Origin of the sequence: Pseudoalteromonas mucoides, assembly GCF_049257175.1 — a bacterium.
Classification (GTDB): Bacteria; Pseudomonadota; Gammaproteobacteria; order Enterobacterales; family Alteromonadaceae; genus Pseudoalteromonas.
This window is the reverse complement of sequence record NZ_JBMMUC010000020.1, coordinates 57,672-109,397: the sequence shown is the minus strand read 5'-3', so window position 1 is coordinate 109,397 and position 51,726 is coordinate 57,672. Positions and strand designations below refer to the sequence as shown.

Below are 51,726 nucleotides of genomic sequence, written 5' to 3'. Positions count from 1 at the left end.
GGACCATGCCAATCCACAATTGGAGCTTGTGTTTATCTCAGTTGGCCATTTATTTTGAAGGACGCTTAGACAGCGTACTCGATATTTAAGAATTTAAGCTGACACAGAATTTTGAACGTCCTCTATTGTAATTTAACTTTCTTATCTTCAATCATTAATGCGTTCAACCTACCGACAGTTTTTGATATCGCCGAATAATGTTTAACATTAAAAATATCTGCTAATGCCTGTAAATTTAATCCTGTTAAATCTTGGCATAATTTGAAAGGAAGGAAAGGGTCAAATCTTGACTTCACACATCAAACAATCTCGAAGTTTTTCGTATTGTAATTTAACTTTCTTATCTTCAATCATTAATGCGTTCAACCTACCGACAGTTTTTGATATCGCCGAATAATGTTTAACATTAAAAATATCTGCTAATGCCTGTAAATTTAATCCTGTTAAATCTTGGCATAATTTAATAGCAAACCAACGGGGTAAGTTTTTCTCTTTTCGCCCCTTTTTAACCGTTACGATACCACCTATCTCAATACTAAAGTGTTTAGCTACGTAAGCAATTACATCATCTGCTGAGTAATTTTTAATAACAAGCTTACTTTCACTATTTGATGTTGCAATATAGTCTTTTATGTTTTCAATAAAGTCCTCACAGCCCAGAACCGACAATAACTTTTTAGCATTATAAAAAGCGCTTATTTCTTTACTGTTTTCAAATTCCACAAACTGCTTATAAGCTGCATATTTACGCTTTTTATCTTGCAGCGAAAATACAAAATCTCGAACGAGCCATTTAGGCGTCGCTCCCCTTTTAATGAACGCTGAATAGCTAGACCATTTATACTTAGCTAGGTCATCTACCAACGGGGTGCTCGTTTCAATTGGGTTACGATGAATATACCGACTAACATGTAATAAGTAGTTATCAGCATCCACCAACACCGCTTTGTATCGCCCTCTAAACAGCGCACCATCTGTATTGTGTACTCTGTTAAAGTATTGAGTATAAAGGCCATTAATATGCTTCATGGCTCGGCCTAAATTAGCATCGGGGGTTTTGATTAGCAGGTGGTAATGATTGGTCATTAAACAATAAGAATGCACTTCAATATTAAAGCGAAGGCTTGCTTGCTCAATGCAATATAAAAAATACGTAAAGTCGTCATCGCTCAAAAAGGTATTTTCACGCCCTCTTCCACGATTCATGACATGATAAAACGCATTCTCATACTCTATTCGCAACGGCCTAGACATAGCAATTCACTTAATAAGCTGTAAACTATAAATCTAGACCATCAATGTACGAAGTCAAGATTTGACCCCTTATGACCCTTGACCCTTTATATGACCCTTTATATGACCCTTTATATGACCCTTTATATGACCCTTTAAATCTAGACCATCAATGTACGAAGTCAAGATTTGACCCCTTAAAATTAAAAAATTAATAGCGCGCATTATACGTTTAGCAATCACCATAAATGCTTGCCGATCTTTTAGCTTTTTAAGCCACTTGTCGAACTCGTCGGTTTTCTTGACATGGTATTTCATAAACCAAATGTAGCCCAAAGGCTACATTTGCACAATATTATTTAAATTACAGACGAGGTATTATAAAAACCAACAAGCAATATTTAACCTCTGTGCAGCGCGAAGCGCCTCTGAATTATCTGTGATGAAACTCACTTATCTCCCTAAAGGACGACATACAATTTAAGCCACACCAGGTTTCTTGACCTTTGTTTGCAAAACCAAGTGTTGCTACTTTTCAAACTCATCAATGATTTTGAAATATTTAATCCTCCTACCTTGCATTTACCTAAAAAGTGGACTTAATTTAAAAAGTAATGAAACGACAATTAAAAGGATTTTGAAATGACTAAACTCATCGTTATTATTGCTTGGTTACTTTTTTGTTCGCACACTTACGCGACAAATATTTTTCAGCTGAACTCACAATCTAAAAATACAGATTTAACCGATATTCAACCAAACCACCCACAATGGAATGCCAGCTCAATTTATGTAGCAGGTGATGTTGTGACTCATAACAACAGCTTATTTATTGCCGCTTTTTGGGTAAAAGGCATTGAACCGATAGAAAACCAGCCCCATTGGGATGGTTGGATTTGGCTGCAAAACACGGTGATCGAAAAGTGGCAAGCAAACAAAGTGTACCAAGGTGGCAACCTTGTAAAACACGGAACCGACTATTACCTTGCTCGCTATTGGAATGAGAATAACGAACCCGCCCCACACAGTAGCTGGCAACGTATTAAAGATTTATTTTATCTAACCCCAGAACTACCACCTGAACACCCTGACGACTATAAAACGTTAGACGGGATTGATCAAAATGACAACGGTATCCGCGATGATTATGAGCGCTATGTGTATGAAAAATTTGATTCCCCACAGCTTATCACCTTCAGTTTAGGTGCTGCTTCAACATTGCAACTGGTTATTGATATTGAGCAAGGGCGCATACCAAATTTAGATACTGAGATTGGTAAGCAGATTATTTTGGATTTTATAAATATTAGCTTCTGCACTGAAATGATACAGAATACGTTTCCTTCTTATCGCAACCCTAAACTGATGTACTTTAATACTATAGATAGGGCCTATGCTAATCGTAAAGCACAAAATAAAGCTCATGATCTAATTCCTTGGGATGACGACTTTCATCTAGATGCTGATATGTCTTGCACAATATTAGAGGAAGTAATGAAATGAAAATTTGCTTATTAATCACCCTAATATTTTTTATGCCAAAAGCACAGGCCGAATTCAATAGTCTTGATAGATATTGCTCAAAACAAATAGACCAGCTGCGCTTGTTCTACGTTAATGGTATGTTTACTAGCTCGGATGACTTTCGAAAAAATTTAGCTTGGTTAGATAATTTTCAAGATACTAAATTAGGTAAATACCTTAAAGGTAGGAAACCAACAGGCAGCTATAACAAAGATGAAGACCTTCATATGCAAATATATGAAGTGGCAAAACAAAAATATGGCGATTTATCCCCTTTTTCAAACAAGTACCACCTCATTACTGCAATAGTCGGTGGTACCGTCGACTCTCTTTCTCAGGAAAATATAGCCCATGTTGAATCTGTAATTGAAGAAGTATTTTCAGATGTAACTTATTCAAAGTTAAATGATACTGATTATAGGAATGCCTATCAAAAGCTGCTGTTTCAAATGCATTCTTGTAACCGTATTATTCTTATTGGCCACTCACAAGGTAACTTCTATACCAATACACTTTTTGAAGACATTATTTCGAATTATCAATACACAGATGGCTATTACGCGTCAGATTACTCCTTAGTTGGTTTAGCTTCTATTGCAACGCCAACCAGCTCTCTAGGCGGTAATTTAGGAGAAGAGTACGCACACCTGATTTCACACCTCACATTAGATCAAGATGAAATAATGCGAGCTGTGAGAGTTTTATTCGGGAGCTTACCATCAAACTTTTCAATGTCTTCTTTATTTGATAATACAGGACATGGTTTGATCGGTTCTTATATACGTAATGATAATGTGGCAACAAAGATCAGCGAAGGAGTTAAAGCTTCTATTTTAAACCAATCCCCTTTCCCCTTGTTTGAACAACACCCTGTAAATTCAGATGCTTTTTCACACATAGGCTATTCAACGATCAATAAAATCCTTGATCTGAAGTTTGAAGCAGGAAGTGTTTATCGTTATTACAATATACCCATCTTATTATGGGATAAGCTGTATTACTCAACATCAATGGGGAAGGTTTTTAATGATAATATTCGAGGTCAATACCCTTTTGATAAGCTAGATATGGACAGTATGACTTACCTAAAAATCACATCACTTGAACCAGTTGCAAAAGTTGAAAAATAACTAACCATTGTACTAGAAATAAAAAAGGGTGAGCCACGAAGCTCACCCTTTTCAATAATTATCGTTTGGGAATCGCGATTGGATTCCCAATCTATAATTATCATTCCCAAACTATAATAACTCTGATCACATCAAAATTTAATCACGATATGTCTCTACCGCTGGGCATGAACAAACTAGGTTACGGTCGCCGTATACGTCATCGATACGCGTTACTGTAGGCCAGAATTTGTTTTTAGCCACTGCAGGTACTGGGAATGCAGCGTAGAAGCGGTCGTATGCTCTGTCCCACTCGTTACCAAGTACGTCAGCTTGTGTATGCGGTGCAAACACTAGCGGGTTGTTTTCGATAGACCATTCGCCAGAGATTACTTTGTCGATTTCGCCTTTGATTGACACCATTGCTTCGATGAAACGGTCGATCTCAACTTTAGACTCAGATTCAGTTGGCTCAACCATTAATGTGCCAGCTACTGGGAACGACATAGTTGGTGAATGGAAACCGTAATCTTGTAGGCGCTTAGCCACGTCCATTTCAGTGATGCCTGACGCTTCTTTAAGTGGGCGTAAGTCAACAATACATTCGTGAGCAACACGATTGTTGCGACCACGGTATAAAATAGGGAAGTGCTGGCTTAACTCGTGCGTTAAGTAGTTAGCATTCACAATAGCCATTTCAGTGGCTTGTTTAAGGCCTTCGCTGCCCATCATGGTGATGTAAGCCCATGAGATAGGTAAAATAGCTGCTGAGCCATAAGGTGCTGCTGATACTGCGCCGTTGCCTACATTAGTGCCAGGTACGTTAATTACGCTGTGGTTAGGCATAAATGGCGCTAGGTGTGATTTAACACCGATTGGGCCAACACCTGGGCCACCGCCACCGTGTGGAATACAGAACGTTTTATGCAGGTTTAAGTGCGATACGTCTGAGCCGATAGAACCTGGGCTAGTAACACCTACTTGGGCGTTCATGTTTGCGCCATCCATGTAAACTTGGCCGCCGTGCTGGTGCACGATGTCGCAAATTTCACGGATTGTTTCTTCGTATACGCCATGCGTAGACGGGTATGTGATCATGATACATGATAGGTTTTCTGATACTTCTTCAGCTTTTGCTTTAAGATCAGCCATATCAACGTTACCGTTTTTGTCGCAATCAACAACCACGATTTTCATGCTCGCCATTTGTGCAGATGCAGGGTTTGTACCGTGCGCTGAACTTGGGATCAAACATACATTACGGTGTGCATCGCCACGTGACTCATGGTATTTACGGATCGCGATTAAGCCAGCGTATTCACCTTGTGCGCCAGAGTTAGGCTGTAGTGATACGGCATCGTAACCGGTAATGTTAACCAACCAATCATGTAGTTCGTTAATCATGATTTGGTAACCTTCTGCTTGGTCTAGCGGGCAGAATGGGTGAAGGTTAGCGAACTCAGGCCACGTAATTGGGATCATCTCAGCAGTCGCGTTTAGCTTCATAGTACATGAACCTAACGAGATCATTGAGTGGTTAAGCGCTAAATCTTTGTTTTCAAGGCGCTTGATATAACGAAGCATCTCAGTTTCGCTGTGATACGAGTTGAAGTTCGGGTGCGTTAACACTTCATCATCACGTACTAGGCTTGCAGGAATAGACTCGCTTCCGTTTGCTTCAATGTCTGCTGCGATTGCATCAACACTTAAACCATGGCCTTCGCCTAATACGATATCGAAAAGTTCAGCTACGTCTGCGCGGGTTGTGGTTTCTGATACTGCAATTGAGTATTCGCCGTCATGGTTAGTTGCAAAGTTAACGCCGTTTGCAACTGCACGAGCTACTACGTCATCTTTGTTATCGCTAACAACAGTTAGAGTATCAAACCATGTGCTGTGCTTAAGTGCTACGCCTTTAGCTTGTAGGCCAGCAGCTAAAATATCAGCAAAACGATGAATACGCTGTGCGATTGTTTTTAAGCCTTGTGGACCATGGTACACCGCGTAAAATGCTGCCATGTTGGCAAGTAATACTTGCGCTGTACAAATGTTTGAATTGGCTTTGTCTCGGCGAATGTGTTGTTCACGCGTTTGCATTGCCATACGTAATGCATCGTTACCTAAACGGTCTTTAGATACACCAATGATACGACCTGGTAATGAGCGCTTGTACGAATCACGTGTTGCAAAGAATGCAGCGTGAGGACCACCGTAACCCATTGGTACACCAAAACGCTGGGCAGAACCAAGTACTACGTCAGCGCCTAGTTTACCCGGAGCTTTTAATAGTAATAAGCTCATGATGTCGGCTGCAACACAGGCAATCGCTTTTTTGCTTTGTACGCCAGCGATTAAATCTGTGATGTCTACCACTTCACCTGATGTTGACGGGTATTGGAATAACGCACCAAAAATCTCGTGATTTACGGCATCAGCCGCAGGACCAACGACCACTTCAAAACCAAACTGGTCGGCACGCGTTGCAACTACGTCGATTGTTTGTGTGTGTACGTCATCAGCAATAAAGAAGATATTGGCTTTTTTAGCTTTAGATACACGCTTTGCAAGGCCCATTGCCTCAGCAGCGGCGGTTGATTCGTCAAGTAATGATGCACTTGCTAAATCAAGACCAGTTAGGTCTAGGGTCATAGTTTGGAAGTTAAGTAATGACTCTAAACGCCCTTGAGCAATCTCTGGTTGGTATGGAGTGTACGCTGTGTACCAACCTGGGTTCTCAAGTACGTTACGTAAAATTACGTGTGGTACGTGAGTTGGGTGGTAGCCTTGACCAATATAAGATTTGAACACTTTATTTTTATTGGCTACTGATTTTAAGTAGCTTAGTGTTTCAACTTCAGTGCGGCTTTCGCCCACTGTTAGGCCTTGCTCTAAGCGGATGCTTGCAGGTACAGTTTGACCGATCAGATCTTCAACACTCGATACTCCAAGAGCACTTAGCATATCGCTTACTTGTGCTGGGCTTGGCCCAATATGACGGCGAATAAAATCTTGCGTTTGCTCTAATTGTTCAAGAGATTTGGCGTTTGACATTTGTCCAGATTCCTATGATCCAAAAAATAAATGGTTATCACTAATGGGTAACTAGCAATAACTTAAAAGCTTTTTGATTTAGTGACTTACAATGTATGGAAAGGTAAGCGGTAAAATCATAAAAGCCCCGTTAGTACTGTGTATGACGGGGCTTTTAGTACGGCGATAACTAATTATTAGTCTTCGTCGATGGTGTTTGCATAGCCTTCAGCGTCAAGCAAGTTTCCAAGCTCAGACTCATCAGATGCTTTAATGCGGAATAACCAACCATCGCCGTAAGCGTCGTTGTTTACAGTTTCTGGTGCATCTTCAAGCTCTTCATTGATTGCAATGATTTCGCCACCGATTGGTGCGTAGATATCTGATGCTGCTTTAACAGACTCTGCAACTGCACAATCTTCGCCAGCGTCTACTTCGTCACCAACTTCTGGTAATTCAACGAAAACCATGTCGCCAAGAAGCTCTTGTGCATGCTCAGAGATACCTACAGTGAAAGTACCGTCACCTTCGTTGCGAACCCACTCGTGTGAAGAGGCATACTTTAAATCGCTAGGGATATTGCTCATGTGTTTGTTCCTTTGGTTCTATATTGGGTGATAACACCAAATTTTAATTAATACTTTAAAGTACTGACTTACCGTTACGTACAAAGCTTGGTTTAACTACTTTTACGTTAACTAATTTTTTACGCATTTCTACTTGGGCTGTCTCGCCTGTTGAACGTGGTACACGTGCAAGGGCAACACTAAAACCAAGTGTAGGTGAGAAAGTACCAGAGGTTATAACCCCTTCGCCACCTTCAACGATTACTTTAGAACCGCTACGCAATACGCCTTTTTCTTCAAGCACTAGGCCAACTAGTTTGTCAGTGCTTTTTTCTGCGCGTTGCTTAACTAATACATCACGACCGATAAAGTCACGATCTTCAGGTTCCCACGCAATAGTCCACGCCATGTTAGCTGCAAGTGGTGAAACGCTTTCGTCCATATCTAGGCCGTAAAGGTTCATGCCTGCTTCTAAACGTAGTGTGTCACGTGCGCCAAGACCTGCTGGTTTAACGCCTGCATCTAGCAGTTGTAGCCATAGATCAGCAGCTTGCTCGCTCGGTACTACAATTTCGTAACCGTCTTCGCCAGTATAGCCTGTTGTCGCAATAAATAAATCACCAACTTGCACACCAAAAAATGGCTTCATACCTTCAACGGCAGCTTGTTGATCCGCTGTTAAAAGAGTCGCTGTTTTTGCTTTAGCGTTAGGACCTTGTACTGCAATCATGGCAAACTCTGGGCGCTCAGTAACTGCAACGGCAAAATCAGCTGATACTTTAGCCATATGCGCTAAATCTTTTTCGCGCGTTGCTGAGTTAACCACTAAACGGTAATCAGTTTCAGAGAAGAAGTAGATGATAAGGTCGTCGATTACGCCGCCTTGTTCGTTAAGCATACCTGTGTATAAGGCTTTACCTGGAACAGTTAACTTAGCCACGTCGTTAGCAACTAATTTGCGTAAGAATGCTTGTGCTTGCTCGCCTTTAACATCCACAATCGTCATGTGCGATACGTCAAACATGCCAGCATCGGTGCGCACTGCATTGTGCTCTTCGATTTGCGAACCATAGTTGATTGGCATTTCCCAGCCGTGAAAATCAACCATTTTAGCGTTAGCTTCAAGGTGCTTTGCATGTAAAACTGTTTTAGAAGTCATAATATTCCTTCACTTTATAATTAACCCAATATTGGGCGTGGCCTCAATTTAATGAGGGGGAATAACATGGGCGGCGATTATACATAAGTTGTACTGCACTGACACCCAAATTGCGATTTGTTACTACAAACACGGTTTTAATACCGTGTTTTAAAAACTATTTAAGCAACCTCAGGCAGAGTTAAATCAAACCCGCGTTGCTGTAATGTTGCTTGGCATTTTGCAAGCGCTGGGGTTTTAGCCACCAGCTGAAAATACTGCTGAGATTGTTTATCAATGGCGGTAATAAATACCTCGCCACTTTGTGCACCGTAGCAGCTCGCTGCGTTTGATAAGCGCAAACCAGGGGTAAGCTTAAAAGCATCAATCAAAGTATCGAAAGCTTGCTCACCACATAAAGTTAATACCGATAAATCGCTGCGTACAACAAATTCAATATCGTAACGTAGTTGTTGCTCACAAATAAGTGACTGTAGTTGGACGCTGGCATCGCTATGTAAAACAAATCTAAATGCGGTCTCACTAAAGAAATACAAAGCAAAACTATAGGTGCTATTTAAGTCACCGTCTAACGTACCTTTGAGGCCCAAACCACTGGCGGTTAATTTATTTAAATCTAACCCTAAAATAGTCGTTAAAAATGGGATTGCTTCAGTGCCGCTAAAATCAATGACCACACTATTATTATCGGCCTGTAGCATATTGCTTTGTGGCGCATCTAGTTGGCTGTGACGAGCAAACATTATTGGAGTAAAAGTCATCGTTGACACCTATCAATCTATAGTCACAAAAGTATATTGCGGGTGGCGTGCAACAACAAATTGTAATTTCTTATCAATTGATAAATAATAATTATGTATTTAACCTGATAAATTGAATTTTTTTATATGAAGAATATTTCAACAGATGGATTACGCACCTTAATTACCGTGGTCGAGGTAGGTGGATTCGCCAAAGCGGGCGAATTATTAGGCCTTTCTCAACCTGCTGTGAGCTTACAAATTAAGCGCCTCGAAGACATGCTCGGCCATAAGCTATTTAAAAAACAAGGCCAGCGCCAAGTGCTTAACCAGTATGGTGAATTATTATTGCCAATGGCAAAACACATGCTGTTGCAAAACGACAGTATTTTACAGTTGTTTACCAAAGAGAACGTTACAGGCAAAGTAAGGTTAGGTATTCCCAGCGAATTTGCCGCGCGAATATTGCCCTCTATCATTGGCGATTTTATAGCGCTATATCCTGATGTTTCTTTAGAAGTTAAATCACGTTTGAGTAAACATTTACTCTCTGTGTCGCGTGAAGATCAATTTGATTTAGTATTGGCATTAAATGAGGATTTAAATTCTGAGAAGTTTCCTGTTTTTATGCAAGATCAACTTGTCTGGGTCGGTGATTTATCATTAGCGCAAAACGAAGTAGTTACGCTGGTTACCGCACCAGAAGGCTGTATTTACCGCCGCCGTGCTATAGAGGCGCTGCAAATGGCAGGGATAAAATACCGCATAAGTTATAGCAACGCTGATTTAACTGGCCTCACCGCAGCACTCAAAGAAGGCTTAGGCATTACCGTGCTTGCCAAAAGTACCGTGCCACATGAGTTAAATTATCAGCTTCATACTAAACATTTACCCGAGCTTGGTCGCATTGGTATTAGCTTAATAAACCGTGTAGAACACCCCGAACATGCGGTAGCTAAACTCGCTGAGTTTATCAGCCTGCGATTGAGTTAAGGCTCACGCGAGCGGTTAATTTTGAGTCCACAAAAAAACGGCATCACTTTACAGTCGATGCCGTTTTCTCTGTCGCTTAGGTAAGTTTAATTAGCCTAACTTAGCTAAGATAATATCTCTAAGTGCGTCATAGTCGTTATCAATATCTTGTGCTAAACATGGCTTAGCAAGTGCATCTGCAAGCGGTTTTGGCATATCAAGTTCAATATCTAAAATGTCTTCAACACTTTCTTTAAATTTAGCAGGGTGTGCAGTTGCTAAGAATATTCCGGCACTACCTGGGACTAAATCGGCTTTCAAACCTTGATAGGCAATAGCTGTATGTGGCTCAGCAATATACCCTGTTTTTTGAATTGCTTTCATTACTGCTTGGGTGTCGTTTTCATCAACACTGGTTGAATAAAAATTATCATAGCTGAACCAGTTGTTATCAAGCATGGTTTGCACGCGCGGCCAGTTATTAGGCTTGCTCACGTCCATTGCGTTTGACAGTGACTCGACTGTTGTATTAGGTGCCCAGTTTTTATCTGCAATAAAACGCGGCACTGTGTCATTTTGATTGGTTGTGGCGCTTAGTTTAGCAACGGGTAAGCCAATTACGGCACCGATCATCGCAGCACATACGTTACCAAAGTTACCACTTGGTACAGAAACATGCGCAGTCGCACGTTTTTCTTTTGGTAGCTGTGCGATAGCCTCAAAGTAATAACATACTTGTGCCACTAAACGACTAATATTGATTGAGTTAGCTGAGTTCAAGCCAAGACGTGTTTTTACTTCGTCATCTAAAAAAGCATTTTTTACCATGCTTTGACAATCATCAAAGCTGCCCTCTACCGCATAGCAATGAATGTTGTTGCCAAGGGTAGTAAATAGCTTTTGCTGAGCCAGTGAAATTTTGCCTTTAGGGTATAAAATGACTACGTCGATATTAGGCTTATTATAAAAAGCATGTGCCACAGCTGCACCAGTATCGCCTGAGGTCGCGGTCAAAATAGTGGTTTTTTCACCTTGGCTGAACTGCGCTAAACACTCCGCCATAAAACGCCCGCCAAAGTCTTTAAACGCAAGGGTTGGACCATGAAACAGCTCTAGACAATATACATTTTCTTCTACTTGGACCAATTTAACCGGAAAGTTAAACGCATTTTGCACCATTTGTGCAACAGTATCTGCTGGAAGTTCATCGCCAATCAGGTGCGATAAAATCGCTGAGCTACGGCTGACAAAATCCATCTCAAGCAAGGCATCAATATCTGCCATGGGCGCTAGTGATTCAGGAAAAAACACACCTTGATTACGGCCAAGACCTGTTTTAACGGCTTCAACAAACGACACTTTTTGCGTGTCGTCTTTTAAATTATGTAATTGCATTATTAGTTCCTTAAATTCTTATAACTGACGCGTGCCGGCATTATCAAGCTTACAGATATGGCAAAAGCCTTGTTCGTTTATATAATTGCTTTGTAGCCATTGCTCGCACTGTTTTGCAGCTTCAAGCGTTTTACACACAATAAATAACGTGGGGCCAGCTCCTGAAATACTGACTATTTCAGCACCTAGCTCAGGCAGCGCTGCTTTCGCTTCGCTAAACCCAGTGATCAGCGGCACACGGTGTGGCTCAGCTATTTCATCACTCATAATTGATAAAGCATCATCAAAACGGTTAGTTAGCAGTAGCGTGCTAAACGCCGATAAACGCTGCGCAAATTCTACGCTCGCATGCATGCTTAACTGTGTGGGTAACACCGAACGTGCCTTGGCTGTATTGAGTGAAAAACCAGGGAAAGCCGCCACGTAATACCAGTTATCATCGACAGGTAAACTAATCGATTTATCAGGGATTAGATCGCCCGTTAGCTGCAAGCCACCTAAGTAGCATGGGGTAATGTTGTCATAGTGACGACCGCCACTGACAATGGCTTCAAAATCAGCCATTAATTCAATTAGCTGAACTTGACTAAGCTTTGTATCAGCAAACTTATCAAGCGCTGCAAATGTGGCAACCACAGAACATGCACTTGATCCTAACCCTGAGCCAATTGGTAAGTTCTTTTTAAGTTCAAGCTTAACTGTAGGCATATTAGGTGCAACATGCTCACGAAAATGCACCAAGCATTGATACGCTAAATTTTCACTGGCATCACTTGGTAGCTTATGGGCATAGTCACCAGAGCAAATAAACTCATCAGCTGGCGCTGAGCTAACAGCAACTACATCCCCCAATAAAGTCCCATCAATCGGTGCAAGCGCAGCACCTAAAGCATCAAACCCTACCGCAAAGTTACCGATAGAAGCCGGCGCGTATACTTCAATCATAGCCCTCTCCTATCGAGACAATGTTTTTAAGATATCTGCAAATACGCCTGCGGCTGTTACAGCAGAGCCCGCACCATAACCACGAATTACAAATGGACGTGGCTGGTAGTACTCACTCAAAATTGCTAATGCGTTTTCACCGTCACGAATAACACTCAATGCGTGGCTTGAATCTACAGCCTCAATACCAACTTTGCAGTGACCTTGTTTAATTGTGCCAACATAACGTAGTACTTTGCCTTCGCTTGCTGCACTTTGAATACGATCATTAAAGGCGGCATCTAAACTCGGCAGTTTAGCCATAAAGTCATCAACACTGTCACCTTGTGCAAACCCTTCAGGTAGCACAGATTCCACTTCGATATCGCTTAGCTCTAGTTTTAACCCTGCTTCTCGGGCAATGATTAATAGTTTTCGCGCAACATCAGTGCCTGATAAGTCATCACGTGGATCTGGCTCAGTAAAGCCGTTTTCTTTCGCTTTTACCGTTGCTGCTGATAGTGATAAGCCGTCTTCTAACGCACCAAACATGTACGACAGAGAACCAGATAAAATACCACTAAATTCAAGAAGCTCATCTCCAGCACCAAATAGTGACTGCAAATTATCAATAACCGGAAGGCCTGCACCTACGTTTGTCTCATATAAAAATTTACGGTTATTTTTTTGTGTTGCGCTGATTAAGTCTTGGTAATATGTATATGAACTGGTAGTCGCTTTTTTATTAGCCGCAACCACGTGGAAGCCAGCATTTAAAAAGTCGACATACTGCGCAGCTAAAGCATCCGAAGATGTACAGTCAACCAACACTGGGTTGATTAAATGATTTTGCTTTACAAATTGCTCAACCAGTTTTAGATCAAACGCTTGTTCTGATGCCGCAAGCTTTTGTTGCCAATCTCCAAATTGCACCCCTTCACTATCTAAATGAAGTTGACGAGAGTTCGCTACACCGTACAAATTAAGTTTAATGTTACGTTTTTCAAGCCATGCTTGTTGACGCTCAAGTTGTTGAATTAGCTCTTGACCAACTAAGCCGCAGCCAAGTAAAAATACATCAATTGATGGGATATGAGTAAAGAAGTTTTCGTGACACACTTTAACTGCATCGTTACACAACTCACCGTCGATAACCGCTGAGATAGCACTTTCTGTTGAGTCTTGTGCAATGGCAACAATGTTTACTTGTGCTTGCGCTAAAGAGGCAAAAAACTTAGCTGCTAAGCCTTTGTGCGCTCGCATATTGTCACCTACAAGGGTAACAATCGCTAAATTGCGCTGTACTTGTACTGGTTCGATTAAGCCCGCTTGTGACTCTAGCTCAAAGGCCGTTTGTAAAGCTTCAAGTGCAAGGGATAAATCTGATTCATGAACGCAGAAACTGATACTAAATTCACACGATGATTGCGTGATTAATACAATAGACACGTTATCATGAGCAAGGGCATTAAATACCTTTGATGCCATGCCAACCTTGCCTTTCATACCTGGGCCAGACACCGTTAACATCGCAAGTTCTTGTAAACTAGACAGTGCTTTTACTGGTTCATCTGATGAGTAATCGTTACCAATCAATGAGCCTTGCGCATCAGGGTTATGAGTATTTTTAATCTCACACGGAACACCCGCTTTAGCGCATGGTAAAATTGTTTTAGGGTGAAGTACTTTGGCACCAAAATAAGACAACTCCATCGCTTCTTTATAAGAAAGATAGTCAACTTTAGTGGCTTTTTTGATATAACGAGGATCGGCATTATAAACGCCATCTACATCGGTCCAGATTTGACACACATCAGCTTCAAGGCATGCAGCGGCTATTGCTGCTGAATAATCAGAGCCATTACGGCCAAGTGTTGTAAGCTCACCTTGATCATTACTTGCAGTAAAGCCTGGCATGATATAAATACTGGCTGGGCTTTCTTTTAATGCAGCTTGAAAACGTACTTTGCTCGCAGCTAAGTCAGCTTCAGCATCAATATGACCACCCGTAGATGCAATACATGCTGTTGCTTCTAAATAACGCGCATTATGTGAACTGAGTAAACACTGCATTAATGACACACTGACACGCTCGCCAAAACTAATTACATAGGCACGCACTTCATCGGGGCAACATTTTATAAGTTTTACGCCGGCAAGCTTGTTCGCTAATTCGCTTAAATCAGGCCAGTTTTCGACTTGGCCAAAATCTGCTTCTACAGCGCTTTTTAAGCTTTCACAGCGTGCTGTTAATGCTTGCCACTGCTCACTGTAATCAAGTCCTTGCTCTGCACTACTTGCTAGTGCGACAAGTGAATCAGTCATACCACCAGGTGCGGATAGTACCAATAACATTTCATCTTTTAGTTGTGCTTTGACCAACTGAGCTACCTGTTGTAAACACGCAAAGTCGGCAAGTGATGACCCGCCAAATTTTAATACTCGCATTTTTATGTTTCCTCATCCCATAAAACGAAAAAAGGCCTGTGTTCTTAGTGAACACAGGCCTTTAAATTTGTTGCACCGACCTATGCCACTATCCAGTAAGAATGGTGGTTGTAATAATAATGGTCAGTACTTGATTATTTGTTTTCATAGCCTTAAGACTGCCTTAAAGATGGCTATTCTGTCAACCCTAAATTAAAAGATAAATTATGCTTGTTGGTTATTTAGCAATCTAGTGGATGCCAAATTTATGCAAAATTTTATTTAACTTTGATTTTTCTATCGGCTTATTGATAAAGTCAATTGCCCCTAACTTTGCCACACGCTGCTTCATTTGTGTTTGGATATCAGCAGAAATCACTAATACAAAGCACTCTATTTTTTGCATCTTGATTGCTTCTAGCACCTGTACACCATCTACCTCAGGCATAGTTAAATCAAGGCAAACCAAGTCGAAACAATGCTCTTGTAACAACATTAATGCCTCTTTGCCGTTCTTTGCCTGCATAATATCTGCTTCAATACACTCATTTAAACAGCGAACAACCTGCTTACGTGCTACAGTTGAGTCATCACATACTAATATTGAAAAATTCATACCATTAACAACTAGATTAAGAATAAAAAAGTTAATGAGTGAGTTTGCTACTCATTTTAATTTAACCAGAGTTCAGGTTAATTTACTAAACGACAGTGATTTTATAACACAAATAATCAAGCTAGATAAGCTTAAGTTTTTGCTAAAAAAGAATATTTGCTATGTTTATTGACTAAAAAGTGATTCTTTTATTTATTTTTATATCTTTATTAGCTAACTTTAGAAGCAAGCATAACTTATTGTAATTGCCATCAAGGAGCTATGGACAGTCCATGCTACAAACAAGCCTCTCTAAAAAGCTATTGACCAGCGTATTATCAGTCTACTTTTTACTTACATTTGTAGTCACTTGTGGCCAAGTTATTGCAGAATACGTAAACACAAAAGATTATATTCGTGACGAGCTTACAACACTACAAAAAACCTTTAGTCGCAGCTTAACCCGTGCAATATGGGAGCTAAACACAAAGCAAACAATTACCACCGCTGAAGGTCTACTCGCCATTCCAATGATTGAAGGCATTATAGTACGCGATGACAGCGGTGAAATAATTTCTCAACTTGGTCGTTCATTAGATATTCGCGAACTATACAGCCAACAACTTGTGCAAGAAGAAGCTATCATTGAAGACACACCGTCAGGTTTATTTGGTTATACCTTTCCGCTTATTTTTGAATTTTCTGGCCGCGCAACTCAAGTGGGTGATGTGACATTATTTTCCAGCCGAGAAGTTGTTTTTAGCCGCATTATGATCTCAATTTACTTTTTAATTGGTAATGCGATGATCAAAACCACGTTCTTAATTATTTTATTTTTAATGGCATTTAGAAAGTTACTAACTGAGCCTCTAGATCAATTAACAGAGCAAATTGAAGATCTTGAACTTAATGATCTCGAAGGCCAACACATCAACATCGAAACCACTGAGCATAACGAGCTTAAAGTGATGGAGCAGTCTTTTAACAAGTTAATTGATAAAGTAGTGCAATACCGTAAAGAGCTCGAACACACACAAAAAGAGTTATTAATTAGTAACGAAAAACTCGATCAACACAACCTGCAATTAGAGCAAGAAGTCGCACGTAAAACCTCGAACCTTAGCCAAGCAATGATGGATCTACAGCAACAAAAATATGAGCTTGAAAAGCAAAAGCTAACGCTCACTGAAGAAGTAGATTTACGCCGTCATACTGAGCAAGAGTTACTAACAAAACAAAAAGAAATGCAGCGTTATGTGGATGAGTTGAACATTGCTCAAGAGCGGTTAGTTGGCTCTGAAAAAATGGCCGCTTTAGGCGGTTTGGTGGCTGGTATTACCCACGATATTAATACCCCTGTTGGCATAGGTGTAACGGCGACCTCATTTTTGCAAGAGCGCTTAATGCAAATAGAGGCCGCTTATAAAGATAAAACTTTGTCGCCTAAAGCATTAGAAGAGTTTATTAATGACGCCAAACAAAGTACCAGCTTATTGACTAGTAACCTAGATAGAGCCTCAGAGCTTGTTGCTAGCTTTAAACAAATTGCGGTGGACCAAGCCAGTGAAGCTGTTAGAACCATTAATTTTAAAGAATATTTGGGCGAAGTGATTCGCTCACTGCACCCAAAAATTAAAAATACCAGCCACCATATCAATTTAGATTGCCCGGAAGATCTTACTCTCAACCTACCTGCCGGTGCGATCAGTCAAATATTTACTAACTTGATCATGAACTCACTTATACATGGCTTTGATGGTGTAAATAATGGCGTTATTGATATTCTAATCAAAGATGACGATAGCCAGGTTATTATCGACTTTAAAGACAATGGCAATGGGGTGAGCGAGCAACAACTCGAAAAATTATTTGACCCATTTTTTACCACTAAACGTGATCAAGGTGGCAGTGGTTTAGGCACCCACATTACATTTAACTTAGTTAAGCAAACTTTAAGCGGTGAAATTGAAGCTTCAAGTTCACCTGGCAACGGCTTGCACTACCATATTAGCTTTCCTAAGAACATGCCAAAGCCACTCTCTATCTTCAATAATTAACGACATTTTAAGTTTAGGTTAATGCTTGGCTTAATTGCTGAGCATTAACTAAATCAGCCATTTCAGCATCCGGTTTTTATTGCTATGATTGAGCAAATTTACCAAATGGATCAATCCCCCTATGTGGTTTAGTAACCTTATTTGTTACCGCTTTAAACAAGACGTTTCATACACGCAAGAAGATTTCGATAACGCCCTAGAGCAAGATGTGTTTCGCCCTTGTGGCAGCCAAGATTTAAGTACCTTTGGCTGGACTAAGGCCTTTGGTAAGCATGGCGAGTCACTGTCTCATTTTTCACAAAAAAGCATTTTAGTGTGCGCCAAGCGCGAAGAGAAGGTTTTACCTGCGGCAGTCGTAAACGAAATGGTTGCTGAAAAAATAGAGCAAATAGAAGCTGAAGAAAACCGCCCTGTTAAGAAAAAAGAAAAAGACGAATTAAAAGAAAACATTCTTCACACCTTATTACCACAAGCTTTCAAAAAATCGAGCTTACAATTTGCCTTTATCGACCAAGAAAACGGCTGGGTCGTTGTAAACAGTGGTAGTTTCAATAAAGCTGAAGAATTATTAGCACTATTACGTAAATCACTTGGCACACTACCTGTTGTTCCTGCGTTTGCTAACTATGATTTAGACGTATTTTTAACTGATTGGCTAACTAACTTCAGTACCCCTGAAGGCTTTGCTATAGGCTCTGATGCAGAGCTTGAAGAGGCTGATGACAGTGGCGCACAAGTAAAATTAAAAGGGCATGACTTAGCGTGTGATGAAGTTAAATCACACCTTGAGAGCGGAAAGCGTGTAACCAAGCTGGCCCTTGATTGGCAAGAACGCCTTAAGTTTATGCTACAGAATGACGGCTCAATAAAACGCTTAAGCTATTCTGAAACACTCAAAGAAGAAAACGCTGATATTCCAAAAGAAGACATGATAATTAAGCTCGATGCGGACTTTATTCTTGCTTCAGAAGAAATCAAGCAAATGCTAGAAGAGTTAACATCTGGCTTAGGTGATGCTGAAGATTTAGCTTAATAGCCAAAAAGCAAAAAAGCGCCAAGTTTGGCGCTTTTTACTTATCCTGCAATCAGGCTTTAACTAAAAACAGATTTCACATCATCAAGCATGTCATTGTATTCATCTGAGGCAAATATCTCTAACGATGGAATAACACCTTTATCGATATACATCTGTAGCGCAGCCGACTTATCTGATACTTGTAAAATCCCTTCCATAATTGCACCAATACGAATGAAATCAACATAGCAAATATGTTCAGGGCGATAGTTCGGATTAGCCCAACTTTCAGCAACTTCTACAAATTCGTCAGTAAAATCCCACGCACGCATAATGGCTCCACCCACTTTGCCACTGAGCTTTTGAATCGCATGAGCTAAAAAGCTTGGGTTTGCAAATACTTCAGGATGGCGCTCAGCCTCAGTTAAAATAGGTAGTACACCAATATTATAAACTAATGATGCCAGTGTAATAGTGTCTCGATTCAGCGATGTCTGTTTGTTCTCTTTTAAAAAGAACTCCATCAGTGAAATTGAATGGCACGCCACTTTAAGTGTTTTCTGCCAGGCTTTATCCATGTAGCCTTTAATAAGCTCGTTGTTTGATACAAAAAGCTGTTCCATCGCCATGGCTGTAGCAATATTTTTAATTTGCCTCAGGCCAATTCGCGTAACCGCTTGGTTTAAATTAGTTACCTTAACTGAGCGTCCCATAAACGCACTATTGGCAACTTTGATCATACGTGCCGCTAGTGCTGGGTCGTGAGAGATCACGTCAGCCATTTGCGCTAAATTAACGTCAGGATCGTCTGCGGCTTGACGAACACGCACTGCAACTTCTGGCAGCGTTGGTAACACTAAAGTGTCGTTATTTATTCGGTCAACCAAAATGGTTAAAAGTGCGTTTTCTGTTGACATAGATGTGCCATCCTTTTGTAGTGCTTTACTTATTATGCAGAGCTATGGAATGTATATTTATTATAGCTACAGTATTGTCTAACTTACCGCTAAAGTTAAGGAAATTACACAAATTATCTATGATTTATTTTTTTAGTGGCGATCTCTACTCAGTCCTTATTGAGTAAAACGCAGTAAACTTGCTATTTGCGCGAAAGATTTGCTTTAATGCATGCACAAGCGAGCGAACAACCATCTTCTATTGGTTGTTGATTTATAACTTCACTTTTAACAGGCAACAAAATGACTCTTAACAAAATAAGCCAAGCACTGGTTTTTTGCGGTGCAGCTTTTCTTAGTGCATGTTCAGAACAAGCCGTTACACCTAAAACAGACGCAGCCGTTGTAGCAAAGGCCCCTGCCACAGCCGATTCTCCACAGCTAATTAATGCCGATACCGATCGCTTAGCTATTTACACTGATTTTAGTTTAACGACTGATCTTTCTCACTTAAGCGAAAATCAAAAAGCCATGATTGCAAAGCTAATCGATGCATCAAAAGTTATGGATGAGCTATTTTGGCGTCAAGCATTTGGTGAAGACAAGGCCAGCTTTTTGGCAAAAATTAATGACCCACAAGTGCAAAAGTTTGCAGACATTAACTATGGACCTTGGGATCGTTTAAATGGCGACCAAGCTTTTTTATCTGGTTATGATGAAAAATCACCTGGCGCGCAGTTCTACCCTGCTGATATTACAAAAGAAGAATTAAACAGCTCTGATGTTGAAGACAAAAATGGCCTTTACTCAGTTGTTAAGCGTGATGAAAACGGCAAACTTTATACCGTTTCGTATTCTGTAGAATACGCACAAGCACTAGAAAAAACAGCAAACCTACTACGTGAAGCGAGTAAACTAGCCGACGATAAAGAGTTTGCTAATTACTTATCTTTGCGCGCTGATGCTCTTTTAAGTGATGAATATCAAGCGTCTGACTTCGCGTGGATGGATATGAAAAATAACCCGATTGATGTGGTTATTGGCCCAATCGAGACATATGAAGATCAATTATTTGGCTCACGTGCGGCATTTGAATCTTATGTACTTGTTAAAGACTTAGCCTGGAGTGAGCGCTTAGCTAAGTTTGCAGCCTTTTTACCTGAATTACAAAAAGGCCTACCTGTTGATGAAAAATACAAACAAGAAGTGCCTGGCTCAGACGCCGATTTAAACGCTTATGACGTGGTTTATTACGCAGGTCACTCAAATGCGGGTAGTAAAACCATTGCAATCAACCTACCAAATGACGAACAAGTACAGCTTGAAAAAGGCACTCGTCGTTTACAACTAAAAAACGCAATGCGTGCTAAATTTGATAAAATTTTAGTGCCTATTGCTGAGCAGTTAATTGTGCCAGAGCAACGTAAGCACATTACTTTTGATGCATTTTTTGCTAATACCATGTTCCACGAAGTTGCTCATGGTTTAGGCATTAAAAACACCATCACAGACAAAGGAACTGTTCGCCAGTCTTTACAAGAGCATGCTAGCGCACTTGAAGAAGGTAAAGCGGATATCCTTGGCTTATACATGGTTGAGCAATTACTTAAAAAAGGCGAGATCACTCAAGGTACTCTTGAAGATTACTACACCACGTTTATGGCGGGTATTTTCCGTTCAGTTCGTTTTGGCGCATCAAGTGCTCATGGTAAAGCAAACATGATTCGCTTTAACTTTTTTGCACAAGAAGGTGCATTCTCAAAAAATGAGCAAGGCCTTTACCGTGTAAACATGGAAAAAATGGGGCAGGCAATGGCTAAGCTATCTAACCTTATTTTGACCTTACAAGGGGATGGTGATTATGAAAAAGTTGATCAACTAATTGCTACTCATGGTGATATCAAAGCCGAACTTGCTAAAGACTTAGAAAAACTAAGCCAAGCAAATATTCCAGTCGATGTTACCTTTAAGCAAGGTAAAGACGTTTTAGGGCTTTAATAAATTTAAAAGAGTTACAGCCTGCGCTGTAACTCTTTTATACATAAAGAATGAGCGAGTTCAACTCCGCTCATTTTTTAATGTTGATTACTTATAACATTACGTACTACTGGCTCAAGACTTTTTAATCCCCAGCTTTTACCCTCGTCAATAGAGGCCTCTAAATTTTGGCCGCTTTCATAAGCAGCAATAGCCATTAACGCACCGACTCGATTGCTACTAGCGCAATGAACTAACACAGCCTCTCCTTGTTTTTGCATCAATAGTTGAGTTAATAACCGCGCATTCTCCACATTGATGTCTTTGGCGCCTGTAATAGGCAGAGCGACATAATTCATATTTAAGCTGTTAACTAGTGCTTTTTCATCCCAATCTTGTTCGCTTTGTCCACGCAGGTTAATTACATGCTTAATACCTTCATGCGCTAACGCCTCAAACTGCTCAATGCTTGGTTGACCGGCTGAATACACCTGCCCTGCATGAGGTGTTAAGTTAGCGACTCCAATATTGTCAATCGCTTGAAAATCGCCGTGCACTGACGAGCCAATACTCGCTTGTTCTTCAGTGACAGCTAAAGTGCTATAAGATAATGATAATAAGAATAAACTTGTGAAAAATGATTTTAAAAGCTTCATATAATTCTCACAGATACGCTATTAAGATTGATTAAAAGCAGCCATCAATTGTGCTAACTGCTCGCTTGAATATGGCTTAGCTGGACTTTTACCCCACACAGGTGCAGGCCACGCAGCATCGGTTTTATAACGGGCAATATGATGAATATGCAACTGTGGCACCATATTACCCAGCGCTGCAACATTAAGCTTATCAGGGGAGAAAACATCTTGCAGCAAACGGCATAACTTAGCCGACTCTTGCATTAAAATAAGTTGATCAGCGTCACTTAAATCAATACTTTCTTTTAAACCCGCTTGGCGCGGCACTAAAATAAACCACGGGTATTGGCTGTCATTCATTAGCAGCACTTTACAAAGCGGCCAATCAGTAATTTCTATACAATCTCTTGTCAGCTCTGGGGCTAATACAAATTCAGCAGTCATGTTAATTCCTTCGTTGTCCATAATGCGTTGAGATACTTTAAAGCATTTAGTTGCAGTTGCCCACGCTTGGCTTTACCATCATGACAGTTTTTATTCGAGCGAAGGTAAATACGTGTTAAAAAAAATTAAACACCTCTCATGGGCCCTGCCCCTTGTGGCTTCTGCCGCAACAGTGCAAGCTAAACCACTCTCATTAGAACGGATATTTGACGATCCTAGCTTAGCAGGTAAAGCACCTGTGCAACTTAAATTTTCACCTGATGGCAGCCGTGTTACTTACCTGCAAGGTAAAACCGACGATTATAACCGTTACGATTTATGGGAATACAATTTAAAAGATAACAAAAATCGTATTTTAGTGGATTCTGCACAGTTATTTTCTGGCCCAGAAAACCTCTCTGACGAAGAAAAAGCACGCCGTGAGCGCCAACGTATTTTTGGTAAAGGTATTTTAGAATACAAATGGTCAAAAGACGGTAAAGCCCTGCTTTTCCCACTCAATGGTGACCTTTATTATTACGATTTAGCATCAGCAAAAAGCCGTAAACTGACAAACACCGACGCATTTGAAACAGATGCCCGCTTTTCACCAAAAGGTAATTTTGTCTCATTTATTCGTGACCAAAACTTATATGCGCTTAACCTTGAATCGGGTAAAGAAATTCAACTTAGCAAAGATGGCGGTGGCGTAATTAAAAACGGCATGGCTGAATTTGTCGCGCAAGAAGAAATGGGCCGTATGACTGGCTACTGGTGGGCAGGTGATGAGTCTAAAATTGCCTTCACCCGAATTGACGAAAGCCCTGTAAAAGAAGCTATTCGTAACGAAATTTACGCTGACGAAGTAAAACTGTTTAACCAACGCTACCCGTTTACTGGCACTAACAACGTTAAAATTCAACTCGGTGTGGTAAAAATCAATAACCAGCAAACTGATTGGGTTGATTTAGGTAAAGATGAAGATATTTACATCGCCCGCGCTAAATGGTTAGAAGATAATAAAACCTTATCTTACCAGTGGCAAAACCGTTCACAGCATAAATTAGAGCTGCGCTTTTATAACAGCCAAAATAAAGAGCAAAAAGTCGCACTCACTGAAACGAGTGACACTTGGCTTAATCTACATTTTGATTTGCAGTTTTTAAAAGACAAAAAACATTTTGTCTGGGCGTCTGAGCGCGATGGCTTCAAACACCTTTATTTATATCGTACCAACGGTAAACTTATCCGCCAAATAACCTCTGGCGATTGGGTTGTAGATAGCCTAAAAGGTATTGATGAGAAAAAAGGCATTGTATACTTTGCAGGGCGTAAAGATACGCCACTTGAAAGTCATTTATACAGCACGCCACTATTTAAAAAAGGCGATATCAAACGTATCACTGAGCAAGGCGCTTATCATAAAGTCGTTATGGCCAAAGACAGCAAAACGTTTATTGATAATAGCTCGTCGGTCAATAAACCTAATTCAGCTGCCCTACGTAAAGTAAATGGCGAATTTATTACTTGGCTTGAACAAAATAAGTTAGATAAAAACCACCCACTGACTCCTTACCTTGATGATTTAGCCAAACCTGAATACGGCACATTGACAGCAGAAGACGGCCAAGTCATGCACTACCGTTTGTTCAAGCCTGCAACCGTGAATAATGGTAAAAAACACCCAGTACTTGTTAACGTATACGGTGGCCCGCACGCACAACGTGTTACCAACAGCTGGCGTAGTAAAAACTTATACTTTCAATACATGGCCCAACAAGGTTACGTGGTATTTCAACTCGATAACCGCGGTTCTTACAACCGAGGTAAAAAGTTTGAAGACGCAATCTACAAACATTTAGGTGTGGTAGAAGTAGCAGATCAAATCAAGGGTGTAGAATTTTTACGTACCCTTGATTATGTTGATCCACAACGTATAGGTATATATGGCCACAGTTATGGTGGATACATGGCATTAATGACTATGTTTAAAGCCGGCGACTACTTTCAAGCAGGTGTATCTGGTGCGCCAGTTACTGACTGGGCACTTTATGACACCCATTACACAGAGCGTTATTTATCGCACCCAGACACTAACGCAAAAGGTTACACCGACAGTGCTGTGTTCCCTTATGCTGATGGTTTAAAAAGCCCATTAATGATTTATCATGGTATGGCTGATGACAACGTATTATTTACTCACGCGACTAAGTTATTTAAGCAGCTGCAAGATAATGAAAAACAGTTCGAAATGATGACTTACCCAGGCTCAAAGCACAGCTTACGTGGTAAACAAGTACAGACTCATTTACATCAAACCATAACTAACTTCTTTAATCGTCATTTTGAAGTTAAATAAGTTGCTGTATTAGAATAATTTTTAGGCTAAAGGCTGATTGCAAAATCAGCCTTTTTTTTGGGCCATTTAAAATGTTTATCACGTCATTAATTTTCATTATTTATGTTTAGCAAGTTCCTAGATTTATTGTCTTTTTTTACTACGCTTAATAGATATTCAGAACGTCAGCACACATAGAGGAATACTTAATGCCGTACCTTCGTCGCTTTACCATCTTTCAGCGCTTAGCCCTATTGGTTTGTGTTGTCGTGATAGGCTTACTTTTTTTAAGCATCACAACATTAACTCAGCAATATAGTTCACTAAAAGAGGAGCAACATACAAAAACTAAAAACCTGGTTGAATCAGCCCATAGCATTATTACCCACTTTTACGAATTACAGCAAAATGGCGAATTAACCCTGCAGCAAGCTAAACAACAAGCACTTAGCACGATTGGTGCACTGCGTTACGACAACAATAACTATTTTTGGATAAACGATTACCAACCTGCAATGGTCATGCATCCTTTTAAACCTGAACTTAATGGTAAATCGTTAAGTAATAATAAAGACCCTGACGGTACTTTATTATTTGTCGATATGGTTAACATCGTCAAAAAACAAGGTGAAGGCATGATCCCTTACAAATGGCCAAAGCCAGGAAAAGATGAACCTGTTGATAAAATCGCTTATGTAAAAGGATTTTCACAATGGCAGTGGATTATAGGTTCAGGTGTTTATATAGATACCATAGATGAAGCATTTGCTCATCTACGTAATTTAGTTATTCTAAATGCAGCCGTAATTATTGCCATATTAATTGGCCTAAGCTATTTAATAGCACGCAGTATTTTACTACCAACCCAACTTGCAGCCGACATGATGAAAGATATATCACAAGGTGAAGGAGACTTAACGCAAACTTTAGATGAAGATGGAAACGATGAAGTATCTCGGCTTTCTCGCTACTTTAATTTATACACAAAAAAAATGCGTGAATCACTTAAGCACGTTGCGCAAAACGCCCATGACGTAAACCAATATGCCCATAATGTAGATGATGCTAGCAAAACCAATCATTCATTTATTGAATTGCAAAATGATAGCTCAACTCAAGTTGCAACTGCCATGGAGCAAATGACCCATCAAATTCATGATGTAAGCCGTAACGCAGAAGCTGCTGAGCATGCTGCGGTAGATGCAGCAAGTAACGCATCTGAGGGTAAACATGTAGTGGCCCAAACAATCACCGCAATTGAAACCTTGTCTCACAATATTGAAACCGTAAGTCAGGTCACTGCCGATCTAGCCCAAGAAAGTAACAATATAGGCTCAGTACTTGACGTGATCAGAGGCATTGCCGAGCAAACGAACTTACTTGCTTTGAATGCTGCAATTGAGGCAGCTAGAGCCGGTGAACAAGGCCGCGGGTTTGCTGTTGTTGCAGATGAAGTTCGCACCCTTGCTAGTCGCACAGGTAAAAGTACCGATGAAATTCAAACCATGATTGCAAAGCTACAAAAAGGCGCGCAAGCAGCGGTTGATGCAGTTACTGCAAGTCAACAGCTTTCGAGTAGCACAGTAGAGCAAGCTGGTGCAGCAAATAGCTCACTCACTGAAATAGAGCGTTTAGTGACTATTATCACGGATATGAACGGCCAAATAGCAAGAGCCACTGAGCAACAGTCGAGCGCCGCAGATGAAGTGAATTTACGCATTAATGAACTGTCGCAATCAACTGAACAATCACTATCAAATACTGCGCAACTGTCTGATGCGAGCGACAACTTAAAACAAAGTAGCCAAGAATTAACCGATGTAGTAAACCGTTTCAAATTAGATTAACCACATCTTAAACAAGAAAAAGCCCCGCCAATTAAATTGGCGGGGCTTTTTATTTACCATTAATATTACAAACAGTAGCGCGCAAATAAACTACTTAAGCCCGCTGCTGTTGGCTTACCATGTTGCCAATCGCCGCCTTCAACGCCACTACCAGCAATATCCATATGCACATATGGTAATGGCTGTTCTGAATCTAAACCATGCTTATCTAAACCACCTACAACAGCTAAGAATGCCATTGGGAACTGGTGCCCACGTGCTGTAACCGCAGAGGCTGCATTATTACTTGAAAGCACATCATCAGCTAAGGTGCGTGGTTTAATAAAGTCGTAATCTTCACGGCGACTACGCGATACTTCAGCACCATCAGCCCATACATCGCCAATGTCAGCTAGTTTTCGAGAGACATTAGCTGCACGAGCAGGACCATTTTCAACATATGCACTGTAAGGTCCCATTGCTCGAGCCGCATGACCTGTTAAGGTGGCTACGGTGAAAAGCTCAGGATTAATCTCGTTTTTGGCGCGATCTTTCATTTCGCTTAGTAAATCACCCATCGCTAGACGGCCTTCCGCATCCGTATTACCAATTCGAACACGAACGCCTTCACGGCTAGTAATTATTTCATCTGGCACAAAGCAATCAGAACCAATTGAGTTACGAACAACGGCTAAATAAGCGACCACTTTTACACCTGTCGGTTGGAAATCAGCCACTGACTTCATAAAGCCTGCTACAGATGCAGCACCGCCTTTATCACGGCTCATACCCGCCATAAAGCCGCCTACTTTTAAATCAGCGCCGCCGGTATCATAAACGAGACCTTTACCTACAAACATCAAAGTGCGCTTTACATCGCCTTGCGGGACATACTCTAATTTGACTACGCGTGGGTGGTGACGCTCAACCGCATATGATGCGCGCGCAACAGTACTCATCATTGGGTAATCTTTATCGATTGCCTTAATATCTGAAATCACTTCAACGGATACGTTAGAGTCTTTAAATAAGTCTACGCAGTAATCTGCAAAACGTGGTGGTGCCATGCGCTCAGGCTCAGTACCACATAAGTCACGCGCTGCATACTGCCCTGCAGCAATAGCATTAACAGCTTTGATAGTGTTCTCATCGGCACCAAATAAAGCAATTTGTGTGATAGGTTCAATGCCCTCACCATGAAACTCGCGAGCTTCAAGTGGCTGCCATAATGCTTGGCAAGCTCCTAAATACGCCACTTCTAAAGCGTATTGGTAACGGCTATCTTGGCTTGCTTGCGGCAAAAAGATCGCTGGTTTTTTACTTCCCGAGGCTTTGGCTTCGTTAATTGCTAATTTAGCCGCATCAAAATAACGACGTACGTCATCATAATCACGGTTTAACGGACCTGTAGGCGCTAAAATTACACGTTTAGAGTCGACAACAAGCAGTGTAACTTGCTTACCGATACGTGCATCAACAGCCATTTGAGCGTTAATTGCCTTGCTCAAATTAGGATCGTCTAGCTGTGAAAAGTCATCTGCAATAATAATAAGCGCATCATGTTTTGCGTTATCTAATTGCGGGGCTGCAACTGCATGCGGATATGCCATAAAAAAAGGTCCTGTTGTCAAAAAAGCTCAGGACCTTATTATCATTTATTTGACTACCTATTGCCAGCTCAGTGCGATGAGATAAAACACCACTGGCAACTTGGCATTACAGTGTAATGCCACATTACTATTCGCTTTTTGGCGGGTTATTCTCGCGTCGGTGCTTCGCTATCACAGACCATGCTTCAAGCATCACCAGTACACTAATCACAAGCACTACAACATCTAGTGTAACTAGTAACCAATTACCTTGTTGGTAATATTCACCTAACTTAATAACACCAGCAAAAAATGCCATAACTAATACAAAGCTCATCGGGATTAAAGTGTATTTCGCTGGCCGATTAGCCTTTATCAACATCACTGAAATAACCAGTAAAGTTAAACTAGCGAGAATCTGATTAGTTGAGCCAAACAATGGCCAAATAATCATTCCTCCACTACCACTGGCACCACCAGCCCCAAAGGCTAATAGCAGGCAACTTAGCACTGCAATCAGGGTGGCAACAATGCCATTTTTAATGACTTTAATATTATAAATATCACCCCATTCTTGGATAATATAGCGCTGCAAGCGCACACCTGAGTCCATCGTAGTGCCAGCAAATAACACCACCATCACCGCAAGCAATGTAGAGGCTATTTCATTTGAAATCCCCCAGCCACTTTCTATTAAGTTTGCGCCACCATTTACAAACGCCCCAACACTACCAGCTCCTAGATGGCTATATATTTCATGCCATTCTTCTGGAGACATAGCCAGTGCAACGCCACTAACGGCAACTAACGTGATAAGTGCAAGCATGCCTTCACCTACAGCCCCTAAGTAGCCAACAAATCGACCGTCGGTTTCTTTGTTAAGTTGTTTAGAACTGGTACCCGATGACACAATGCCATGAAACCCAGATACTGCACCGCAGGCAATGGTCACAAATAGCAGCGGAATAATACTAGGAGTATCAATAGCAGTTTGGGTATTGAATGCCGGCGCTGTGATGTCAGGCATAGAAACAAACACTGCGCCATATAACAGCACTAATCCCACCAGCAATTGCATGCCATTAATAAAATCGCGGGGTTGCAATAGCATCCAAACAGGTAACAACGACGCTATCGCTGCATATACAAATAAAATAATGATCCAATTAGCATTTGCACTCAAACCAAATAGTTCATCAGGTAGGCTAATTGGCATACTGCTACCTAAATAAATGGTGTAGTATAAAATCCCAACGCCAATAAAACACAGCGGAATAAGCGACACTTTTTTACGTAATAGCTGCCCAATAACTAAAGCCACCACAATTGCTGCCCATGCGGGGAAAACTGCATTCGGGCTACTGATAAATGATTTCGCGATCACCACACCAAATACTGCATTTACCATTAATAGCACTAAAAAAACGACGATCATAAACAAAGCTCGGGTACGCTTGCCTATCACAGTTTCAGACAATGCCCCCATGGATTTACCTTTGTTACGCGCACTGGCCCACAATGCTCCCATATCATGTACACCAGCAAAAAAGATGGTACCAAATACAACCCATAACACTGCGGGCACCCAGCCCCAATAAACGGCAATTGCCGGGCCAACGATTGGCGCAGCACCTGCGACAGAAGTAAAGTGATGCCCCCAAAGCACTACTTTATTGGTCGGAACAAAATCAACTCCATCTTCAAGCTCATGGGCTGGGGTGACAAAACTGTCATCCATTTTGAAAATCTTTTCGGCGATAAATTTAGAATAAACAAACCAGCCAAAAAGCATTCCAACCATACCCAGTAGTACAATTACAACTGATTGCATAGCGTTCTCTCTTATAGTTAATTGTGTGGTTTTATGTTGTCTACAAGCAGTTATTGCTTTAAATATCACACTATATAATTAGTCTAATATACTTAACTGAAGATGCTGTTGCGGCTCGTTTTTAACGCCAATACCAATGCCCAAAAGCCTAACGGGTTGTTGGTTACCACGCTGATAGGCTTTGCTCAACAGTTCTGCAAAAATTGCTGTGTCAATTTGATGATAGGACTGATCTGCGGATGTCACCACAAAATTAGCAAATTTAACTTTGACGCTGAGCTTGTTTATTCGCTGTTCTAATTGTTGTTTTTGTAATCGGCGGGTCAACTCTTCAAGTAGTAATGGCAATTGATCTAAGCATTCTTGTAAGCTGGTTTTATTGTACTCATAAGTATGCTCAACACTGAGTGATTTACGCACTCGCTCTGTTGATACTTGGCCAATATGCAGCCCCGCACACTTTTGATAGAGCGACACACCAAAATTACCAACATGTTGCTGCATCCAATTAACCCCTTTAGCACAGACATCTGCGCCTGTATAAAGCCCTTTAAGGTTGAGTTTCTCAAGGGTTACTTTACCTACACCGGGTATTTTCCCTAACGGCAATTGCGCCAAAAAGTCATCAACCTGCTCTGGTAACACCACACATTGGCCATTGGGCTTGTTCTCATCACTAGCAATTTTGGCAATAAATTTGATCGGTGCAATGCCTGCTGAAGCAGTTAGTCCTGTGACATTATAAATATCAGCTCTGATCTGCTCAGCCATTAAGGTAGCACTGCCTTTACAAATCGTACTATCGGTTACATCAAGGTAGGCTTCATCTAACGAAAGGGGTTCTATTAAATCGGTATAACGTTTAAAAATAGCGCGAATTTGTGTTGAGATTTCTTTATAGACCTGCATACGTCCAGGCACGATAACTAAATCAGGGCACAGTTTTTTTGCATGGTAATTGGACATTGCAGAACGTACGCCATATTGCCTAGCAATATAGTTAGCAGTCGATAACACGCCTCTTCGGCTGTTGCCACCAATCGCTAACGGCACACTCACAAGCGAGGGGTTATCACGCATTTCTACTGCCGCATAAAAGCAATCCATGTCGATATGAATAAACTTTTTCATTCCCAAAACCAAACAACTGTATATATGAACAGCTATTATTAATTATGTTTGAGTGATTAGCAAGTTAGGAAGTTTGTGATTGAGAACTATCTGATTTTTTACGGCTAAATAATTTGTGGCCAAATAACCAAAATGCACCTTCAAATACAAAACCAAGGATAACTAAAGCGATTGCTCCCGAGGCATTTCCCATTGCATAGCAAGTAAATGCTAAACATATCACTACAAGCAAGGCTAACCATTTGATGACTTTTGCTGCAACCGGATTCATAATTTGCTCCTTATAATCATTAAAGTATCAGACTAAAGTTGTCACTTACGTAAACTGGAACCTAAAAATATAGCATGTTTCTATGATTACTCTAATTTTCTTGAGCTAACAGCGCCTTATTGCTAACCTGAGTATTCTTTAGATTAACCGAGCTTTGATATGCAATCGTTTATAGAACAACACCCTATCCACACAAAAATAAATGTCGCTTGGGGTGAAATGGATGCCCTTCAACACGTTAATAACGTGGTGTATTTTCGTTACTTTGAAACGGCTCGCATCGACTTTTTTAATCAAATAAATTTACTCGAAGATTTACAAACAACAGGTATCGGTCCGGTGATCAGTGAAAACAACGCACGTTACAAGCGCCCTGTCACCTTTCCTGACACTGTATTGGTTGGTGTGACCATTAGCGATATTCAAGCTGACCGCTTCATGATGCATTACAACGTGTTTAGCCAACAACAAAATGCGCTTACAACAATTGGCTCATCTCAAGTGGTGATGTTTAATTTCAAAACGGGTAAAAAAGCCAACCTAAGCGAGCCTCTTTTAGCAGCCCTTAAAACCTATTCACAAGATTAAAAGGAATAACCATGTTATACAGCCAGTTAGGCAAAAGTGGAATCGATGTTTCCCGCATCTGCTTAGGAAGCATGACTTGGGGTTTGCAAAACACTCAAGCTGATGCTGATGAGCAAATAGCCTATGCCTTAGCAAACGGTGTTAACTTTATTGATACTGCTGAAATGTACGCAGTACCGCCTACAGCAGATACCTACGGCAAAACAGAAGCTATTATTGGTGATTGGCTATCACGCAATAAACAGAAGCGTGATGATATAGTACTGGCTACTAAAATTGCGGGTAACGGATTACCTTGGGTAAGAAATGGTGAAGATATAACTCGCCAAGCTGTGATTGATGCAGTCGAGAGCTCACTAAAACGCTTGCAAACTGATGTTATAGATTTATACCAATTACATTGGCCCAATCGTACTACGCCGCATTTTGGCAAGCACTTCCCTGGTAATGTGCGCTTTAGTGAAGCCGATACACAGCAACATACTGCAAGTATGCTCGATATATTAGAAGGCTTAAATGATTGTGTAAAAGCCGGAAAAATCAAACACTGTGGTTTATCAGATGATACCCCTTGGGGCATTAGTCAATTTTTACGTTTAAGTGAAGAGCACAATTTACCACGCATGGTGTCGATTCAGAATGAGTTTAGCCTTATTCATGGTAAAGACTGGCCATACCTTATAGAGCAATGTATTCATGAAGACATTGCCTATCTGCCTTGGTCACCTCTTGCTGGGGGTATGTTAAGTGGTAAATACCAAAATGGAGCTCGCCCTGAAGGCAGCCGCTGGACATTAACACAACGCAATGGCTTATTTCGTAATACACCCGCATCAATGCAAGCTATTAGCCAATATATGGAAGTAGCCAACCAATTGAGGATCACGCCAGCGCAACTTGCTTTAGCCTGGTGTAATCAAGTGGATGGTGTTTCATCTACCATTATTGGTGCCACTAATATGACACAATTAAAAGAAAACATTGACGCGTTTAATATACAGTTGAGTGAACAGGCTATCAGTGATATCGCACAAGTTTACCAACAATTTCCCGTACCTTTTTAAGCCCTTTTTTAATAAATGCCCTCACTGAAGGGCATTTATTACTTTAAAAAAATATAAAAAGCCATCTATACTTTAATAATAAGAGCTGAGGAGACTTCCTGCAAAAAATGATTAAACGGCAATATACCCTAAAACTAATATTCGGAACTTTTATCACCCTACAATCAAGCACCAGCTTATCGAAAGATATTGATGAAATTACATGGCTATATAGTGACACGGCTCCTTTTCACTTATCTAAGCACGAGCAATCTCCGGATGGAGGACTATGCGATTATTTAACAAAGCAATTGATAAAAGAGTTACCACAAATAAAACACTCTCGTATGCAATTACCCAACCAACGCATCACAAAATACCTCACTGAGGGCCGCGCGGCTTGTCACCCTTGTATGATCCATAGAGATAAAAGCACACTCAGAGCCATGTACTCTGTTCCGACAACTGTTTACCCGCCATTTAGTATTATCACGACAAAAAATAACGCAAAGACAATAAGCCAACAACATGGATCACCAGTGCGGTTAATCAATTTGCTTACAGACAATAGCTTTGTTTTTGGTCAAACGGCTGCTCGCCAGTTTACAAATGAAATAAATGTCATTGCAAAAAACACTGGAGCTAAGGAAAAAGGCTCTTTAAGTTGGGGCAGTGATAATGAAAGTTATGCGGTAATTTCAAGGTTAAATCACGGTTATATTGACTACTCGATTGATTACCCTTTTGTGGCCGATTACTATAACCGTTTTACTCAGCAAGATAATATGAAAGTGTTATCTATTGATAATCAGGAAGAAAAAATAGTGCTAGGAGCTATTGGTTGCTCTGCAACAGCCCCTAATAACTTTGCTGAAAAAGCGCTCAAACTTATAAATGAAAGGCTTAAAAACAGTATATTACCTTCAGAAAAATACCAAGCCACTCAGCGCCAATGGCTAGAAGGCACATTCGAAGATTTTGACATTCATTACCAGCAACAAATATTACAACCTATTTTGCGACCCAACTCTGCTCAACTAGAAGGTGATCAGCCAAATGGATCTGAGCACTAAATGTATCACCAGGGCTTATTTTACCCACCCCTGCCGGCGTGCCTGTCATAATGATATCGCCATCATTTAGGGTCATAAATTCATTTATTTGATCTAAAATAACATCAGGTTTATAAAGCATTAGCTCTACATTACCTTGTTGTTGTAGTCTGCCATTGATGCGCAGTGAAACCTCTAATTTTGCAATATCAGCTTGCTCTATCGCCACAAACTCGCTAAATAAAGCTGAACCATCAAATGCTTTAGCGCGCTCCCACGGTAAGCCTTTACTTTTTAATTGCGTTTGTAGCTCTCGCTTTGTTAAATCTAAACCCACACCAACTTCAGCTAAATTACCCGCCTTCACTTTAAAACAAATCTCAGTTTCAAAATGCAAAGCTTCGTCGCCGTGCACGCTTAAAAGTTCATTATTTATAGCACTGCTTGGCTTAAGAAATATAACCATTTGCTCTGCTACTTGGTTACCAAGTTCTTTGATATGTGCCACGTAATTGCGGCCTATGCATACGATTTTAGTAGGTAGTGTGCTTGAGTTATTCTGGTAATTATTTAACATTTAGACTTAATCAGAAATAAACAGTTAAAAGTGATCTTGAGTATATCAAAAGCATTGATGCTTTCCTTACATATAAAGATAAAAACATACATTTAACTACTTTTATTTACAGCATAGATTAGTCATTAATTTAGCTTTAAAGCGCATATTTTAGTGTTTTGGTATACTTCCGTAAAAAAATTACTACTAATAACTCTCATAAATACATAAAGATAGTCTGAGATACCCAAAACAAAAACTAAATTCTATTGACGTGAGTTTTACTTTCTACTAACTTATTGTAAGCGCTTACATTAACAAAAGTCGGGTTCGGCGATTTTTTTTGACATCTATGTAAGCGCTTACAAGACAACAATCATAAAAGATAAAACAAATCTGGAGATTTGCATGAACCACACATTCTTTAAGAAAAAACAGCTTGCCGTTAGCCTATCAATGGCGATGGGCTTAAGTGCACTGTCATCTCATAACGCTATCGCCGAAGAAGAGCCCGCAACAACAAATGAAATGGAAGTAATACAAGTTTCAGGTATTCGCGGTAGCTTGGTTAAATCAATGGACATCAAGCGTCAGTCAGCTGGTGTTGTAGATGCTATTACTTCTGAAGATATTGGTAAATTCCCTGATACTAACCTTGCTGAGTCGCTGCAACGAATCACTGGTGTATCAATTGATCGCAGTAATGGTGAAGGTAGTAAAATCACTGTCCGTGGTTTTGGCCCTGAGTTTAACCTAGTAACACTCAACGACCGCCAAATGCCTACAACCGGTGGACGTTCATTTGATTTTGGTAATATAGCAACAGAAAGTGTAAGTGGTGTTGAAGTTTATAAAACAGCTCGCGCTGACGCTTCTAGTGGCGGTATTGGTGCAACTGTAAATATCACAACCGCAAAGCCACTATCAAATCCAGGTATGCATGCATCAATAGGTGCAAAAGCAGTAATGGATACCTCAAATGAAACTGGTAGTGATGTAACTCCTGAACTTTCTGGTATTTATAGCAATACATTTAATGATGACAAATTTGGTATTTTAATTTCAGGCTCTGTTCAAGAGCGTGATAACCGTGAACAATCTATGGCGGTTGATAACTGGATCCCAGATGTCGATTTGTCAACTTCCCCAAACCTTGCCCTAACTGATAACAATCAACGTGCTGACGGGTCAACGTGGTATCCACAAAATGCAGGTTATGCATTTTCTGATAACAGCCGTAAACGTACCAACGGCCAATTGGTTCTTCAATATGCGCCAACAGATAATATTACAGCTACCGTTGATTACACTTACTCAAAGCTTGAGTTCGAAAAAGATGGCCGCAGCTTTGGCCTATGGTTTAATAATGGTGGTAGCGTAAATGCAGCTACAATTAATGAAAATGGTACTTACACACAAGTAACTGAAGTCGGTGGAGACTACTCGACTAACTTAAACCAAGGTAAAACCGAAAACGAAAATAAATCACTCGGTTTTAATATTGATTGGCAAGTAACAGACACGCTAAATATAGAATTTGATGCGCACAGCTCATCAGCTACAAGTGCAGGCGTTGGCATTGGCCAAGATGCATTCATGATTATCGGTAATACCTCATGCGACTGGTGTGAAAACCCAACAGTTAATATCGATGAGAAAATGGCGGACTTTAGCCAAGGCGAAATCCCTCTAATTGATATGACTTTAACTAATGGTCAAGCAGAGATCTTACCTAGTGACATGGGCACCCTATTTGCCGGTGTAAATAAAGATGTCAACACAAATGACTTAGACCAATATCAACTTAAAGGTACTTGGTATAATGAAGATAGCGGCGCATTAGCCAGTATCAACTTTGGTGTTTCACATACTAAAATTGATTTTCGTACAACGTCAGCTTATTCAGGTCAATTAGCTGCTGGTTGGTGGACTAAGTCAGCTGATTGGTATGATGATGGCTTATTTTCCCGTGTAGACAGCACTGGTTTACTTGATGGTTTTTCAGGTGGTGGTAGCGACAAATTATTAAACTACTACTACGATGCTGACTTTGACAAAATTGTCTCAATTGCAGAGAGTATCGACTGTGATCACCCTGATGCTGGCTTAGGTGCATGCACTTGGCCTGCGGATGTTAATGGCCAAGTTCAATCAGGCCCAATTGATGACGATCATCGAGTAAGTGAAAAAACCTTAGCATTTTACATGCAAGCTAACTTTGAAACTGAATTTAATGGCATGCCTGTGAATATCACTACAGGCCTACGTTATGAACAAACCGATGTTTCATCAAGCAGCCTTGAGCGTCCAGCTATAAATATGGAATGGGTAAATGGCAGTGAGTGGTCATATATCTATGCAGATGAACGCTCTTTCTCTACAGGTGAAGGCACGACTAAAGAGTTTTTACCTAGCTTTGATATGAACGTTGAAGTAGTTGAAGATGTTATTGCACGTTTTTCTTACAGCAGAAGTTTAGCTCGACCTCCAGTTAGTGCACTTCGTTCAACTACATCATTTTTAGGTAATCCTAAAGTGGGTCAACGTAAAGTTACTGTAGGTAACCCTGCATTAAAGCCTTACACCGCTGACAATGTTGACTTATCACTTGAATATTACTACGGCCAAGGAAGCTATGTATCTGCTGGTTATTACCGTAAACAAGTTGAAAACTTTTTAGTCAACGTAACGACTGAAGAAACGATAAGTGATATTACTGATGCGTTTATTGGTGAACGTGCCGAACAAGCGCGAGCAGACTTAGCTGAAGCAGGCATTCAACCAACAGACCAAGCAATACATGACCAAATCAACGCGAACTTAGGAAATGAAGCAGGCACACCAATCCTAGGTGATAGTACTGATCCTCTTGCTACATTCTATGTATCACGTGATACAAATGTTGAAACAGCAAATCTATGGGGTTGGGAATTAGCTTCACAACATATGTTTGGTGATTCTGGTTTTGGTATTGCAGCTAATGCAACATTTGTGTTCGGTGATGTTGAAGCTGACCGTGATACCATTGGTTATCAGTTTGCGTTACCTGGTTTGAGTGACTCTGCTAACTTCTCTGCTATCTATGATTTAGATGGCTTATCAGCACGAGTTTCTTATAACTGGCGAGATGAGTTTTTAACAGGTTTTGACCAACATTCTGCCCCCATCTTCACTGAAGCCTATGGCCAGTGGGATGTGAATGTAAACTACGCAGTTAACGAGCAATTTACAGTGTTTATTGAAGGTTTAAATTTAACCGACGAAACACAACGTACATACGTTCGTTACTCTGAGCAGTTACTACGTGCTAACCAGTATGGCGCCCGATATAATATCGGCTTCCGTTACGCTTTCTAGCATTTTGTTGTCAAAAAGCCGCTTAATGCGGCTTTTTTTTGCTACGATATTTATATCTTAATCTTGGTAATTATTAATGGCGACATCCACTATAAACCACATTGTTATTATTGGCGGCGGAAGTGCTGGTTGGCTAAGTGCAGGTTTAATTGCAGCTCAACCACATTTAACTCATAACGCAAAAGTCACTTTAATTGAATCTCCCAATGTCCCAACTCTTGGTGTTGGAGAAGGCACATGGCCTACTATGCGCCAAACTTTAAAAACCATAGGGATCAGTGAAACAGAGTTTATCCGTCAGTGTGACGCATCTTTTAAACAAGGATCACGCTTCGATGGTTGGTGTCATAACGATAGTAATGACGACTCTAATGAACATTATTACCACCCATTCAGCTTACCTGTAGCCTATCAAAGTCTGAACATTGCACCGTATTGGTTTGCTCAGCATAACGCAGTAAGCTTTAGTCACGCTGTATCGAGCCAAACTTATCTTTGCGATCATAATAAAGCCCCAAAAACCCATTTACACAGTGACTACCAAGCACTTGCTAATTACGGCTATCACTTAGATGCTGGTAAGTTTGCACTGATGTTACAGCATCATTGTATTGATAAACTCAACGTTCAGCACATTATTAGTCATGTTGATGAAGTAATTAACGATGAAGATGACTATATCAATGCAGTGCAAACCAGAGACCATGGCCTTATAACGGGCGATTTATTTATTGATTGCTCAGGCCACCACGGCCGCTTAATTGATCAGCACTACAAAATTCCTTTGCAAACCCAAGATCATATTTTATTTAATGATCGTGCCGTTGCAGTTCAGGTTCCTTATGCAAATGATGAGCAAGAAATACTGTCTTATACTAAAGCTACAGCTCAAGATACTGGTTGGGTGTGGGATATTGGGTTGCAAAGTCGCCGTGGTGTCGGCATGGTGTATTCAAGTAAATTTGAATCGACTGATGGTGCTAAAGATAAGTTAATTAGCTATTTAAAAACCACGCAAGATGAGTTGGTATTAAATGAATTAACGATTCGCGAACTTAAGTTTACTCCTGGTTATCGTGAGCAATTCTGGTATAAGAATTGTATTGCAATCGGCATGTCAGCCGGCTTTATTGAGCCGCTTGAAGCCTCGGCTTTAGTGATGGTTGAACTAAGCTTAAATAACCTGTTAGCTAATTTTCCAACGAATAGAAAAGCAATGCCGCAACTTACAAAACGCTTCAATCAACAAACTCATTATCGTTGGCAACGTATTATTGAATTTTTAAAATTACATTATATTTTATCAAAACGTACTTCTGAATATTGGCAAGCACACAAAGTGCCAACCTCAATACCGAGTGCGTTGATGGATAACCTTGCTCTGTGGCAATACCAAAGTCCATGGGTGAATGATTTTGACCGTGCGCAAGAAGTGTTTTCAGCAGCGAGTTACCAATACATTTTATATGGTATGAAGCAGCTACCGCAGTTCCCTCAGATGAAAATGCCCGCAGCCGTAATAGAGCATTTTACCAATAGCCAACAAGAGGCTAAACAGGGATTGACAAAACTGCCCACTAACCGTCATTTACTTAATCATATTAAAAAATTTGGCTTACAACCGATTTAACATGCAGGAGGCCATATGGCCAATCACGTTTTACTTGATAACATTAGCCACAAAAACTTAAAAGTGATCACTGAACGTGGTGCTAAATGGGGTGACTCAATTAGTTGCTGCACAATTTTCCCCAGTGAGTTTGTGAAAGTTCAAGCACAACAACCTATCGTATTTCGTAAACACCCTCATACCGGTCAATTTGAAGCCCTTGCATTATTTGGTTTTGAAAATGGTGAAAACTTGCTACTCGATGAACATGGTAAATTAATGCTGAATTATCTGCCACTTAGTATGCAACGCCAACCATTTCTTATAGGCCAGCAAACACAATATAATCAAGGGATACCTGAGCAGTCTTTAGTGGTTCATTTAGACTTAGACAGCCCTCGTATTAATCAAGAGCAAGGCGAAACTATATTTTTGGAGCACGGTGGTAATAGCGATTACTTAAATCATATAGCTCAAGTGCTCAATACTCTTCATATTGAAAACCAAGCGCAACCTGTTTTTTTTGAACAACTATTAGCATATAATCTACTAGAAGCTTTTTCGATTGAATACCAGCAAAAAAATGGTGAAAAGGTTACTGTAGGTGGTTTTTACACACTCAACCAACAAGTGTTAAATACACTCAATGCAGAGCAATTAAAAACGCTTCAACAAAGTGGTTATCTACACGCTATTTATATGGCTATTGCGTCATTGGAGCAAATACCTACGCTACTCAATAAAAAGTGGGCAACGCAGTAATGCAAAGTTTAGCTCATCAAATTCAGCAACAAGTAAAGCAATATCATATTGATAATATTTCCGATCTACCTGCTTTTTTAGCTGAGCAAACAACCCCTATCGTAATCAAAGGAGTATGCGCACATTGGCCGATGGTTCAAAGCGCATATCGCAGTGACACTGACGCACTAAAGTACTTAGCTAATATTGCCAGTAACTCGCCTGTACGCGCTTTTACAGCAAAAGCAAAAGAGCAAGGCCGATACTTTTATAACACCGATATGACTGACCTAAACTTTACTCAATACGCGAGTAATTTAGTTGAGTTAATCACTACACTGAAGCAAACATTAAATACGCAAGCACCTGATTCATATTATATGGGGTCAACTGCGAGTGATTATTGTGCGCCTGAATTTACGACTCAAAACCCATTAAATGTAACAAGTCATCACTGTTTAACAAGTTTATGGGTGGGAAATCACAGTCGCATTGCAGCTCATTACGATAATGCTGATAACTTAGCCTGTGTAGGAGCTGGTAGCCGTGAATTTATTTTATTTTCACCTGAGCAAGTCGATAACTTATACATTGGTCCATTAGAATTCACCCCTGCTGGACAAGCTATTAGCTTGGTTGATTTTATGGCCCCCGACTTCAATCGTTTCCCACGTTTTAAAAATGCCCTAGATAACGCACAAATAGCAAAGCTTGAACCTGGCGACGGTATATTCATCCCTGCACTTTGGTGGCACCACGTCAGTGCTCATAGCCAATTTAACGTGCTCGTTAATTATTGGTGGCGTCAAGCGCCTGATTACTTAGCTAACCCATTCGATGCCATGTTGCACAGCATGTTGGCAATAAAAGACTTACCGCAGTCACAAAAAACCCATTGGCAAAAATTTTTTGAACATTATGTATTTAGTGAAGATAAAAAGTTAGACGCCCAAATAGTACCGCATGTTAAGGGGATTTTGGGAGATATAGATGAGCAAACAGCCCGTAGAGTTCGCCAATTACTGCTGCAAAAATTAAATCGTTAATACTTAAATAGATCATAAAGTTGAGTCAAAAGCCAGTAAATGTAACGAGTTCGGCGATACAAAAACTGGCTCAAGACTCAAAGCTTGTTACTTGCGCATACCTATAATCGACTTTGCGCTAGGCTGAACCGTTGCGCAGCCTTTACCTGTTTCAGGGTTAACAGAGCATTGAAAAACGCGAACATAATCCACCAGCATTTGCTTATCAAAACCACTTTCATCCACCCCTTTGTCATTGACATTAGCCGGCCAATTACCGCCAATAGCAAAATTAAGTAACAGGTGAAAACGCTTATCAAAGGGGGCAAAGCCCGTATTCTCGACAAATGTTCCATCGACTTGCTTTGATTTTGAATACCATTGCTCACTGTTAAAAGTAGCAAAATGAATATTATCAACGTACCAACGAATTTCATCTTGCTGCCACTCCATAGCATAAGTATGAAATACATCAGCAGGGTTTTGATCAACTGCAAATGAATACGCTAAACCACTGTAAACATTTTCAGGTGCAGCGCCACCATAATGCAAAGTGCCATGAATGCGGCTTTCAAGTGTGCCTTTAGGTGCTTTTTTATCATCAGTGACGGTTTTTAAATTTACCGCTTCCATGATGTCAATTTCGCCCGATGATGCCCATGTTCCATACTCCCAATCGGTGGGTAACATCCAAATTGCAGGCCATGTTCCCTGCCCTGCTGGTAACTTTGCTCGAATCTCAAAGCGGCCATAGCGCCAATCACCGTGTTCTTTCGTTCGCAACCGTGCAGAGGTAAAGGGTTGCGTACCTTGTAATTTAGCTTGTGCGGCACTGGTTACTTCATCAGCGTTATACAAAGGCCCTGTGTAATCTTCTTTTATAGCAACTATGTGTAATAGACCATCTTGTAAATAACTGTTCTTTGAACGTGCGGTATAACATTGTTGCTCATCGTTACCACCGCCACGACAATTAACCTCGTGCTGCCATTTATTTAAATCAATATTTGTTGCGTTAAACTCATCCTGCCATACAAGCTGCCAGCCGTGACCAATACTGGCCTCAACCGGCTGCTGCGTATGTTGGCAGGCGCTTAATGCGCCTGCCAACATTAAGAGAGCACATGCCTTTACTGACATGAGATCACGTTTTCGCTTGCATGCTCACTAGTAATACTCAGCTGTGCAATTGATACCTGCCATGATGCAGATGTAGATAACTGCCAAGGAGAAAATACCTGCGATAAATTGACACCTTGCTCAGTAAAGCAAGCCAAGTCTATATTGACTGTTTGCCACTGATTTGTACTTTGCAGTTGTTTAGCAATATCAAATTTACCTTGGCAACCTTCACCACACTGCATACCAAGCCAAAGCGCGGCATCTGCACTTTGTTCTACTTTAACTTGCATTTGTAGCTGGCCTGCTTTTTCAACGTATGAGCGTAAATCAGACGGAAATGATCCCATCAAACGTACTGCTGCAAGCTCTTCACCAGTAAAGGTTATAGCTCGCGCATCTTCTTGAACCTCTTTATCAAAAGTTTTAACACTTACAGCGCCAACAGATTCACGGCTACTTGCCATGGTTTTTTGTTGCTCACCACTTTGTAACACCAAGCTCCATGGTGCTTTCACTGCTCGGTCAAATAACACTAAATCTTCAAGCTGTTGTGTTACATTACTTGTCTCAGCTAAATCATCACCCAGCGTGTTTTTATCGTTATAGCTTAAACCAAAACCATAAGGTAGTAGTGGCGCATAATCTGCATCACCTCGGTTTTCGTTATCAATAGGGTTATTAGGCCAAGAAAATGATAACTTACCTTTAAAATCATGATTTACAGAGCCATCAGCATCAGTAAATAGCACATCACTGATTGCATCCCCTTCCGTACCTGGTAACCAGGTCGCAACGAATGCATCACTGGCATTTAGCTCAGCATTTACCCACATTGGGCGGCCACTAATAAATAATGACACAACAGGGATACCAGCCTCTTTCAACTTACGTAATAAGGCTAAGTCTGTTTTATTACCACGTTGGTATTCAAGGTTATCTAGATCACCATTACCTTCTGCGTATGGTTGTTCACCAAAAACAACAATTGCAATATCTGGACGAGTATTGAACTCACCATTTAAGTCATACTGAACTTGCCCGCCCGCTTGCTTAACAGTGTGTTCAATACCATCCAAAATCGATGTACCACCAGGGAAGTCACTATTTTCGTTACCAGTTCCTTGCCATGTGATGCTCCAACCGCCCGATTGCATACCTATGTTATCGGCACCTAAACCTGCAACCAATACGTTTGCTTTAGGTGAAAGCGGTAACAACTGCTCTTTATTTTTAAGTAAAACCAACGACTCACGCACAGCTTGTTTTGCAATAGCACGATGTTCTGCGCTCCCTATCACTTCTGTTTTACCTGAAAGAGGACGCTGTGCAGGGCTTGGTTTTTCAAATAATCCTGCGCGCATTTTTACACGTAAAATACGTGTTACCGCATCATCAATGCGAGACTGTGCAATTGCACCTTCATGTACTTGGGCAATTAAGTTTTCATACAAAGGTTTCCACGCGTCTGTTGGCACCATATATACATCTAGCCCGGCATTTGCCGCTTGAGCACAATTACCATTAGTACAACCTGGTATTTGCCCATGACCGTTCCAGTCACCAACAACAAATCCATCAAAACCCATCTTACCTTTTAGTACGTCAGTAAGTAGGTATTTACTACCATGAATTTTCTCACCATTCCAACTATTAAAAGAGGCCATCACAGTTTGCGCACCAGCACCTAAACCACCAACATAACCTTGAGCATGAATGTTAAACAAGTCAGCTTCACTATCAATATTATTACCTTGATCGTCACCACCTTGAGTACCACCGTCACCTAAGAAGTGTTTAACTGTACTGATCACTCGCTCATCAGATAAAAAGTCTTTATCTACCGAACCCTGTAAGCCTTTTACTATCGCTGCGGAGTAATCTTTTACTATCTGGGGATCTTCTGAGTAACCTTCGTATGTTCGACCCCAACGGTCGTCTCGCACTACAGCAACTGTAGGAGCAAATACCCAGTCAATACCTGTCACCATCACTTCTTGCGCAGTTGCAGCGGCAATTTTCTCAATTAACGCAGGGTTATTTGTTGCACCTAAACCAATATTATGTGGGAATAACGTTGCACCAATTACATTGTTATGACCATGCACAGCATCAGTACCCCACATAGTAGGAATGCGGCTGCCATCAAGTGAATCATCTACAGATGCTTGATACATTTTCTCTGCAAGTGCTATCCAATCATCGGCTGTTGCATGTTTATTATCGTTAGGGAAAGCACCACCACCGTTCAAATACGAACCAAAGCCATACTTACGCATATCTTCAACTGTTATATCGCGTATCTCTGGTTGGATCATTTGGGCAATTTTTTGCTCAAGAGTCATTTCAGATAATAACTTGGCTATTTTAGCTTCCATGTCAGCATCATCTTTTATGCCTGTAGTGATCATTGGCCAAATTTGTTGCTCAACCGCTTCTTTAGTTTGCATATGATCTGACCCAGTGCAGCCGCTCATCGCTATTGTAGAAACCATCAGTGCCGAAAGTGTGAAAGGTTTTTTTAATGTCATGAGTTCCACCTAATTATGAATGACGAGAAGAGGATACTTTTGAGCCAAATAGCGCAAAGTAAGTGATATAAATATAACAACCGATAGGAAGTAACAACGCTAGTTGCACACCAATACTATCAGCCAGAACACCTTGTAAAAGTGGAATAATTGCACCACCTACAATAGCTAAGCATAAGATACCAGAACCTTGTGACGTGTATTTACCTAACCCTTGTAGTGCTAAACTAAAAATAGTTGGGAACATAATTGAGTTACATAAGCCCACTAATAAAATGGCCCACATGGCTAGTGTGCCTTGCCCTGTCATAGCAACTAAAATGAGCACTACGGCTAAAACAGCATGGCAAGCTAGTACTGTATGAGCGTTAATTTTTTGCATAATGACGGCACCAGCAAAGCGGCCTATCATTGCGCCTGCAAAGTAATAACTAATATAATGAGCTGCTTGTTGCTCGCTTAACGCTGCAATGTGGTCAAGAGTTAAAAAGCCTACCAGAAAGCTACCAATTGCTACTTCAGCACCAACATAAACAAAAATACCTAAAGCACCAAAAATAAGATGGCGATATTGCCAAACACTACCTAAATCAACAAAGTTATCATCTACTTGAGCATTTTCATTTGAATCCGCTTTGCCCAGTTTAGGTAACTTCAAGAATGCAAATATTACAGCAAGTACTAGTAAGCTTGCCGCTAAAATTAAATAAGGTAGTTTGACTTGTTCAGCTGTGGCTTGGCTTACTTCGCTGAGGATTAACCAACCACCAAAGATAGGCGCTACGGTTGTGCCTAAAGAGTTAAAGGCTTGTGTCATTGTTAAACGTGATGATGCCGTTTTAGCTGAGCCTAAAACACTAACATAAGGATTTGCAGAGACTTGTAAAATTGTGATACCACTTGCTAATACGAATAAAGCAAACAAAAATAGTTCATACACGTGTGCATCTGCTGCTGGGTAAAATAGTGCACAACCTATTGCTGCAACAACTAAACCAACGACAATACCGTACTGATAACCTATTTTGCTTACCAACTTCCCTGCAGGGATTGACATCACAAAGTAGGCTCCAAAAAAGCAAAATTGAACTAGCATTGCTTGGGTATAATTGAGCGAGAACATACCTTTTAGATAAGGTATTAGAATATCATTTAAACAGGTAATAAAGCCCCACATAAAAAATAATGTGGTCAATGATGCTAAAGCAAATGTTTGCTTTGGCATTCCTTGTAGCTGGCTGTGTTGAGTTGTTGTCAAAGGCGCTTGTGCCATAATATATCTCTAATTAATTATTAATTATCAGTTCATTACACCTATTACGGTACTTTAAGTATAATTTTTAAAAGCAAATAATAGTTGCAACATAAAATGTAAGCGCTTACATTTATATCATATAAATCGAATTTAGCAATTTATTTACAATAATATTGTAAGCGCTTACATAAACCCGCTATGCTGTATTCAACCTTATACACATTGCTATTATAAGTTACAGGACACCCAAATCGTGTTTAAAACAATTTCTTTACCCAGCCATTCGCCAATGCTAAAACCATCATTTACATTTGGAGTGGCTACAGCGTCTTTTCAAATAGAGGGGGCGAGAGACACACGCCTAGCATGTATTTGGGACACATTCTGTAAACAGCCTAATGCAATTGCAGATAAAAGTGACGGCGACACTGCATGTGATCACGTTAATTTATGGCAACAAGATGTAGAGATGATTGCTGATTTAGCTGTTGATGCCTATCGACTTTCTATTTCATGGCCTCGTGCAATGAACCAAGATGGTACTGTTAATCAACAAGGTATGGGCTTTTACCGCGATTTACTAACGGCATTAAAAGCACGAAATATTAAAACCTATGTCACTTTGTATCACTGGGATTTGCCTCAATATTTAGAAGATGATGGTGGCTGGGTAAACCGCGATACCGCTTATGCTTTTGCAGCCTATGCCGATATTGTCAGTAAAGAGCTTGCTGGGTTGGTTGATTCCTATGCAACATTAAACGAACCATTTTGTAGCGCTTACTTAGGCTATGAAATTGGCGTACATGCACCAGGCATAAAAAGCCAAAAAGCTGGACGTCAAGCTGCACATCACTTGTTACTTGCACATGGTCTTGCCATGCAAGTATTGCGCAAGAATAGCCCTGAAACAGAAGCCGGCATTGTCCTTAATTTTAGCCCAACCTACCCACTTACAACTAATGACAAATTAGCTGCATTTCAGGCTGATCAATATCATAACCAGTGGTATATAAAAGCGGTCTTTGAGGGGGAATATCCATCACTACTCAATGAACTACCAGAACAAGTACAGCCAGATATACTTCCCCAAGATATGGCAATAATAAGTCAACCTATCGACTTTTTAGGGGTTAATTACTACACCCGAATCCATTATAAATGCACTGCTAATAGCTGGTTTGAAGAAGCCACATTAGATAACGTACCGATAACCGATATGGGTTGGGAAATATATCCACAAGGTTTAACTGAATTACTTGTATCATTAAATGAGCTATATACTTTACCTAAAGTGTATATCACAGAAAATGGCGCAGCAATGGCTGACACGATATGTGAAGAACAAGTGCTCGATTATGATCGTGTAAGCTATTATCATACACACTTAAATGCCGTTAACGATGCCATAACCCAGGGCGTTGATGTGCAGGGATATTTTGCATGGAGCTTAATGGATAACTTTGAATGGGCTTACGGCTACGAAAAGCGCTTTGGTCTTGTATATATTGATTATCAATCCCAACACCGCATACTTAAAGAAAGTGCTAAACAATACCGTGAACTATTAAAACAACGCTAAAAACGAGTTCCTACCATGCTAACTAAAAAAGAAAAAATAGCCTACGGTTTAGGTGATACTGCCAGTAATATTATCTTTCAAACGGTAATGCTTTTTTTAACTTTTTTTTACACTGATATTTTTGGCATATCACCAGCAGTAGTAGGTACTTTATTTTTAGTTGTACGAATTGTTGATGCGATAACAGACCCATTAATGGGCTCACTAACTGATTCAACCCGTACCCGTTATGGCAGTTACCGTCCTTATTTACTCTGGTTAGCAGTACCATTTGGGGTGATAAGTATTATTACTTTTACTACACCAGAGCTTTCACCCTCAGGCAAAGTGATTTATGCATTTATTACTTACACTTTGCTTATGTTAGTTTATACCGCGATTAATATTCCCTACTCAGCATTAGGTGGCGTACTTAGTAAGGATCCTAACGAGCGAGTATCTATTCAATCATATCGCTTTGTTTTTGGTATGCTAGGCGGCTTAATCGTCAGTAGCTGTACATTACCACTTGTGGATTGGCTCGGTAAAGGCGATAACGCGTTAGGCTACCAACTGACTATGGTACTTATGAGTTGCCTTGGTGTTGCCCTTTTTCTAATTTGTTTTAAGTTCACTAAAGAGCGGGTAAGTGCTGCTCAAACTAATCAATTAAAGCTTAAACAACAGATGGTCGTACTTTGGCGGAACGGCCCATTTAGAGTGCTTTGTGGTGCATCATTGATGCTACTAACCAGTATGGTATTGCGGACAACGTTGGCTATTTACTACGTTAAATACGTACTTGGTGAAGCCGATTTGGTCACACAATTTATAACTTTAGGCATGATAGGGAATATTTTAGGGTGTGCTTGCGCCCAACCTCTTAGTAAATATGTTGATAAAAAAACGGCTTATATTTACCTACAATACATCTCAGCTGCCATTAGCTGTATTGCATTTTGGCTCCCTGGTGAAAACCTTATCCTTGCGTTTTTCGTGTACTTTTTATGGTGTTTCTTTACTCAAATGGCAACACCGTTATTATGGGCTAAAATGGCTGATACCATTGATTATGGACAGTGGCAAGATGGTCAACGGTTGACTGGTTTAGTATATGCTAGCGTCGTATTTTTTATCAAGTTAGGCTTAGCCCTCGGAGGGGCAAGTGCAGGTTGGTTACTCGCTTATTATGGTTATCAAGCCGGTGCTGAACTCTCTGAGTCGACAAAAAACGGCATACTAATATCATTTACTTTATACCCCGCTATCGGCAGCGTGCTTGTCGCTTTGATTATGAAAAGGTATATTCTTGATAATAAAACCGTCGAGCAAATAAGTGCTGATTTAACGGCTCAAAATAAAGCATCGTCTGATACGAAAAAGGATTAACATGGCCACCATTTATGAGGTGTCAAAGCTTGCTGGAGTATCTCTGGCAACCGTCTCAAGAGTAATGAATAATAATGCGAATGTTAGTGATGCTACACGTAAAAAAGTAACAAGTGCTATGACGGAACTAGGTTATCGCCCTAACTCAATTGCACAATCACTTGCATCAAATTGCTCTAATAGCGTTGGCTTACTTGTATCAGAACTCTCTGGTCCCTTCTATGGTCCTATGATGGGTGGAATTGAAGATGCTTTTCGTAATCAAGGTAAGCATGTAATTATAGCCGCAGGTCACAGTGATAAAGAGCGTGAAGAACAAGCTATTGAGTTTCTAATAAGTCGTAACTGTGATGGTTTAATATTACATGTTGAAGCTGTTAGCGATGAATACCTTATCAACCTTAGCAAAAGTGAAACCCCATTCGTTTTACTTAACCGTTTTATCGCTGAGCTCGCGGATCGTTGTATTGTATTAGATAACGTACGTGGTGGATACTTAGCAACCAAACATGTTTTGGAGCAAGGCCATAAACATATCGCTTACATCAGTGGACCACTTTGGAAAAAAGATGCCCAAGACCGCCTTTTAGGCCATAAAAAGGCATTACAAGAATACGATATGGCCTTTGATGAAACACTACTCTATGAGGGGGATTTCATGGAAGGTAGTGGTACACAGGGTTACATAGATCTGCATAATAGTGCTCATCACTTTAGTGCGCTAGTCTGTGCTAATGATGAAATGGCGACAGGCGCAATGGCTAGTGCTCGTGAGTTTGGTATAGCGTTACCCGAGCAGCTTTCAATTATGGGCTTTGATAATGTGTTATTTACCCGCCATACGTACCCACCTTTAAGCACGATTGATTATCCTATCAACAACATGGGCCGCATGGCTGCAAGTTGGATTTTAAGTGAGGTATACCGTAAGCAGACCCCACAATTACAAACTATTTTTGAGCCTGAATTAGTGATTCGCCAATCAATCTTCAATAAGCGTTGATAACAACGATAAGTTAATTGGCTTCAAAAGCACTTGATCTATTTTAAGGTGTTCTGTTTGTAGAGGGTCAGGCTCTACTCCACTGACAATTACACGTTTTAAGTGAGGGTAATGTTGCTTAACATAATTTGCTAATTCTAGGCCGCTTCCATCAGGTAAGTGCATATCTAGTAATACTTTATCGTAGTTAGCGTCACTTTTTAACATTGTTATACATTGATCAAAACTATCTGCAACGGCTGTTTCTACACCAAGGCTTTCAAGTAGTAATTGTGTGATTTGAGCTGCATCCGCATCATCTTCAACAAGTAAAAAGCGTGTTGTTAAAGGCACTGATTCAGGCACTGATTTTATTTTAGCTGAAGGTTCTTCAAGGCCTTTCTTTGTTTTTGTTAAATATCCCTGCAAGCACTGATACAATAAGCTGGTATCAACTGGCTTGCCTATAACATCATTGAAACCCAGCGCCGTCAGCTCGCTATGGATCCCTTTCATAGTGGCAGCTGTAAGAGCAATTATAGCACCTGAAAAACCCATTTTTCTAAGTTCGATGGTCGCCTCTTTGCCACCCATCACCGGCATGTGAATATCTAAAAATACAATGTCATATGGCTCACCTTGCTGAGCCGCTTTTTTTACTTTATCTAGTGCCTGTTTGCCATGTTCAGCATAATCTACTTTAGCCCCAGCAGAAGAAAGCATATGCCCTACGAGCACGCGTAGATCACGTAAATCATCTACGACTAAGACTCGCCCTGAAACTTTACATGGTGCGGTTTTTTGCTGCATGTTAGGTGTTAAATCTAACTTCAGCACATGGCGCTCTACATTCTCAATATTGCCTGGATACAATGAAATCGTGAACTCTGAACCCTCACCGACTGTTGACTCAAGCGATATGCCACCTTGCATCCGATTTAATAACTCAGAGCAAATAGCTAACCCAAGCCCAGCCCCACCTACAGAGCGGGACTCAACATCGGCAATTTGTTCAAATGGCTTAAATATTAATTCTTGTTTTTCTTTGGCAATGCCTAAGCCTGAGTCTTTAATACTAAAAAATAGCATTTCTTGATTATCAACAACCTTTGTCCATGCACGAACAATGATTTCACCTTGCTCAGTAAATTTAATTGCATTATTGATAATATTAATCAAAATCTGCCTAAATCGAGTGGCATCGATACTGACAACCAAAGGCAATGGATGTAAAGACTCAAACCGTAGTGAT

Annotated in this window: 39 protein-coding genes (1 of these 39 cut by a window edge); 18 read left to right on the top strand and 21 right to left on the bottom strand. The window is 40.5% G+C overall.

What is annotated here, in order from left to right; genetic code table 11:
• Positions 1-279: 279 nt before the first annotated feature.
• Positions 280-1,254 (bottom strand): transposase, encoded by a 975-nt coding sequence (locus AAEU30_RS19095; RefSeq protein WP_421961912.1) that lies wholly within the window; start codon positions 1,252-1,254, stop codon positions 280-282.
• 621 nt (positions 1,255-1,875) lie between these two features.
• Between AAEU30_RS19095 and AAEU30_RS19090 the strand changes: the two genes are divergently transcribed.
• Complete coding sequence (locus AAEU30_RS19090; RefSeq protein ID WP_421961911.1) at positions 1,876-2,736, top strand: chitodextrinase; 861 nt, start codon at positions 1,876-1,878, stop codon at positions 2,734-2,736.
• Positions 2,733-3,887, top strand: coding sequence for a KTSC domain-containing protein (locus tag AAEU30_RS19085; RefSeq protein ID WP_421961910.1), 1,155 nt, complete (start codon positions 2,733-2,735; stop codon positions 3,885-3,887). The genes AAEU30_RS19090 and AAEU30_RS19085 overlap by 4 nt, the downstream gene beginning before the upstream one ends.
• A gap of 138 nt (positions 3,888-4,025) precedes the next feature.
• Here AAEU30_RS19085 and gcvP read toward each other — a convergent pair whose 3' ends face one another.
• The 4 genes from gcvP to AAEU30_RS19065 form a co-directional block, all read right to left on the bottom strand.
• Positions 4,026-6,917, bottom strand: a complete 2,892-nt coding sequence (gcvP, locus tag AAEU30_RS19080; RefSeq protein WP_421961909.1) for an aminomethyl-transferring glycine dehydrogenase — start codon at positions 6,915-6,917, stop codon at positions 4,026-4,028.
• A 176-nt stretch (positions 6,918-7,093) separates the two neighbouring features.
• On the bottom strand, positions 7,094-7,483 hold the full coding sequence (gcvH, locus tag AAEU30_RS19075) for a glycine cleavage system protein GcvH (RefSeq protein WP_421961908.1): 390 nt from the start codon (positions 7,481-7,483) through the stop codon (positions 7,094-7,096).
• A gap of 55 nt (positions 7,484-7,538) precedes the next feature.
• Positions 7,539-8,621: a glycine cleavage system aminomethyltransferase GcvT gene (gene gcvT, locus AAEU30_RS19070; protein WP_421961906.1), complete on the bottom strand. Its 1,083-nt coding sequence runs from the start codon at positions 8,619-8,621 to the stop codon at positions 7,539-7,541.
• A gap of 161 nt (positions 8,622-8,782) precedes the next feature.
• On the bottom strand, positions 8,783-9,382 hold the full coding sequence (locus AAEU30_RS19065) for a hypothetical protein (protein ID WP_421961904.1): 600 nt from the start codon (positions 9,380-9,382) through the stop codon (positions 8,783-8,785).
• 126 nt (positions 9,383-9,508) lie between these two features.
• On the opposite strand from AAEU30_RS19065, the gene AAEU30_RS19060 reads away from it, so the two are divergent.
• The gene (locus AAEU30_RS19060) at positions 9,509-10,354 is read left to right on the top strand and encodes a LysR family transcriptional regulator (RefSeq protein ID WP_087532387.1); all 846 of its coding nucleotides are present in this window, start codon (positions 9,509-9,511) and stop codon (positions 10,352-10,354) included.
• 90 nt (positions 10,355-10,444) lie between these two features.
• Here the strand turns inward: AAEU30_RS19060 and thrC are convergent, their stop codons facing one another.
• From thrC to AAEU30_RS19040, 4 genes are all read right to left on the bottom strand, one after another.
• Positions 10,445-11,728 (bottom strand): threonine synthase, encoded by a 1,284-nt coding sequence (gene thrC / locus AAEU30_RS19055; RefSeq protein ID WP_421961903.1) that lies wholly within the window; start codon positions 11,726-11,728, stop codon positions 10,445-10,447.
• Positions 11,729-11,746: 18 nt separating this feature from the next.
• Positions 11,747-12,673 carry a homoserine kinase gene (thrB, locus tag AAEU30_RS19050; RefSeq protein WP_421961902.1) on the bottom strand — a complete coding sequence of 309 codons (927 nt, stop codon included), beginning with the start codon at positions 12,671-12,673 and terminating at the stop codon, positions 11,747-11,749.
• Positions 12,674-12,682: 9 nt separating this feature from the next.
• On the bottom strand, positions 12,683-15,100 hold the full coding sequence (gene thrA / locus AAEU30_RS19045; RefSeq protein ID WP_421961901.1) for a bifunctional aspartate kinase/homoserine dehydrogenase I: 2,418 nt from the start codon (positions 15,098-15,100) through the stop codon (positions 12,683-12,685).
• Positions 15,101-15,329: 229 nt separating this feature from the next.
• Positions 15,330-15,695, bottom strand: coding sequence for a response regulator (locus tag AAEU30_RS19040; RefSeq protein WP_421961900.1), 366 nt, complete (start codon positions 15,693-15,695; stop codon positions 15,330-15,332).
• Positions 15,696-15,967: 272 nt separating this feature from the next.
• Between AAEU30_RS19040 and AAEU30_RS19035 the strand changes: the two genes are divergently transcribed.
• Together AAEU30_RS19035 and rdgC are read left to right on the top strand one after the other, a co-directional pair.
• A complete protein-coding gene (locus AAEU30_RS19035; protein WP_421961899.1) occupies positions 15,968-17,731 on the top strand; it encodes a sensor histidine kinase in 1,764 nt (587 codons plus the stop codon).
• 121 nt (positions 17,732-17,852) lie between these two features.
• Entirely contained in the window at positions 17,853-18,764 is a 912-nt protein-coding gene (gene rdgC, locus AAEU30_RS19030; protein WP_290210646.1) for a recombination-associated protein RdgC, read from the top strand.
• A 59-nt stretch (positions 18,765-18,823) separates the two neighbouring features.
• Here rdgC and AAEU30_RS19025 read toward each other — a convergent pair whose 3' ends face one another.
• Positions 18,824-19,663 (bottom strand): HDOD domain-containing protein, encoded by an 840-nt coding sequence (locus tag AAEU30_RS19025; protein WP_421961898.1) that lies wholly within the window; start codon positions 19,661-19,663, stop codon positions 18,824-18,826.
• A 282-nt stretch (positions 19,664-19,945) separates the two neighbouring features.
• On the opposite strand from AAEU30_RS19025, the gene AAEU30_RS19020 reads away from it, so the two are divergent.
• A complete protein-coding gene (locus tag AAEU30_RS19020) occupies positions 19,946-21,640 on the top strand; it encodes a DUF8614 domain-containing protein (protein ID WP_421961897.1) in 1,695 nt (564 codons plus the stop codon).
• Positions 21,641-21,717: 77 nt separating this feature from the next.
• Here AAEU30_RS19020 and AAEU30_RS19015 read toward each other — a convergent pair whose 3' ends face one another.
• A complete protein-coding gene (locus AAEU30_RS19015; RefSeq protein ID WP_421961896.1) occupies positions 21,718-22,275 on the bottom strand; it encodes a fused DSP-PTPase phosphatase/NAD kinase-like protein in 558 nt (185 codons plus the stop codon).
• A gap of 21 nt (positions 22,276-22,296) precedes the next feature.
• On the bottom strand, positions 22,297-22,701 hold the full coding sequence (locus AAEU30_RS19010; protein ID WP_421961895.1) for an HIT domain-containing protein: 405 nt from the start codon (positions 22,699-22,701) through the stop codon (positions 22,297-22,299).
• Positions 22,702-22,813: 112 nt separating this feature from the next.
• Between AAEU30_RS19010 and AAEU30_RS19005 the strand changes: the two genes are divergently transcribed.
• Together AAEU30_RS19005 and AAEU30_RS19000 are read left to right on the top strand one after the other, a co-directional pair.
• Entirely contained in the window at positions 22,814-25,039 is a 2,226-nt protein-coding gene (locus AAEU30_RS19005) for a S9 family peptidase (protein WP_421961894.1), read from the top strand.
• A 188-nt stretch (positions 25,040-25,227) separates the two neighbouring features.
• A complete protein-coding gene (locus tag AAEU30_RS19000) occupies positions 25,228-26,865 on the top strand; it encodes a methyl-accepting chemotaxis protein (protein WP_421961893.1) in 1,638 nt (545 codons plus the stop codon).
• 65 nt (positions 26,866-26,930) lie between these two features.
• Here the strand turns inward: AAEU30_RS19000 and AAEU30_RS18995 are convergent, their stop codons facing one another.
• The 4 genes from AAEU30_RS18995 to AAEU30_RS18980 all read right to left on the bottom strand — a co-directional run bounded on the left by AAEU30_RS18995 (position 26,931) and on the right by AAEU30_RS18980 (position 31,666).
• The gene (locus AAEU30_RS18995) at positions 26,931-28,454 is read right to left on the bottom strand and encodes a M17 family metallopeptidase (RefSeq protein WP_421961892.1); all 1,524 of its coding nucleotides are present in this window, start codon (positions 28,452-28,454) and stop codon (positions 26,931-26,933) included.
• A gap of 127 nt (positions 28,455-28,581) precedes the next feature.
• Positions 28,582-30,264 carry a carbon starvation CstA family protein gene (locus AAEU30_RS18990; protein ID WP_421961891.1) on the bottom strand — a complete coding sequence of 561 codons (1,683 nt, stop codon included), beginning with the start codon at positions 30,262-30,264 and terminating at the stop codon, positions 28,582-28,584.
• Between the two features lie 78 nt (positions 30,265-30,342).
• Positions 30,343-31,395, bottom strand: a complete 1,053-nt coding sequence (gene dinB, locus AAEU30_RS18985; protein ID WP_421961890.1) for a DNA polymerase IV — start codon at positions 31,393-31,395, stop codon at positions 30,343-30,345.
• 64 nt (positions 31,396-31,459) lie between these two features.
• Positions 31,460-31,666, bottom strand: coding sequence for a hypothetical protein (locus AAEU30_RS18980; RefSeq protein WP_087532424.1), 207 nt, complete (start codon positions 31,664-31,666; stop codon positions 31,460-31,462).
• 159 nt (positions 31,667-31,825) lie between these two features.
• Here AAEU30_RS18980 and AAEU30_RS18975 point away from each other — a divergent pair, with 159 nt between their 5' ends.
• The 3 genes from AAEU30_RS18975 to AAEU30_RS18965 all read left to right on the top strand — a co-directional run bounded on the left by AAEU30_RS18975 (position 31,826) and on the right by AAEU30_RS18965 (position 34,370).
• The gene (locus AAEU30_RS18975) at positions 31,826-32,254 is read left to right on the top strand and encodes an acyl-CoA thioesterase (protein WP_087532425.1); all 429 of its coding nucleotides are present in this window, start codon (positions 31,826-31,828) and stop codon (positions 32,252-32,254) included.
• An 11-nt stretch (positions 32,255-32,265) separates the two neighbouring features.
• Entirely contained in the window at positions 32,266-33,318 is a 1,053-nt protein-coding gene (locus AAEU30_RS18970) for an aldo/keto reductase (RefSeq protein ID WP_421961889.1), read from the top strand.
• Positions 33,319-33,425: 107 nt separating this feature from the next.
• Positions 33,426-34,370: an ABC transporter substrate-binding protein gene (locus tag AAEU30_RS18965; protein WP_421961888.1), complete on the top strand. Its 945-nt coding sequence runs from the start codon at positions 33,426-33,428 to the stop codon at positions 34,368-34,370.
• On the opposite strand, the gene AAEU30_RS18960 is transcribed toward AAEU30_RS18965, so the two are convergent.
• Positions 34,309-34,926: a fumarylacetoacetate hydrolase family protein gene (locus AAEU30_RS18960; RefSeq protein ID WP_421961887.1), complete on the bottom strand. Its 618-nt coding sequence runs from the start codon at positions 34,924-34,926 to the stop codon at positions 34,309-34,311. The genes AAEU30_RS18965 and AAEU30_RS18960 overlap by 62 nt on opposite strands.
• Before the next feature lie 387 nt (positions 34,927-35,313).
• Between AAEU30_RS18960 and AAEU30_RS18955 the strand changes: the two genes are divergently transcribed.
• The 4 genes from AAEU30_RS18955 (at position 35,314) to AAEU30_RS18940 (ending at position 41,658) form a co-directional block, all read left to right on the top strand.
• A complete protein-coding gene (locus AAEU30_RS18955) occupies positions 35,314-38,262 on the top strand; it encodes a TonB-dependent receptor (protein WP_421961886.1) in 2,949 nt (982 codons plus the stop codon).
• 76 nt (positions 38,263-38,338) lie between these two features.
• Positions 38,339-39,892 carry a tryptophan halogenase family protein gene (locus tag AAEU30_RS18950; RefSeq protein ID WP_421961885.1) on the top strand — a complete coding sequence of 518 codons (1,554 nt, stop codon included), beginning with the start codon at positions 38,339-38,341 and terminating at the stop codon, positions 39,890-39,892.
• 15 nt (positions 39,893-39,907) lie between these two features.
• Positions 39,908-40,633, top strand: coding sequence for a SapC family protein (locus tag AAEU30_RS18945; protein WP_421961884.1), 726 nt, complete (start codon positions 39,908-39,910; stop codon positions 40,631-40,633).
• The gene (locus AAEU30_RS18940) at positions 40,633-41,658 is read left to right on the top strand and encodes a cupin-like domain-containing protein (RefSeq protein ID WP_421961883.1); all 1,026 of its coding nucleotides are present in this window, start codon (positions 40,633-40,635) and stop codon (positions 41,656-41,658) included. The genes AAEU30_RS18945 and AAEU30_RS18940 overlap by 1 nt, the downstream gene beginning before the upstream one ends.
• A gap of 87 nt (positions 41,659-41,745) precedes the next feature.
• On the opposite strand, the gene AAEU30_RS18935 is transcribed toward AAEU30_RS18940, so the two are convergent.
• The 3 genes from AAEU30_RS18935 to AAEU30_RS18925 are packed head-to-tail and all read right to left on the bottom strand — an operon-like array spanning position 41,746 to position 46,560.
• The gene (locus AAEU30_RS18935) at positions 41,746-42,777 is read right to left on the bottom strand and encodes a glycoside hydrolase family 16 protein (RefSeq protein WP_421961882.1); all 1,032 of its coding nucleotides are present in this window, start codon (positions 42,775-42,777) and stop codon (positions 41,746-41,748) included.
• A complete protein-coding gene (locus AAEU30_RS18930; RefSeq protein ID WP_421961881.1) occupies positions 42,768-45,287 on the bottom strand; it encodes a glycoside hydrolase family 3 protein in 2,520 nt (839 codons plus the stop codon). The genes AAEU30_RS18935 and AAEU30_RS18930 overlap by 10 nt, the downstream gene beginning before the upstream one ends.
• Before the next feature lie 13 nt (positions 45,288-45,300).
• Entirely contained in the window at positions 45,301-46,560 is a 1,260-nt protein-coding gene (locus AAEU30_RS18925; protein WP_421961880.1) for a sugar MFS transporter, read from the bottom strand.
• A 271-nt stretch (positions 46,561-46,831) separates the two neighbouring features.
• Here AAEU30_RS18925 and AAEU30_RS18920 point away from each other — a divergent pair, with 271 nt between their 5' ends.
• The 3 genes from AAEU30_RS18920 to AAEU30_RS18910 are packed head-to-tail and all read left to right on the top strand — an operon-like array spanning position 46,832 to position 50,495.
• Positions 46,832-48,124, top strand: a complete 1,293-nt coding sequence (locus AAEU30_RS18920; RefSeq protein WP_421961915.1) for a GH1 family beta-glucosidase — start codon at positions 46,832-46,834, stop codon at positions 48,122-48,124.
• Positions 48,125-48,139: 15 nt separating this feature from the next.
• Complete coding sequence (locus AAEU30_RS18915; protein WP_421961879.1) at positions 48,140-49,492, top strand: glycoside-pentoside-hexuronide (GPH):cation symporter; 1,353 nt, start codon at positions 48,140-48,142, stop codon at positions 49,490-49,492.
• Between the two features lies 1 nt (position 49,493).
• A complete protein-coding gene (locus AAEU30_RS18910; RefSeq protein ID WP_421961878.1) occupies positions 49,494-50,495 on the top strand; it encodes a LacI family DNA-binding transcriptional regulator in 1,002 nt (333 codons plus the stop codon).
• On the opposite strand, the gene AAEU30_RS18905 is transcribed toward AAEU30_RS18910, so the two are convergent.
• On the bottom strand, positions 50,475-51,726 hold the 3' portion of the coding sequence (locus AAEU30_RS18905) for a response regulator (RefSeq protein WP_421961877.1). The gene runs 725 nt beyond the window's last position; the window shows 1,252 of its 1,977 coding nt (coding positions 726-1,977); its start codon lies beyond the right edge, outside the window; its stop codon occupies positions 50,475-50,477. The genes AAEU30_RS18910 and AAEU30_RS18905 overlap by 21 nt on opposite strands.

What these genes read in the sequence shown, in the direction of transcription:
- AAEU30_RS19095 (WP_421961912.1), bottom strand. Translation starts at nt 1,254, where the DNA reads ATGTCTAGGCCGTTGCGAATAGAGTATGAGAATGCGTTTTATCATGTC.
- AAEU30_RS19090 (WP_421961911.1), top strand. Translation starts at nt 1,876, where the DNA reads ATGACTAAACTCATCGTTATTATTGCTTGGTTACTTTTTTGTTCGCAC.
- AAEU30_RS19085 (WP_421961910.1), top strand. Translation starts at nt 2,733, where the DNA reads ATGAAAATTTGCTTATTAATCACCCTAATATTTTTTATGCCAAAAGCA.
- gcvP (WP_421961909.1), bottom strand. Translation starts at nt 6,917, where the DNA reads ATGTCAAACGCCAAATCTCTTGAACAATTAGAGCAAACGCAAGATTTT.
- gcvH (WP_421961908.1), bottom strand. Translation starts at nt 7,483, where the DNA reads ATGAGCAATATCCCTAGCGATTTAAAGTATGCCTCTTCACACGAGTGG.
- gcvT (WP_421961906.1), bottom strand. Translation starts at nt 8,621, where the DNA reads ATGACTTCTAAAACAGTTTTACATGCAAAGCACCTTGAAGCTAACGCT.
- AAEU30_RS19065 (WP_421961904.1), bottom strand. Translation starts at nt 9,382, where the DNA reads ATGACTTTTACTCCAATAATGTTTGCTCGTCACAGCCAACTAGATGCG.
- AAEU30_RS19060 (WP_087532387.1), top strand. Translation starts at nt 9,509, where the DNA reads ATGAAGAATATTTCAACAGATGGATTACGCACCTTAATTACCGTGGTC.
- thrC (WP_421961903.1), bottom strand. Translation starts at nt 11,728, where the DNA reads ATGCAATTACATAATTTAAAAGACGACACGCAAAAAGTGTCGTTTGTT.
- thrB (WP_421961902.1), bottom strand. Translation starts at nt 12,673, where the DNA reads ATGATTGAAGTATACGCGCCGGCTTCTATCGGTAACTTTGCGGTAGGG.
- thrA (WP_421961901.1), bottom strand. Translation starts at nt 15,100, where the DNA reads ATGCGAGTATTAAAATTTGGCGGGTCATCACTTGCCGACTTTGCGTGT.
- AAEU30_RS19040 (WP_421961900.1), bottom strand. Translation starts at nt 15,695, where the DNA reads ATGAATTTTTCAATATTAGTATGTGATGACTCAACTGTAGCACGTAAG.
- AAEU30_RS19035 (WP_421961899.1), top strand. Translation starts at nt 15,968, where the DNA reads ATGCTACAAACAAGCCTCTCTAAAAAGCTATTGACCAGCGTATTATCA.
- rdgC (WP_290210646.1), top strand. Translation starts at nt 17,853, where the DNA reads ATGTGGTTTAGTAACCTTATTTGTTACCGCTTTAAACAAGACGTTTCA.
- AAEU30_RS19025 (WP_421961898.1), bottom strand. Translation starts at nt 19,663, where the DNA reads ATGTCAACAGAAAACGCACTTTTAACCATTTTGGTTGACCGAATAAAT.
- AAEU30_RS19020 (WP_421961897.1), top strand. Translation starts at nt 19,946, where the DNA reads ATGACTCTTAACAAAATAAGCCAAGCACTGGTTTTTTGCGGTGCAGCT.
- AAEU30_RS19015 (WP_421961896.1), bottom strand. Translation starts at nt 22,275, where the DNA reads ATGAAGCTTTTAAAATCATTTTTCACAAGTTTATTCTTATTATCATTA.
- AAEU30_RS19010 (WP_421961895.1), bottom strand. Translation starts at nt 22,701, where the DNA reads ATGACTGCTGAATTTGTATTAGCCCCAGAGCTGACAAGAGATTGTATA.
- AAEU30_RS19000 (WP_421961893.1), top strand. Translation starts at nt 25,228, where the DNA reads ATGCCGTACCTTCGTCGCTTTACCATCTTTCAGCGCTTAGCCCTATTG.
- AAEU30_RS18995 (WP_421961892.1), bottom strand. Translation starts at nt 28,454, where the DNA reads ATGGCATATCCGCATGCAGTTGCAGCCCCGCAATTAGATAACGCAAAA.
- AAEU30_RS18990 (WP_421961891.1), bottom strand. Translation starts at nt 30,264, where the DNA reads ATGCAATCAGTTGTAATTGTACTACTGGGTATGGTTGGAATGCTTTTT.
- dinB (WP_421961890.1), bottom strand. Translation starts at nt 31,395, where the DNA reads ATGAAAAAGTTTATTCATATCGACATGGATTGCTTTTATGCGGCAGTA.
- AAEU30_RS18980 (WP_087532424.1), bottom strand. Translation starts at nt 31,666, where the DNA reads ATGAATCCGGTTGCAGCAAAAGTCATCAAATGGTTAGCCTTGCTTGTA.
- AAEU30_RS18975 (WP_087532425.1), top strand. Translation starts at nt 31,826, where the DNA reads ATGCAATCGTTTATAGAACAACACCCTATCCACACAAAAATAAATGTC.
- AAEU30_RS18970 (WP_421961889.1), top strand. Translation starts at nt 32,266, where the DNA reads ATGTTATACAGCCAGTTAGGCAAAAGTGGAATCGATGTTTCCCGCATC.
- AAEU30_RS18965 (WP_421961888.1), top strand. Translation starts at nt 33,426, where the DNA reads ATGATTAAACGGCAATATACCCTAAAACTAATATTCGGAACTTTTATC.
- AAEU30_RS18960 (WP_421961887.1), bottom strand. Translation starts at nt 34,926, where the DNA reads ATGTTAAATAATTACCAGAATAACTCAAGCACACTACCTACTAAAATC.
- AAEU30_RS18955 (WP_421961886.1), top strand. Translation starts at nt 35,314, where the DNA reads ATGAACCACACATTCTTTAAGAAAAAACAGCTTGCCGTTAGCCTATCA.
- AAEU30_RS18950 (WP_421961885.1), top strand. Translation starts at nt 38,339, where the DNA reads ATGGCGACATCCACTATAAACCACATTGTTATTATTGGCGGCGGAAGT.
- AAEU30_RS18945 (WP_421961884.1), top strand. Translation starts at nt 39,908, where the DNA reads ATGGCCAATCACGTTTTACTTGATAACATTAGCCACAAAAACTTAAAA.
- AAEU30_RS18940 (WP_421961883.1), top strand. Translation starts at nt 40,633, where the DNA reads ATGCAAAGTTTAGCTCATCAAATTCAGCAACAAGTAAAGCAATATCAT.
- AAEU30_RS18935 (WP_421961882.1), bottom strand. Translation starts at nt 42,777, where the DNA reads ATGTCAGTAAAGGCATGTGCTCTCTTAATGTTGGCAGGCGCATTAAGC.
- AAEU30_RS18930 (WP_421961881.1), bottom strand. Translation starts at nt 45,287, where the DNA reads ATGACATTAAAAAAACCTTTCACACTTTCGGCACTGATGGTTTCTACA.
- AAEU30_RS18925 (WP_421961880.1), bottom strand. Translation starts at nt 46,560, where the DNA reads ATGGCACAAGCGCCTTTGACAACAACTCAACACAGCCAGCTACAAGGA.
- AAEU30_RS18920 (WP_421961915.1), top strand. Translation starts at nt 46,832, where the DNA reads ATGCTAAAACCATCATTTACATTTGGAGTGGCTACAGCGTCTTTTCAA.
- AAEU30_RS18915 (WP_421961879.1), top strand. Translation starts at nt 48,140, where the DNA reads ATGCTAACTAAAAAAGAAAAAATAGCCTACGGTTTAGGTGATACTGCC.
- AAEU30_RS18910 (WP_421961878.1), top strand. Translation starts at nt 49,494, where the DNA reads ATGGCCACCATTTATGAGGTGTCAAAGCTTGCTGGAGTATCTCTGGCA.